Source organism: Kitasatospora sp. NPDC101155, from assembly GCF_044768305.1.
GTDB lineage: Bacteria > Actinomycetota > Actinomycetes > Streptomycetales > Streptomycetaceae > Kitasatospora.
On sequence record NZ_JBIWPN010000016.1, the window covers coordinates 1 to 55,444 of the forward strand.

General features: G+C 71.2%; 52 protein-coding genes and 9 pseudogenes (1 of these 61 cut by a window edge). 39 read left to right on the forward strand and 22 right to left on the reverse strand.

What is annotated here, in order from left to right; translation table 11 throughout:
* Positions 1-164: 164 nt before the first annotated feature.
* A complete protein-coding gene (locus ACIRYZ_RS24160; protein ID WP_402947813.1) occupies positions 165-1,736 on the forward strand; it encodes an IS1182 family transposase in 1,572 nt (523 codons plus the stop codon).
* Positions 1,737-1,819: 83 nt separating this feature from the next.
* Here the strand turns inward: ACIRYZ_RS24160 and ACIRYZ_RS24165 are convergent.
* A pseudogene (locus ACIRYZ_RS24165) lies at positions 1,820-2,736 on the reverse strand (IS982 family transposase).
* A 134-nt stretch (positions 2,737-2,870) separates the two neighbouring features.
* On the opposite strand from ACIRYZ_RS24165, the gene ACIRYZ_RS24170 reads away from it, so the two are divergent.
* The 6 genes from ACIRYZ_RS24170 to ACIRYZ_RS24195 all read left to right on the forward strand — a co-directional run bounded on the left by ACIRYZ_RS24170 (position 2,871) and on the right by ACIRYZ_RS24195 (position 8,292).
* Positions 2,871-3,872, forward strand: a complete 1,002-nt coding sequence (locus tag ACIRYZ_RS24170) for a phosphotransferase family protein (protein WP_402947447.1) — start codon at positions 2,871-2,873, stop codon at positions 3,870-3,872.
* Between the two features lie 485 nt (positions 3,873-4,357).
* Positions 4,358-4,846: a GNAT family N-acetyltransferase gene (locus ACIRYZ_RS24175; protein ID WP_402947450.1), complete on the forward strand. Its 489-nt coding sequence runs from the start codon at positions 4,358-4,360 to the stop codon at positions 4,844-4,846.
* Positions 4,843-5,589, forward strand: coding sequence for a hypothetical protein (locus tag ACIRYZ_RS24180; protein ID WP_402947452.1), 747 nt, complete (start codon positions 4,843-4,845; stop codon positions 5,587-5,589). Before ACIRYZ_RS24175 ends, ACIRYZ_RS24180 begins: the two co-directional genes overlap by 4 nt.
* A 342-nt stretch (positions 5,590-5,931) precedes the next feature.
* Positions 5,932-6,354 carry a transposase gene (locus ACIRYZ_RS24185; protein WP_402947455.1) on the forward strand — a complete coding sequence of 141 codons (423 nt, stop codon included), beginning with the start codon at positions 5,932-5,934 and terminating at the stop codon, positions 6,352-6,354.
* A complete protein-coding gene (locus ACIRYZ_RS24190) occupies positions 6,315-6,590 on the forward strand; it encodes a transposase (RefSeq protein WP_402947457.1) in 276 nt (91 codons plus the stop codon). The genes ACIRYZ_RS24185 and ACIRYZ_RS24190 overlap by 40 nt, the downstream gene beginning before the upstream one ends.
* 340 nt (positions 6,591-6,930) lie before the next feature.
* Entirely contained in the window at positions 6,931-8,292 is a 1,362-nt protein-coding gene (locus ACIRYZ_RS24195; protein ID WP_402947815.1) for a PQQ-binding-like beta-propeller repeat protein, read from the forward strand.
* Positions 8,293-8,477: 185 nt separating this feature from the next.
* Here the strand turns inward: ACIRYZ_RS24195 and ACIRYZ_RS24200 are convergent.
* Positions 8,478-8,861 (reverse strand): annotated as a pseudogene (locus ACIRYZ_RS24200) (phosphotransferase); the annotation flags it as partial.
* A gap of 1,114 nt (positions 8,862-9,975) precedes the next feature.
* Between ACIRYZ_RS24200 and ACIRYZ_RS24205 the strand changes: the two are divergent.
* From ACIRYZ_RS24205 to ACIRYZ_RS24215, 3 genes are all read left to right on the forward strand, one after another.
* A complete protein-coding gene (locus ACIRYZ_RS24205) occupies positions 9,976-10,611 on the forward strand; it encodes a hypothetical protein (RefSeq protein ID WP_402947459.1) in 636 nt (211 codons plus the stop codon).
* Positions 10,612-10,656: 45 nt separating this feature from the next.
* Complete coding sequence (locus ACIRYZ_RS24210) at positions 10,657-11,385, forward strand: hypothetical protein (RefSeq protein ID WP_402947462.1); 729 nt, start codon at positions 10,657-10,659, stop codon at positions 11,383-11,385.
* Positions 11,386-11,448: 63 nt separating this feature from the next.
* A complete protein-coding gene (locus tag ACIRYZ_RS24215) occupies positions 11,449-12,789 on the forward strand; it encodes a M64 family metallopeptidase (protein ID WP_402947465.1) in 1,341 nt (446 codons plus the stop codon).
* Positions 12,790-12,917: 128 nt separating this feature from the next.
* On the opposite strand, the gene ACIRYZ_RS24220 is transcribed toward ACIRYZ_RS24215, so the two are convergent.
* Positions 12,918-13,277, reverse strand: coding sequence for a hypothetical protein (locus ACIRYZ_RS24220; RefSeq protein WP_402947468.1), 360 nt, complete (start codon positions 13,275-13,277; stop codon positions 12,918-12,920).
* Positions 13,278-13,837: 560 nt separating this feature from the next.
* Between ACIRYZ_RS24220 and ACIRYZ_RS24225 the strand changes: the two genes are divergently transcribed.
* Positions 13,838-13,987 (forward strand): hypothetical protein, encoded by a 150-nt coding sequence (locus ACIRYZ_RS24225; RefSeq protein ID WP_402947471.1) that lies wholly within the window; start codon positions 13,838-13,840, stop codon positions 13,985-13,987.
* A gap of 114 nt (positions 13,988-14,101) precedes the next feature.
* Entirely contained in the window at positions 14,102-15,595 is a 1,494-nt protein-coding gene (locus ACIRYZ_RS24230; RefSeq protein ID WP_402947473.1) for an MFS transporter, read from the forward strand.
* Positions 15,596-15,645: 50 nt separating this feature from the next.
* Here the strand turns inward: ACIRYZ_RS24230 and ACIRYZ_RS24235 are convergent, their stop codons facing one another.
* Positions 15,646-17,280, reverse strand: coding sequence for an alpha/beta hydrolase (locus ACIRYZ_RS24235; RefSeq protein ID WP_402947476.1), 1,635 nt, complete (start codon positions 17,278-17,280; stop codon positions 15,646-15,648).
* A gap of 222 nt (positions 17,281-17,502) precedes the next feature.
* Between ACIRYZ_RS24235 and ACIRYZ_RS24240 the strand changes: the two genes are divergently transcribed.
* Entirely contained in the window at positions 17,503-17,931 is a 429-nt protein-coding gene (locus ACIRYZ_RS24240) for an SRPBCC family protein (RefSeq protein ID WP_402947478.1), read from the forward strand.
* A gap of 214 nt (positions 17,932-18,145) precedes the next feature.
* Here the strand turns inward: ACIRYZ_RS24240 and ACIRYZ_RS24245 are convergent, their stop codons facing one another.
* Positions 18,146-19,087 (reverse strand): TIGR01777 family oxidoreductase, encoded by a 942-nt coding sequence (locus ACIRYZ_RS24245; RefSeq protein ID WP_402947481.1) that lies wholly within the window; start codon positions 19,085-19,087, stop codon positions 18,146-18,148.
* Positions 19,088-19,379: 292 nt separating this feature from the next.
* On the opposite strand from ACIRYZ_RS24245, the gene ACIRYZ_RS24250 reads away from it, so the two are divergent.
* The 3 genes from ACIRYZ_RS24250 to ACIRYZ_RS24260 all read left to right on the forward strand — a co-directional run bounded on the left by ACIRYZ_RS24250 (position 19,380) and on the right by ACIRYZ_RS24260 (position 22,927).
* Positions 19,380-19,820 carry a hypothetical protein gene (locus tag ACIRYZ_RS24250; RefSeq protein ID WP_402947484.1) on the forward strand — a complete coding sequence of 147 codons (441 nt, stop codon included), beginning with the start codon at positions 19,380-19,382 and terminating at the stop codon, positions 19,818-19,820.
* 308 nt (positions 19,821-20,128) lie between these two features.
* A complete protein-coding gene (locus ACIRYZ_RS24255; protein WP_402947487.1) occupies positions 20,129-21,637 on the forward strand; it encodes a class I SAM-dependent methyltransferase in 1,509 nt (502 codons plus the stop codon).
* A gap of 18 nt (positions 21,638-21,655) precedes the next feature.
* The gene (locus ACIRYZ_RS24260; RefSeq protein WP_402947490.1) at positions 21,656-22,927 is read left to right on the forward strand and encodes a hypothetical protein; all 1,272 of its coding nucleotides are present in this window, start codon (positions 21,656-21,658) and stop codon (positions 22,925-22,927) included.
* Between the two features lie 198 nt (positions 22,928-23,125).
* On the opposite strand, the gene ACIRYZ_RS24265 is transcribed toward ACIRYZ_RS24260, so the two are convergent.
* On the reverse strand, positions 23,126-23,353 hold the full coding sequence (locus ACIRYZ_RS24265; protein WP_402947493.1) for a hypothetical protein: 228 nt from the start codon (positions 23,351-23,353) through the stop codon (positions 23,126-23,128).
* A gap of 513 nt (positions 23,354-23,866) precedes the next feature.
* Here ACIRYZ_RS24265 and ACIRYZ_RS24270 point away from each other — a divergent pair.
* Positions 23,867-24,070, forward strand: coding sequence for a cold-shock protein (locus ACIRYZ_RS24270; RefSeq protein ID WP_045694210.1), 204 nt, complete (start codon positions 23,867-23,869; stop codon positions 24,068-24,070).
* Between the two features lie 374 nt (positions 24,071-24,444).
* A complete protein-coding gene (locus tag ACIRYZ_RS24275; RefSeq protein WP_402947494.1) occupies positions 24,445-25,980 on the forward strand; it encodes a DEAD/DEAH box helicase in 1,536 nt (511 codons plus the stop codon).
* Positions 25,981-26,365: 385 nt separating this feature from the next.
* Here the strand turns inward: ACIRYZ_RS24275 and ACIRYZ_RS24280 are convergent.
* Positions 26,366-26,521, reverse strand: a pseudogene (locus tag ACIRYZ_RS24280) (acyl carrier protein); the annotation flags it as partial.
* Between the two features lie 131 nt (positions 26,522-26,652).
* On the opposite strand from ACIRYZ_RS24280, the gene ACIRYZ_RS24285 reads away from it, so the two are divergent.
* Together ACIRYZ_RS24285 and ACIRYZ_RS24290 are read left to right on the forward strand one after the other, a co-directional pair.
* Positions 26,653-26,880, forward strand: a complete 228-nt coding sequence (locus tag ACIRYZ_RS24285) for a ferredoxin (protein WP_402947497.1) — start codon at positions 26,653-26,655, stop codon at positions 26,878-26,880.
* Positions 26,877-27,080, forward strand: a pseudogene (locus ACIRYZ_RS24290) (FAD-dependent oxidoreductase); the annotation flags it as partial. The gene ACIRYZ_RS24285 and the pseudogene ACIRYZ_RS24290, both read left to right, overlap by 4 nt.
* Positions 27,081-27,114: 34 nt before the next feature.
* Here the strand turns inward: ACIRYZ_RS24290 and ACIRYZ_RS24295 are convergent.
* The gene (locus tag ACIRYZ_RS24295) at positions 27,115-28,095 is read right to left on the reverse strand and encodes a GlxA family transcriptional regulator (protein WP_402947499.1); all 981 of its coding nucleotides are present in this window, start codon (positions 28,093-28,095) and stop codon (positions 27,115-27,117) included.
* A gap of 71 nt (positions 28,096-28,166) precedes the next feature.
* On the opposite strand from ACIRYZ_RS24295, the gene ACIRYZ_RS24300 reads away from it, so the two are divergent.
* The 4 genes and pseudogenes from ACIRYZ_RS24300 to ACIRYZ_RS24315 form a co-directional block, all read left to right on the forward strand.
* A complete protein-coding gene (locus ACIRYZ_RS24300; RefSeq protein ID WP_402947501.1) occupies positions 28,167-28,841 on the forward strand; it encodes an HD domain-containing protein in 675 nt (224 codons plus the stop codon).
* Positions 28,842-28,888: 47 nt separating this feature from the next.
* Positions 28,889-29,302, forward strand: coding sequence for a RidA family protein (locus tag ACIRYZ_RS24305; RefSeq protein WP_402947504.1), 414 nt, complete (start codon positions 28,889-28,891; stop codon positions 29,300-29,302).
* A gap of 529 nt (positions 29,303-29,831) precedes the next feature.
* Positions 29,832-30,068 carry a ferredoxin gene (locus ACIRYZ_RS24310; RefSeq protein WP_402947506.1) on the forward strand — a complete coding sequence of 79 codons (237 nt, stop codon included), beginning with the start codon at positions 29,832-29,834 and terminating at the stop codon, positions 30,066-30,068.
* Positions 30,058-30,558: pseudogene (locus ACIRYZ_RS24315) on the forward strand (FAD-dependent oxidoreductase); the annotation flags it as partial. The gene ACIRYZ_RS24310 and the pseudogene ACIRYZ_RS24315, both read left to right, overlap by 11 nt.
* A gap of 705 nt (positions 30,559-31,263) precedes the next feature.
* On the opposite strand, the gene gnd reads toward ACIRYZ_RS24315, so the two are convergent.
* From gnd to ppgK, 4 genes and pseudogenes are all read right to left on the reverse strand, one after another.
* Positions 31,264-32,295 (reverse strand): phosphogluconate dehydrogenase (NAD(+)-dependent, decarboxylating), encoded by a 1,032-nt coding sequence (gene gnd / locus ACIRYZ_RS24320; protein WP_402947509.1) that lies wholly within the window; start codon positions 32,293-32,295, stop codon positions 31,264-31,266.
* A complete protein-coding gene (locus ACIRYZ_RS24325; protein WP_402947511.1) occupies positions 32,292-32,675 on the reverse strand; it encodes a hypothetical protein in 384 nt (127 codons plus the stop codon). Before ACIRYZ_RS24325 ends, gnd begins: the two co-directional genes overlap by 4 nt.
* A 64-nt stretch (positions 32,676-32,739) precedes the next feature.
* A pseudogene (locus ACIRYZ_RS24330) lies at positions 32,740-32,853 on the reverse strand (hypothetical protein); the annotation flags it as partial.
* A gap of 15 nt (positions 32,854-32,868) precedes the next feature.
* Positions 32,869-33,639 (reverse strand): polyphosphate--glucose phosphotransferase, encoded by a 771-nt coding sequence (ppgK, locus tag ACIRYZ_RS24335; RefSeq protein WP_402947513.1) that lies wholly within the window; start codon positions 33,637-33,639, stop codon positions 32,869-32,871.
* Between the two features lie 472 nt (positions 33,640-34,111).
* Between ppgK and ACIRYZ_RS24340 the strand changes: the two genes are divergently transcribed.
* Positions 34,112-34,825, forward strand: a complete 714-nt coding sequence (locus ACIRYZ_RS24340) for a hypothetical protein (protein WP_402947515.1) — start codon at positions 34,112-34,114, stop codon at positions 34,823-34,825.
* Between the two features lie 189 nt (positions 34,826-35,014).
* Complete coding sequence (locus tag ACIRYZ_RS24345) at positions 35,015-36,487, forward strand: LamG domain-containing protein (protein ID WP_402947518.1); 1,473 nt, start codon at positions 35,015-35,017, stop codon at positions 36,485-36,487.
* A 45-nt stretch (positions 36,488-36,532) separates the two neighbouring features.
* Here ACIRYZ_RS24345 and ACIRYZ_RS24350 read toward each other — a convergent pair whose 3' ends face one another.
* Entirely contained in the window at positions 36,533-37,918 is a 1,386-nt protein-coding gene (locus tag ACIRYZ_RS24350) for a rhodanese-like domain-containing protein (RefSeq protein WP_402947521.1), read from the reverse strand.
* A gap of 441 nt (positions 37,919-38,359) precedes the next feature.
* Here ACIRYZ_RS24350 and ACIRYZ_RS24355 point away from each other — a divergent pair, with 441 nt between their 5' ends.
* The 4 genes and pseudogenes from ACIRYZ_RS24355 to ACIRYZ_RS24370 all read left to right on the forward strand — a co-directional run.
* Positions 38,360-38,719 carry a rhodanese-like domain-containing protein gene (locus tag ACIRYZ_RS24355; RefSeq protein WP_402947523.1) on the forward strand — a complete coding sequence of 120 codons (360 nt, stop codon included), beginning with the start codon at positions 38,360-38,362 and terminating at the stop codon, positions 38,717-38,719.
* Entirely contained in the window at positions 38,716-39,465 is a 750-nt protein-coding gene (locus tag ACIRYZ_RS24360; RefSeq protein ID WP_402947526.1) for a sulfite exporter TauE/SafE family protein, read from the forward strand. Before ACIRYZ_RS24355 ends, ACIRYZ_RS24360 begins: the two co-directional genes overlap by 4 nt.
* Before the next feature lie 100 nt (positions 39,466-39,565).
* Positions 39,566-40,137, forward strand: a pseudogene (locus tag ACIRYZ_RS24365) (rhodanese-like domain-containing protein).
* Between the two features lie 144 nt (positions 40,138-40,281).
* Positions 40,282-40,581 (forward strand): annotated as a pseudogene (locus ACIRYZ_RS24370) (ISAzo13 family transposase); the annotation flags it as partial.
* Positions 40,582-40,614: 33 nt separating this feature from the next.
* Here ACIRYZ_RS24370 and ACIRYZ_RS24375 read toward each other — a convergent pair.
* The gene (locus ACIRYZ_RS24375; RefSeq protein WP_402947817.1) at positions 40,615-41,796 is read right to left on the reverse strand and encodes an MFS transporter; all 1,182 of its coding nucleotides are present in this window, start codon (positions 41,794-41,796) and stop codon (positions 40,615-40,617) included.
* 99 nt (positions 41,797-41,895) lie between these two features.
* On the opposite strand from ACIRYZ_RS24375, the gene ACIRYZ_RS24380 reads away from it, so the two are divergent.
* On the forward strand, positions 41,896-42,639 hold the full coding sequence (locus ACIRYZ_RS24380) for an AraC family transcriptional regulator (protein WP_402947528.1): 744 nt from the start codon (positions 41,896-41,898) through the stop codon (positions 42,637-42,639).
* 39 nt (positions 42,640-42,678) lie between these two features.
* On the forward strand, positions 42,679-43,425 hold the full coding sequence (locus ACIRYZ_RS24385; RefSeq protein WP_402947531.1) for an SOS response-associated peptidase: 747 nt from the start codon (positions 42,679-42,681) through the stop codon (positions 43,423-43,425).
* A 216-nt stretch (positions 43,426-43,641) separates the two neighbouring features.
* Here ACIRYZ_RS24385 and ACIRYZ_RS24390 read toward each other — a convergent pair whose 3' ends face one another.
* The gene (locus ACIRYZ_RS24390) at positions 43,642-44,745 is read right to left on the reverse strand and encodes an Lrp/AsnC family transcriptional regulator (protein WP_402947819.1); all 1,104 of its coding nucleotides are present in this window, start codon (positions 44,743-44,745) and stop codon (positions 43,642-43,644) included.
* 104 nt (positions 44,746-44,849) lie between these two features.
* Here ACIRYZ_RS24390 and ACIRYZ_RS24395 point away from each other — a divergent pair, with 104 nt between their 5' ends.
* The 4 genes from ACIRYZ_RS24395 (at position 44,850) to ACIRYZ_RS24410 (ending at position 48,202) form a co-directional block, all read left to right on the forward strand.
* Positions 44,850-45,674 (forward strand): amidohydrolase family protein, encoded by an 825-nt coding sequence (locus ACIRYZ_RS24395; RefSeq protein WP_402947534.1) that lies wholly within the window; start codon positions 44,850-44,852, stop codon positions 45,672-45,674.
* Positions 45,590-45,829: an amidohydrolase family protein gene (locus ACIRYZ_RS24400; protein ID WP_402947536.1), complete on the forward strand. Its 240-nt coding sequence runs from the start codon at positions 45,590-45,592 to the stop codon at positions 45,827-45,829. Before ACIRYZ_RS24395 ends, ACIRYZ_RS24400 begins: the two co-directional genes overlap by 85 nt.
* Positions 45,830-46,114: 285 nt before the next feature.
* The gene (locus ACIRYZ_RS24405) at positions 46,115-47,095 is read left to right on the forward strand and encodes an alpha/beta fold hydrolase (RefSeq protein ID WP_402947539.1); all 981 of its coding nucleotides are present in this window, start codon (positions 46,115-46,117) and stop codon (positions 47,093-47,095) included.
* Between the two features lie 408 nt (positions 47,096-47,503).
* Positions 47,504-48,202: an SDR family oxidoreductase gene (locus tag ACIRYZ_RS24410; RefSeq protein ID WP_402947542.1), complete on the forward strand. Its 699-nt coding sequence runs from the start codon at positions 47,504-47,506 to the stop codon at positions 48,200-48,202.
* A gap of 234 nt (positions 48,203-48,436) precedes the next feature.
* Here the strand turns inward: ACIRYZ_RS24410 and ACIRYZ_RS24415 are convergent.
* A pseudogene (locus tag ACIRYZ_RS24415) lies at positions 48,437-48,550 on the reverse strand (Lrp/AsnC family transcriptional regulator); the annotation flags it as partial.
* Between the two features lie 94 nt (positions 48,551-48,644).
* On the opposite strand from ACIRYZ_RS24415, the gene ACIRYZ_RS24420 reads away from it, so the two are divergent.
* Positions 48,645-49,106 carry an amidohydrolase family protein gene (locus ACIRYZ_RS24420; RefSeq protein ID WP_402947545.1) on the forward strand — a complete coding sequence of 154 codons (462 nt, stop codon included), beginning with the start codon at positions 48,645-48,647 and terminating at the stop codon, positions 49,104-49,106.
* A gap of 95 nt (positions 49,107-49,201) precedes the next feature.
* On the opposite strand, the gene ACIRYZ_RS24425 is transcribed toward ACIRYZ_RS24420, so the two are convergent.
* Positions 49,202-49,699, reverse strand: a complete 498-nt coding sequence (locus ACIRYZ_RS24425; protein ID WP_402947547.1) for a hypothetical protein — start codon at positions 49,697-49,699, stop codon at positions 49,202-49,204.
* 191 nt (positions 49,700-49,890) lie between these two features.
* On the reverse strand, positions 49,891-51,132 hold the full coding sequence (locus ACIRYZ_RS24430; protein WP_402947550.1) for a styrene monooxygenase/indole monooxygenase family protein: 1,242 nt from the start codon (positions 51,130-51,132) through the stop codon (positions 49,891-49,893).
* 238 nt (positions 51,133-51,370) lie between these two features.
* On the opposite strand from ACIRYZ_RS24430, the gene ACIRYZ_RS24435 reads away from it, so the two are divergent.
* Positions 51,371-51,730, forward strand: coding sequence for a zinc ribbon domain-containing protein YjdM (locus ACIRYZ_RS24435; RefSeq protein WP_402947551.1), 360 nt, complete (start codon positions 51,371-51,373; stop codon positions 51,728-51,730).
* Positions 51,731-51,839: 109 nt separating this feature from the next.
* Here the strand turns inward: ACIRYZ_RS24435 and ACIRYZ_RS24440 are convergent, their stop codons facing one another.
* Entirely contained in the window at positions 51,840-51,968 is a 129-nt protein-coding gene (locus tag ACIRYZ_RS24440) for a hypothetical protein (protein WP_402947553.1), read from the reverse strand.
* Between the two features lie 535 nt (positions 51,969-52,503).
* Entirely contained in the window at positions 52,504-53,418 is a 915-nt protein-coding gene (locus ACIRYZ_RS24445; RefSeq protein ID WP_402947556.1) for a hypothetical protein, read from the reverse strand.
* 243 nt (positions 53,419-53,661) lie between these two features.
* Between ACIRYZ_RS24445 and ACIRYZ_RS24450 the strand changes: the two genes are divergently transcribed.
* Complete coding sequence (locus ACIRYZ_RS24450; protein WP_402947558.1) at positions 53,662-53,961, forward strand: YciI family protein; 300 nt, start codon at positions 53,662-53,664, stop codon at positions 53,959-53,961.
* An 83-nt stretch (positions 53,962-54,044) separates the two neighbouring features.
* Here the strand turns inward: ACIRYZ_RS24450 and ACIRYZ_RS24455 are convergent, their stop codons facing one another.
* Entirely contained in the window at positions 54,045-54,989 is a 945-nt protein-coding gene (locus tag ACIRYZ_RS24455; protein WP_402947561.1) for a PP2C family protein-serine/threonine phosphatase, read from the reverse strand.
* A 310-nt stretch (positions 54,990-55,299) separates the two neighbouring features.
* Positions 55,300-55,444, reverse strand: partial view of a SpoIIE family protein phosphatase gene (locus tag ACIRYZ_RS24460; RefSeq protein ID WP_402947563.1) — the 3' portion only. 2,438 nt of this gene lie beyond the right edge of the window; only the last 145 of its 2,583 coding nucleotides appear in the window; its start codon lies off the right edge, out of view — the gene reads right to left on this strand; its stop codon occupies positions 55,300-55,302.

The window sequence follows — 55,444 nt, forward strand, 5'->3', positions numbered from 1 at the left end:
GGCCCTCCTGGCCACCTGGACCGGCGCCTGCTCGATATGCGGCCAACCCGCACCGACACCAGAACCACACCACCGCACCTAACAAAGCCCTACTAGAAGGCTCCTGAAAATATTGGGTTTTGGCCCTACCGCGCGAGCGGTGGGGCCAGACTCGTTTCGTGGCGATGGGGGAATGGGCTGGGGAACTGGTCGGGCCTGATGTGTGGGAGACCTGCCGGGAGCTGATCCCGGCGGGAAGTGTGTTCGCGTTCCTGGCCGAGCACCGGGAAGCGCTGTTCCCGGGCTCGATGTTCGCGGACATGTACCCGTCGAGGAACGGGCGGCCGAGTATGCCGCCGCAGATTCTGGCCGCCACGATCGTGCTGCAGAGCCTGCACGGGCTGTCGGACTTCGACACGGTCCAGGAGCTGCGCTGCGATCTGCGGTGGAAGGCCGCCTGCGGGCTCGGCCTCAACGACACCGCGTTCGACCCGTCGCTGCTGGCCTACTTCCGCCGACGACTGCAGCGCTCCGGCGATCCGAACCGGCTGTTCACCAAGGTCAAGGAGGTCGTCGCGGCCACCGGCGTCCTCAAGGGCAAGCACCGCCGGGCGCTGGACTCCACCGTGCTGGACGACGCGGTGGCCACCCAGGACACCGTCACCCAGCTCATCGCCGCGATCCGCCGGGTGATCCGGGACGTGCCCGGCGGTGAGAGGACCGCCGCCACCTGGTGCGCGCACGACTACACCGACCCGGGCAAGCCCCGCATCGCCTGGAACGACGAGCAGGCCCGCGCCACGCTCGCGGACGCGCTGGTCACCGACGCGCTCAACCTGCTCGGCCGTCTGCCCGAACGGCAGCTGGACGAGAAGGCCGCGGACGCGGTCGGGCTGCTGGCCCTGGTGGCCGGGCAGGACGTGGAGGTCGCCGACGGCTCCGACGGGCGCGACGGCCGGTGGCGCATCGCCCGCGGCACCGTCTACGGCCGCATCGTGTCCACCGTCGATCCCGAGGCGAGGCACATCCACAAGAACCGAACCCGCCACCAGGACGGCTTCCGCGCTCATGGCGCCTTCGAACCCGAGACCGGCCTGCTCACCGAGGTCGAGCTCACCCAGGGGAGCGGGGCCGAGAACCACGAGGCAGCCGTCGCCGAGGTCCTCCTCGCCGACGAGACCGAGGACCTGACCGTTCTCGGCGACACCGCCTACGGCGCCGGCGACCTGCGCGAAGCCCTCGAAGCCGACGGCCACACCCTCGTGATCAAGCCTCCGCCACTGAAACCCGCCGTCCTCGGCGGCTTCACCGCCGACGACTTCCACGTCGACACCGCCAAAGGCGAGGTGACCTGCCCCGCCGGACACACCAAGGCCCTCGGCCGGCCCGACACCAACGGAGCCCGCACCGCCCAGTTCAAGAAGCTCTGCCACACCTGCCCCCTGCGCGAGCGGTGCACACGCTCCAAGACCGGCCGGGCCTTCCAGGTCCACGCCCACTACGACCGCCTGAAAGCCGCCCGCCAGCATGCCGCCGACCCGAACTGGCAGGCCGAATACCGCCGCTGGCGCCCACCCGTCGAACGCGCCATGGCCTGGCTCACCGCCCGGGGCAACCGCCGGGTCCCCTACCGAGGCGTCATGAAGAACAACACCTGGCTCCACAACCGCGCCGCCGCCCTCAACCTCCGCCGACTGATCAACCTCGGACTCACCCACACCGGCCACACCTGGACCATCACCCCCGCGACCACATAGCCCAGGAGAGGCTGTCCCCAAGCGGGACAGCCTCTCCACCAGCAAGATCTTCAGGAGCCTTCTAGATGATCGATTCCAAGCCGTCAGTGGTCATACGCGGTCAGTGATCGCATGACGGGCTGGTTGGTGTGTTCGTTGTGCCAGACGGCGGCAGTCAGTGCGAGGACTCTCTGGAGCACTCGGAGGATCACGCCGCCGGGGTTCGGCCGCGATGCCGTTCGAGGTCGAGCTGGCCCTTGAAGGTCTCGTTGATCGACTCGATGACCTGCCGCAACGGCTTGAACAGCTGTGATCCGGCCCGCTCGGCCTCGCCCTTGCGGGCCGGACGCAGAAGTTCGATGTTCAAGTCGGCCAGCTGCGACTCGAACTCGCGGCCAAAGTAGTTCTTGTCGCCGATCAGTGTCTGCCCGGGCGGCCGGTCGGTGACGAGCGTCGGTTCGGTGGCGAAGATGTCGAGCAGTGCCTCGCGTTCGTCCGCCTTCGCGCCGGTCAGCGCAAACGCGATCGGCAGCCCGCCCAGTGTGCACACCAGGTGCAGGCGAAGTCCCCAGAAGTAGCGCGTGTGACTGGCGCAGTAGCCGTACTGCGCCCGTCCAGCCAGGTCGGAGCGCTTGACGGTCTCCCTGGAACGGCCGCACTCGACCGGTGTGGAGTCCACCACCCACGCGTCGTCGGTCCACAGCGCGGTGTCCATGGCCAACGCACGTGTGACCTGTCGGATGAGTTCCGCGGCCTTGCGCAGTCTCTTGTTGTAGCCGGGCTGCTTCGGCAGGTACGGGAACAGGTGCCGCAGGTGGGCCCGGGCATGCCGGAGCCACCGGGCCTCGGAGGTGTAACCGAGCATGGCCTGCATCATCGACAACGTCACCAGTTCGGCGTCGCTGAGCTGCGGCGCTATGCCGACCGCCGGCCGCCACGGGGCAAGCTGCGGCGAACCCTGCAGCAGGTCGTCCGTCTTCACGTAGAGTGCGGTCGCGAGGGAGTCCAAGTCCGTCTTCACACACCGACATTGGACTCCCTCATTCTCTGTGCGCAGGCATCGCCTAAAATCGGTCGCTCGTGCGGGGGCACGCCCGAGCGGCGAGGTCCTGCTCCAAGCGGGGCGACGCAGCCGATTCATGGGGAGGCCGGGCCGTGGACGCGGAACGCAGAGTTGTCACACGGGATCATCTGGCAGGCGTCGCGCGTGCGGCTCTGGGCGCCGAGCATCGCCTGGTGGGTGTCTCGCGACTCCGAGGCGGGAGCAAGAAGGGCGTGTACCGCGTCACCCTCGACAATGACTCCACCGCCATCGTGTACATCTGGGACGACGCCGAAAACTACTGGCCCACCACGCAGGCCGACAACCACGCGGACCCGTTCTCACCCGCCTCCGGCATCGAGCTCTTCGAAGCCGCCCATCGGCACCTGGACGCCCTGGGCATCCGCACGCCCCGACTGCTCCTGGCGGACCGAAGCCGGGGCCACTACCCGGCAGACGTCGCAGTGGTCGAGGACGTACCCGGCGAGAACCTGGAAACACTGCTCCGCCAGGACCCGCGCAGCGTGGAAGCAACGATGGTGCGACTTGCCGAGGTACTCGGCGCGATGCAGCGGCACCAGGGCCCACGCTTTGGGAAGGTCGCCCTGATCGACAAGGGCGGCACCTCCGAGGGCAGCTCATGCGAGCAGGTCGTCCTCGACCGTGCACTCCAAGACCTCTCCGAAGCCGCTTCGCGCGACACCCGAATCACACGCTCCCGCGACCATCTGGAGAACGTGCTTCGCGCACTGGCCGCCGCTGTGCGCCCACGCTCGCAGCACGGGCTCATCCACGGGGAGCTCGGGCCGGACCACGTGCTGGTGGACCGGGACGGTCAGCCGGTCCTCATCGACATCGAGGGGCTGATGTTCTTCGACGTCGAGTGGGAGCACGCGTTTCTGCGGCTGCGCTTCGACGAGCACTACCAGTGGCTGGACCGCAGCGACCTCGACGAACACCGCCTGACGTTCTACACATTGGCGATGCGCCTTTCTCTCGTTGCCGGGCCACTGCGGCTCCTGGACGGCGACTTCCCTGGCCGTGACTTCATGCTGGGCATCGCGGAGCACAACCTCCAAGAGGCGCTCGCCTTCCTACCCTCAGACGACCACTGAACCCCTTGGAATAGATCATCTAGGGAACCGCACAACTGGCTGCACCTGGCGACCATCCCACCGAGCACAAGCACGTTCATTGACTCCGTCGCTGATCTCGTGATGGCTCCACCTACCCAGAGCGTCCCGGGCTCAGTACCTCTGCGCCATGGTCAGTAGATGTAGTCGGGCCAATGCGGATCCTCCCAGCGGGCGGGCCCGGTGAGACCCAGGAAGTGAGCACGGCCAGCCGGTACTTCCAGCAAGGCTGCCTTCTCCAGCTGGTCCGGCCGGATGCCGACAGGCGGCGTCACAAGATCGGCGATCCCACGGGTGTCACCCTGCTGCCCCGGGACGTCCCGAACCGCGCCGCCGACGCCCGGCCCCAGTCGCGAGCGCAAGCCCTTCCGGCTGACGTCGGGGCCGGTCCGAAACCCCTTGGACGGCACGGGGACCGGCTTGCTGAAATAGGAGACGGCCGCTGTCGGAGTCGAAGGGATGCGGCGATGACCGAGATCAGGCTGCACCTGTCAGTGCGCGGCCTCAGCGACGCGGACCTGCCGTCCTGCGGCTGGGCCGGCTCTCCCAAGCACGTGCGCGAGTTCGTCCACCAGATCCGCCGCGCCGAGGCGGGCGAGATCGACTACCTGGCGGTCTGCACGCCGGTCGGGCTCCCCGTGGCGGTCGGCGGTATCGACTACACGGTCAAGGCCGGTACCGGCACGCTCTGGCAACTCAGCGTCCACCCGGCCCTGCAGTCCTGCGGGATCGGCACGCTGCTGATCCGCTCCGCCGAACAGCGGATCGGAGCCCGGGGCCTGACCCGCGCCGAACTCGGCGTCGAGGAGAGCAACCCGCGCGCCCGCGCCCTCTACGAACGCCTGGGCTACCGGGCCTTCGGCCGCACGCTCGACTCCTGGGACGTGGAGGCCGAGGACGGCTCGCTCCAGCGGTACGAGACGATGTGCACGCTGATGCGCAAGGACCTGACGTGACACTGGACTTCGCGGCGTTCGTCGCCGATGCGACGGCCGACGCGGCCGTCGTCGGGCTCGTCCTCAAGGGCTCCCGGGCCCACGACGGCATGACCACCCGTCACTCCGACCACGACCTCTACGTCATCCTCGCCGACGACGCGGCGAGCGAACTTGCTGCGCTCGACGGCTACCGCTCCGCGCGACTCGACCTGGTCGTCACCACCCTCGAACGGTTCCGCCGGCCCGCCGACTGGGAGCGGTACGCCATCGCCCGCTCCCGGGTGCTGGTCGACCGCTGCGGCGGGGAGGTCACCCGGATCGTCGCCGCGACGGGACGGCTCGGCGCCGAGGAGGCCTACCGGTCCGGTGCTGCCCTGCTGGACGCCTACGCCAACTCGCTCTACCGCTCGGTCAAGAACCACCGCGATGGCAACCCGCTCGCCGGCCACCTCGACGCGGCCGCCAGTGTCGGATTCCTGCTCGACCTGCTCTTCGCCCTGGACCGCCGACCGCGCCCCTACAACAAGTACCTGGCCTGGGAGCTGGACCGGTTCCCGCTGCCAGGCTGGGAGAGTGCCGCACTGCTGGACACCGTCGCTCGGATCACCGCGACCGGCGAAGTGGCCCCGCAGCAGCGGCTCTTCACCCGGGTCGAGGCGGCTGCCCGGGCCGCCGGCCACGCGGCGGTGCTGGACGCCTGGGGCGAGGATCTGCTATCGATGCGGCCCCACCCGGGCTCCCCGGCCCACCAGCCCTCCTGACCGGGGCCAACAGTCAAATCAGGTAAAGCGGCTCAGAGGCCGTTGTCGCGCCGATCTTGGTGAGCATGGGTTCGAACGGCGGCTCGGTCGGGTGATCTTCGGTCTGTCCGTGCATGAAGACAGGGCCTCTGGTGCAGCTCGGGGTTGTCGAGACCTTGAGCACACCAGGCGGCCCTGTTGTCGCTGTTCTATGCCCTCGCACCGGCTGGCGCCAACTCGGCTTCACCTGATTCTGCCGAGGAAGCATCGCCCTGTAGGACTCCGTGGGGAAATGCGCGAAACGGATGTCCGGCAGTGGTCGGGCTGCCATGATCGTCGTGTCTGCCGGGCGGGAGGGGCTGGATGTCGCTGGAGTCGCGGGATGACTATGGGGTGCCGGAGCTGACCGCGCGGGTGGTACGGGCGTCGTTCCCCAAGGGCACGCTGGCGGTGCGGATCCGGGAGGCGCTCGGTCCGCTGTTCGGGGACGAGTCGTTCGCGGAGGCGTTCCCTCAGCGGGGTCGGCCGGCGATCTCGCCGGGGGCGCTGGTGTCGGTGCTGCAGTATGCCGAGGGGCTCAGCGACCGGCAGGCCGCCGACCAGGTGCGGGCTCGGATGGACTGGAAGTTCCTCCTCGGCCTGGAGCTGGACGATCCCGGGTTCGACTTCTCGGTGCTGAGCGACTTCCGCTCCCGCCTGATCGAGAACGGCTTGGAGGAAAGCATCCTGGAGCTGGTCCTGGCCAGGTGCTCCGAGCTCGGCCTGTTGCGCTCGGGCGGCAGCTGACCGACCAGTGGCAGCAGCGCTACAACACCCGGGCGGGGGTCGAAGGCACCATCTCCCAGGCCGTGCGCCGAACCGGCATCCGACGCACGCGCTACACCGGACTGGCCAAGACCCACCTCGGCAACCTGCTCGCCGCCACCGCGATCAACCTCATCCGCCTCGACGCCTGGCTCACCAACACACCACTCGGCAAGACAAGAACCTCACACCTCGCCGCACTCGATCTGGCAGCCTGATCCCCCAGCCCGGTTTGCGCATTTCCCAACGGAGTCCTTCAGCCGGGGGAGGAAGTCAACTGAGTGTGATGCCCGACCGGGACGCGGGACAGGCGCTGCTGGCCCGGCTGCGTGAACGGCACTGGCGCATCACGCTGGTCTGGGCAGGCTTCGGCTCACCCGGCGGTGCCGTGATCGACAACGTCCTGCACCGGCTTGTCGCTAACTTCTCGGCCTTGGTCCAAGGACGAGCAGTCCGAGGAGGTCGAGCGGTCCGGGACGTCGAGTCCACCCGAGCGGACTCGAGCAGACTCGAGCGGGTGACAATGCGTCACTTCATCCGCCGTGATCATCTGGCACACTGGAGAGTTCAGCGGGGGGAAGTCCTGTGGTCGCCGATACCGTACCCATGTCCGTTCGCTATGACGCCACGTCAGGACTGTGGACCCTGACGGCACCTCACGAGACGCTGGGGGCGCCGGTCGTCTTCGCCGACCGGGTCTATCTCCCGGTCGACGGCCGGGTCACCGCGCTCGACCGCGCCACGGGCCGGGTGCTCTGGCAGACCCCGCACCGGGTCGAGTTCCACAGCGACTGTGTGAGCGCCGTCCTCGCGGCCGGCGAGCACCTCGTGGTGCCCAACTCCCATGCCTACATGACCGATGGCGACATGATCTCGTTCGCCGTGCTGAGCACCGCAACCGGTGACCTGAGCTGGTCCCAGGAGCCCGAGCTGGTCTCGGGCTTCTCGGCGCATGGCCGGACCCTGGTGTTCTGGCGGCTCGACGAGGAGGAGCGGGGGACGATCACAGCGGTGGACCTCGCCACCGGCAGCCTGCGGTGGCGGCACGATCTCGACGCGCTCCGCGCGGTGCTGCCCACCGACGACCGGGTCATCGCCAGCGTGGCTGCCGAGGGGAAGCGGGAGGTGCGCGCCTACGACCTGCGCAGCGGCGAGCAGCTGTGGCGGACCGAGGAGCACGGCCAGCCGAAATCGCTGCGACTGTCGAGCCAGGACCCCTCGGCCGAGCCGGTGGTCCTGGCCTGGGACTGGCTCGGCAACCACCTGCGGTGGTTCTCCCCCGCCACCGGCAGGAAACTCGGCTCACTCATGGTGCGCCCCAGGATCAGCTTCTACGGCAGCGACGACCCGCTGATGCGCGCCGACGGCGAGAGCCTCTGGCTCACGACCAACGACAGACGCCGCATCGACCGCCTGCGCCCGTTCGCCGCCTGGCCACGCACCCGAACCTTCACCCCGCTGCCTCGTCGGCTGGCTTACAGCACTCCCGACCTCGCCGAGGTAGCCGGCTGGCTCTACGCGCTGGCCTGCCCGGCCTTCGAGCGCCAGGAGACCCCCTGGCAAGAGCGGCGGGGCACCCTGGTGGTAGCGGCCAGAGTGAACCGCCCCGGCCGGTACCGCCGACTCACCCCCGTGCACTGGCCCAGGGCGATCCCGCGCAGCGAACAGCACATCATGTGGGGGGACCTGGCAGCGGGGCGCAACCACCTCTACGTCCAGGGCTGGCACCGCGACGAGACGGGCCGAACCATCGCGGTCCGCGGCAACCGGGTGCTCTGGCAGCGCGAGGGCAGGTCATCTATGGCGGTACCGGTCGACGATCAGGTACTGCTCGTCGAAAAAGGCACCGAGCACGACCACCTGTACTTGATCGACGGCGATACAGGCGCCTTCACCGATCCTGTCGTCGAACGGAAGTGACGCTCCGCCCACCACGCAGCGGGCCGGAGCCCGGAGCCGCAGGCTCCAGCTCTCCGCCGTCGCGAGAACTCCCCCCGGACGGACCGTTGGCTCGCAGGAGATGCGCGTGCCTGGACGTGCATCGACCTACCACCCTGCGAAGCCGAAGTCAGTAACGGCTGCCGGATTGATCCAAGCGCCCCCGGTCAAGGGCCCTTCAGGACACGATCAAGTGCCGACCGGCCTGCAGGCCCCCAGTTCGGCTTGCCGCCGGGCAGGCCACGGTCCCCGTTCTGGCCCATCAGTATCAAGAACAGGCTCTTCATCGCGGCCACCCCGCGCGCCCGTCGGATCGTCCCCTCATCCGCCTGTGCGTAGCCGTTGAAGAACCGTGAGGCGCCCCCTACGGGGAGCAGCTCCCGGTCGGCCGCAAGGTCCCACGCCGGGTCGCCGGCGAAGACGTCACCGAAGTCGACGACGCCCGCCAGTGTGCCGTCCGCGGCGACGACGTTCGCGGGATGCAGGTCACCGTGCACCCACACCTGCGGGCCCTCCCACTCGGGAGCCGCAATCGCGTCGTCCCACACGGCGGCGTCGACCATCTGCCGGTGGCAGTACCCCGTGCAGGTTCACCACGATGTCGTCGGCCATGGCGCCGTTCATCGTCCGAACCTTGGCCTGCGCCGCGGTGAGGGAGCAGGGCGACGTCAGACTGCAGTCGCCGGTACCGGTCGGTGACGCGTAGAGCTGTGTCGGTGTCGCTGGCGCCGCCGGCGGCGCCAGCGACAGGGCGGCGCCGGTGATCGCCAGTGCCGTCGCGGTCACGGAAGCCAGGGCTCTGGCGACCGGACGTCTGTAGTGGGCCGCCGAGCCGTTCAGGCCTGGGCCAACTCACCAGGACGGCCGACTGTCGGACTCAACTCCTGGCGGGCGTTTGGACGGCCCGGGCGACGTTCGCTTCGCCGACACGCACCGGGCATTCGCACAACGCTCCGGGCAGGCGTGCTTGTTGCGGATCCTGGCAGCGCCCTGGACCGCCCGCGCCATCGAGCGCGCCCAATTCATCCGGAGCCGCACGGAGCACCCAACTGCCGAGCTCAGAACATCCTTCTCAAGCACACACTTTCGACCACGCCGGCTATCGAACCACCACCCACGCCAACCGCACCCCCTAACCAGCACCAGCAGCAGCCCCAGACACCCAGTCACCGGCACCTGCACCTGCCATCGCCGCCGACCTCGACCTGGCCCGCCCGTCGCATGTCTACCCGGTCGCGGTCACCGCGGCATCGCCCTCCGAGACAGACCGCCACGCGCCGCAGTCCTCCCGCGCGCTCAGCAGGTCCACTCCCGCTGCGCTCTCGACCGGCTGCGCGGTGGTCGAGGGGGCCGCGGCCGATCCGGTCCCGGCCGGGACGATGTCCCGGGCCCGGGAAGGTCGGCCGTACGAAAGCCCGCGGGCCGCAAGGCACGGCAGCGCGCGGACGATAGCCTCCAGTGAGGCCAGTTGCGCGTTCGACGAGTCGCCGCGCGCGGAGAAGCCGGGGAAGGCTACAGGGGTGGGGATAGCCATGGACGAGCGGACCGTGCGGACACTGGGCGGTGACGACGCCTGAAAACTCGATTCCCATCGAGAACACGCCCCCGAAGCCGGGGCCCAGGCCGCGGCCCACGGCGCCGCCGCGGACGCGCAGCCTCGGCGAGATGCTCCGGCCCGCCGCCTATGTCGTGCTCGTCGTCGTCGGGCTCGCCCTCACCGTGCTCGGCTTCATCCGGTTCACCGACACCTTCGAGGAGGCCCGCGCGTACCGCGCCACCCCGGTCTGCGTCCCGGCGGCGAAGCCTGGACACGACTGCGTGACGCTGGAGAGCGGCCGGGTGACGAAGAAGGAGGAGGAGCCGAGCTCCGACTCGACCGACTACGTGCTGACCGTGGCCCGCGAGACGGCGCCCACCGACCGCTACTACGTCGGCAAGGCGTTCTACCGGGACGTCGACACCGGCACCGTCGTGGAGCTGAAGATCCTGAAGGGCAAGGTGTTCGAGCTCGGCTACCACGGGCACCGCTCCCAACCCCCGAACACCCCGTACCTGGCGATCGCCGAGTTCAGCGGGCTGATCGCGGTCGGCCTGGTGATGGTCGCCGCCGGCCTGGTCGGGGACATCGAGTACATGGCGGGCCTGGCCCTGGCGTACGTCGCCGGGATCACGATTGCGACCGGCACCGGCTCCATCTTCCTGATCACCTTCCAGTGGCTGCTGATGGTCACCCTGAGCGTCGCCGTGGTGTGCTGGCTGATGGTGGCCGTCATCACGTACACCACCTTCGAGGAGTTCTGACCCCGCCCCGCCGTCCTGTCCGAGCCGCGCACTACGCTCCCCCGCATGACTGCTGCGGTGCACATCCCCGAGTACGAGGACGAGGAGCTGCGCGCGGGCGAGGAACTCGCGCGCGAGCCCGCCTTCTGGCTCGCCCATCTCCTCCTGACCCTGGGCCACGGCGACGAGGAGCCGGAGGTGTACGGCGTCGCGGAGGAGGCCTACGACGCCATGCTGGAGCGGCTCGGCGATGCCGAGGCCCCGGGGCTGGTGCTGCGGGTGGCGTTCGGCCGGGGCCACACCGTCTGCGTCGCGTACCAGAACTTCGAGGACGAGAGCGTCATCGACTTCTTCGTCCACCACCCCGACTGGGACCGGCTGGGCTTCCTCGGGCAGCACGGTCCGCACGGTTCCGGCCCCGGGCTCGCCTGGCGCGAGCTGACCGCCCTCGCGCGGAGCACCGGCGACAACGCCCCCGAGGGGCTCGGCGACGAGGCGCGGCGGCTTCTGCTGCTCCTTCCGGTGCTCGGCGACGCCGACACGCCGCCGGAGGCGCAGCAGACGGTGGCCGAGGCCCTGGTCGCAGTCGGCCTCCGGGCGGAGACCGCCCGGGAGTTGGCCGCGCGGCTGGTGGACGAGCCCGGGCTGGCGCACCAGCCACGGTGGAGCGTCGCGGCCGACAGTCCGATCCCGGTCTGCTCCTCGGACTACAGCCCCCGGCGGATCCCGCTCGCGCTCGGCATCACCGAGGAGCAGGCCCGCGTCCTCGCGGAGGCGCTCGCGGGTAGCCACTGAATGGTTGTCAGGTCTAGAACAAGGGAAGGGGCCTCCCACACACCGCCCACCGGGAGGCCACCCGTGCACCTCAGGACCAGGACAGCGACCAGGGCTGCCACCAGGACAGCCGCCAAGGCCGCAACCGCCCTGCTCACCACCGCCCTCGCCGCAGCGCTCCTCGGCGCCGCCCCCGCCTGGAGCGTGCCGGGCACCGACCAGCCCCGGCAGCCGGTGGAGGTCTTCGCCGAGGACGGCGGCATCTCCCGCACCACGGCGCCGACCACCTCCCCCTACGTCGCCGCCCCGACCCCCGGCCTGACCACACCGAGCGACGGCGACGGCGAGGTCACCCCGCTGGTCCACAACGGCGACACCGCCACCAAGCTGGACGTGGTGGTGATCGGCGACGGCTACACGGCCCAGGAGCAGGAGAAGTTCCGCGCCGATGCCGCCGAGAAGTGGCGCGAGATCACCGCCGTCGAGCCGTACGCCACCTACCGCGGCCTGTTCAACGTCTGGGCGGTGTCCGCCGTCTCGCCCGAGTCCGGCGTCACCGGCGATCCGGACCGGGCGACGGTCCGGCACACCGCGCTCGGCTCGTACTTCTGGTGCGACGGCGTGGAACGGCTGCTCTGCGTGGACGACAAGGCGGTCGACCGCTACGCCGCGAAGGCCCCGCAGGCGGACCTGGTGATCGTGGTGGCCAACAGCGCCAAGTACGGCGGCGCGGGCTACAACGACATCAAGTCCCCGCTGGGCTACGAGGGCATCGCCACCGTGGCGGGCGGCAACGCCAAGTCCGGGCAGATCGCGGTGCACGAGACCGGGCATTCGCTGGGCAAGCTGGCCGACGAGTACGCGTACGACGGCCAGGGGACGTACCAGGGCGAGGAGCCCCCGGAGGCCAACCTCAGCACGCTGACCGCCGACCGGATGCGTGACCAGGGCGTCAAGTGGTCCCGCTGGCTCGGCCAGGCCTCGCCGGACGGCGGGACGGTCGGGACGTACGAGGGCGGCGGCTACTACCTGACGGGGCTCTACCGGCCGACCGAGAACTCGATCATGCGCTCGCTCGGGCGCGAGTTCAACCTGCCCGGACGGGAGGCGATGATCGCCGGCTTCTACCGCCACGCCACCCCGCTGACCAGCCCGACCTCCACCGACACCTGGCTCACCGCCGCCGACCGCCTGACCGTCGACCTGCCGGTGCCCGGCACCCAGCTGCGCTGGTTCCTGGACGGGCGCGAGCAGCCGCAGCTGCGCGGCCGTACGACGCTCGACCTCGGGCTCCTGCATCTGACCGGCCCGCGCTCGCGGCCCCACCTGCTCACCGCCGTCGCCACCGACCCGACCCCGGCGGTGGCGGACCCGGCGCTGCGGGCGGGGCTGACCGGCAGCCTGTCCTGGCTCGTCAGCCGATAGACACAGGAGCCCAAGGGGCGCAGGAGGCCGAGTTCGACGCCAACGCCCCTCCACCGCACGGCAGCTGACGCATCAACACGGTGAAAGGAACCGGGCCCGGCGGCGGAGTGCTGCCGGGTCCGGGCCGCCTACGTCGTCGGCCGGCGCTGCTCCGGCCCCTTCGGCGGCCGACGGCGCAGCGGCGCCAGTTCCCGCTCCAGCGTCCGGACGTCCCATGCTATCCGGGCCGCGATCTCCCTCGGCTCGGTCTCGCTCGGCAGTCGGCGGGACCAGGAGCGGGGCTTGGCCGGACCGTCCTGGACCATGTGGAAGTTGAGCCGCACCACCCCTGCGACGTCGACGAGGCTCACCAGGATCCGGGTGTCGGCGAGGTCGAGGGTGACCTCGTTCCCGATGCACGAACAGGCCACCAGGCCCTCGATGCCCTCCTCCGCCAGGTACCTGGCCAGCGGAACCGCTTTACCCCGGATGAGAAACGGACGTGCCACCGGACGACCCACCGGACCCGCCTCCTCCCACCGCACGCGTGCGGCCCCGGCCGCGGCGCAAGCGCACCGCAACTGACCGGGCCCGCCCATGCTCCACCACGCCGGCGTCGAGCGCCAAGTCCGTTTCCCATCCGGTGACTTGGGCTTGAGCACCCACCCGGCGCACCGGCGCACGCCCGGGCGCATCCGGCATCCTGGGGGCGTCCGGAACTGAGTACTGCACCCAAGCCTCCGACATACCAGCCTGCCCAGGGCAACCACGGGGAGTTGTTTTGAACTCGTTCAAAACAATCACGGGGGGGGCTCAGAATGGCCGAACAACCGTTGACTGGTCGAGCCGGCCGACCCTGGCCGGTCGTCGTGCTCGCCGGGGCCACCTGGCTTCCGTGCTGGGCGGTGCTCCGTGACGACACCACCGGAGTGGGCCTCACCGTCTGGGGCCTCCTCATCGCGCTGACCCTGGCACCCTGTGCATCCGCGACGGTCGAGCGTTCCGCCGGGCCTGCCAGATCATCGCCGCCCTGCTGCTCTCCATCGAGTTCCTGGTCTCGATCCCCACCATGCTCTTGGCCCTGCCGTACCTCCTGGTCCTCTGCCCGGCCGGATGGGTGCTGCTGCTCGCGGTATGGAACACGGGTCCCGTCACTCGGACGATCATCGGCATTGCCCTGGCCGTCATCCCGTTCAGCGTGGGCTTCGCCACCCTCTGACCCCGCCCGAGCGGCGCCGCCGCCGACCCCGGGGCATCATGACGGAGGAACGCCGCCGTTCACCGAGCGTGACCAGGCCACGCGACGGCGGCCGGCCAGCGAAGGAGGTCCGCCATGGCCGATCCCGCGAAGTCGTCCCACCGCGCACGACAGCCGGCACCCGGCGTCATCGCCACCGATGTGCCCGCCCGGCTGGACCGGTTGCCCTGGTCGCGCTGGCACTGGCGGATCGTGATCGGCCTCGGCACGGTGTGGATCCTGGACGGCCTGGAGGTGACGATCGTCGGCAACATGGCCGGCCGGCTCGCCCAAAGCGGCAGCGGCATCGCCATCACCACCGCCCAGGTCACCACCGTCGCCGCCGCCGTCTACGTGGCGGGAGCCTGCACCGGAGCGCTGTTCTTCGGCTGGCTGACCGACCGGCTGGGCCGCAAGAAGCTGTTCATGGTCACCCTCGCCGTCTACCTGGCGGCCACCGCCGTCACCGCCCTGTCCTGGACGGCCTGGTTCTTCTTCCTCTGCCGCTTCGTCACCGGCTTCGGCATCGGCGGCGAGTACGCGGCGATCAACTCGGCGATCGACGAGCTGATCCCGGCCCGGGTGCGCGGCCGGGTCGACCTGATCATCAACGGCAGCTTCTGGGTGGGCGCCGCGATCGGCGCCTTCGCCACGATCGCCCTGCTCGACACCGCACTGTTCGCGACGGACGTGGGCTGGCGACTCGCCTTCGGCACCGGCGTGGTACTGGGCCTGGTGATCCTGCTGGTGCGCCGGCACGTCCCGGAGAGCCCGCGCTGGCTGTTTACCCACGGGCGGGCGCCGGAGGCGGAGCAGGTGGTGATCGAGGCGGAACAGGCCGTCGAGCGCGAGAGCGGACGGCCGCTGCCGGCGGCCACCGGCGAGCCGATCCTGATCCGCGAGCGCGTACCGCTGGGCTTCGACACGATCGTCCACACGGTGATCGCCCGCTACCCGCGCCACACCGCGCTCGGCCTGGCGCTCTTCGCCGGCCAGGCCTTCCTCTACAATTCCGTGACCTTCGGCTACGCCACCATCCTGACCACGTACTTCTCCGTGCCGGAGGGCCACACCGGCTACTACTTCGCGGTGATCGCGGTCGGCAACTTCCTCGGCCCGCTGCTGCTCGGCCGCCTCTTCGACACGGTCGGCCGAAAGCCGATGATCGCCGGAACGTACGTCGGCTCCGGCGTCCTGCTGTTCGCCACCGCCGCCCTCTTCCAGCACGGCGTGCTCTCCGCCGCCACCATGACGGCCTGCTGGACGGCCGTGCTGTTCCTGGCCTCCGCCGGGGCCAGCGCGGCCTATCTGACGGTCAGCGAGATCTTCCCGCTGGAGGCCAGGGCGATGTCCATCGCCTTCTTCTACACCGTGGGCACGGCGGTCGGCGGCATCAGCGGCCCGCTGCTGTTCAACGGGCTGGTCAGCAGCGGCAAGGTCTCCGACACCGTGCTCGCCTTCTGCATCGGCGCCGCGCTGATGACGGCCGCGGGCCTGGTCGAGGCGGCCATCGGCGTACGGGCGGAGCGGCGCAGCCTGGAGTCGCTGGCTGCGCCGCTGAGCGCCGTCACCCCACCCGAACGGACGTAGGGCGTGTCGCACGGATCTTCGCCGGGTCCGCCGGGACCCGCAGGGCGCGTCTAGCGCAGCACGCCGCGCACGGCCTCCGGGTCACTGGGCGCGAGCGGACCGGTCGGTGCGGTCGTCAGCGACTTGGCCGTGGCCGGCGGCGGGGTGACGTACACCGGGGTCGGATCGGACTCGGGCGCGCAGGTCTTGGCGATCCGTCCCTTGCCCTGGGGCAGGCTGCCGTCGCGCAGGTAGGCGGTGAAGGTGTCGTCCAGGCAGGCGTTGCCGTGGAAGAGGATCTCGTGGAAGCTGCCGCCGTTCTGGACGACCAGCTTGGAGCCGGGCAGCGCGTCGTGCATGGCGAGGCCGCCCTCGTACGGGGTGGCGGCGTCCTCGGTGGCCTGGAAGAGCAGGACGGGGGGCAGGCCCTTGCCGGTGATCTTCAGTCGGCCCGCCGGGTTGCCCTGGTAGGGCCAGAACATGCAGGCGGCGTTGTACCACATGTTGTTATAGGTGTAGAAGGGCGCGACCGCGTTGACCTTGGCCTGGTCCTTCTTCCAGAACTCCCAGTCGCGCGGCCAGGCGTTCTCGGTGCACTGGGCCGCGTTGTAGGCGGGGAAGGTGCCGTCGTCGGCGCCGGGGGCGGCGTACTTGTTGTAGGCGATGGTCAGCGGCCGGGTGTCGTGCTGGGTGAGGTAGGCGGAGAGCACGGTGGCCATCCGGGGCCAGCGCAGGAAGTTGTAGCCGCCGCCGTAGAAGGTGTCCTCGAATTCGGCCGGGCCGATCTTCCCGGGCGCCGGGGCGGCGTCGGCCGGGGTCTTCCGCAGCGCGTCCTCGACCTGGTCGTAGGCCTTCTTCACGGCCTCGGCGTCGGTGCCCAGGTGGTAGACGGAGTCGGCCTTGGCGGTCCAGGCCGCGAACGCGTCGAAGCGGCGCTGGTGTTCCTTGTCCTGCAGGATGTTGTGGTCGTACCAGCTGATGGTCGGGCCGACGATGCTGTCCAGCACCATCCGCCGCACGTGGGAGGGGAAGAGCTGGCCGTAGGTGGAGCCCAGCGAGGTGCCCCAGGAGCCGCCGTAGAAGTTGATCTTCGGCACGCCGAGCGCCCGACGGATGCTGTCCATGTCACGGGCGTTGTCGACGGTGGTCATGTGCGGCAGCAGCCAGGACCAGTCGGCCGCGCAGTCGGCGGCATAGCCCGCCGCCTTCTTCAGCCAGGCCTTCGAAGTCCCCTGGCTCAGCTGGTAGTCGGGGCGCTCGGCGTCGAAGTAGTGGGCGTCGCAGACGACATGAGGGTCGCTACCGTTGGTGCCGCGCGGGTCGAAGCCGATCCAGTCATAGGTGGAGGCGACATCGGCGGGGATCTGCCCGGAGATGTAGGCCGGCATCCAGAGGCCGGAGTCGCCGGGGCCACCGGGGTTGAGCAGGATCGGGCCCTGCTGCTTCTCCTTGGGGGCGGTGGCGGGGAGGCGGTTCAGCTTGATCTTGATCTTGCGCCCGCGCGGGTCCGCGTAGTCCACCGGCACATCGAGCATCGCGCACTGGAGTGCGGGCGTGGCGGCGTCGTTGCAGGAACTCCAGACGAGCTTCCCCTGTCCGGTGTCCACGAGCTCGGCGGCGTCCGGCCCGGAGGCGGCGGAGGCGGAGGTCCCGCCGAGGGTGGCGACGGCCGCGGCGGCCGCGAGAAGGGCGATGGCTTTTCTCATGATGAGCATGATGTGACATGTGCAATGGCACATCCAGGGGTCGAACCGGACTTTACTAAGCTTTGACCCTCCGTCGGGATCCAACCATCCGTCACCCCCGCCGTCCGGCGCCGGAGCAGGCATGCGGCGAAAGCGTTCCGCCGCCACACCTGACGTACATCCTGCGACTGCGCCGCCGGATCATCCGGGCTCGGCTCCGCGCCCGCTCGGTTAGGCTGCCGCATGGCCCGTTTCACCCTGACCCGCCGCTCCCCGCTCCCACCCGCCGACGCCTGGGCACGGCTCACCGCCTGGCCCCGGCACGGCGACCGAGTTCCGCTCACCCGGGTCGGCGTGGTGCGCGGCACCGGCCGGGCGGTGGGAGACGTGATCCTGGCGCGAACGGGCGTCGGGCCGGTGCGGTTCGACGACCCGATGGAGATCACGGCGCTGTGCGAACCCGAACTGTGCCGCCTGGAGAAGCGGGGCCGGGTCGTCCGGGGCCACGCCGAACTGCGAGTCCGCGCGGTGGGTGCGGGCAGCGAGGCGGCCTGGGTCGAGGAGCTGCGGATCGCCGGCCTCCCCCGGCTGTTCGACCCGGTGGTGGCGTTCGCCGGGCGGGTGGTCTTCGGCCGGGTGCTGGACCACCTCCTGACCGCGCCCACGGATTGAGGGCCCGCCCGATCGGGTAAGGCCGGCGCACGTGGCGGCGCCGGCCCCCTCGGCCGTGATCCGGTCCTGATCGACCAGCCGGCCCGCTGCCCGCGGGGCGATCTCCGGCGCCGAGCCCTCCCCCGTCGCCGCCCCCACGCTTCCGGCCCGGCCGCGCCCCGGGCGGCCGCCACCGGCGAAGCCGTACCGGCCCCGCGACGGGCCCCGGCCCGCGCTACCGCCCGCGCAGCCGGCGCACCAGGTCGCGGGCGGCCCGCGGCCAGTCCGGGTGCTCGAAGGCGAACCCCGCGTCGAGCAGCCTGGTCGGCACGACGCGACGGCTCTTCAGCAGCAGCTCGGTCTCCGAGCGCAGCGCGAAGGCACCGAGCTCGGCCATCCAGCGCGTGGCGGGCAGGGCCAGCGGCATGCCCCAGGCCGTCCGCAGGTCACGCATGAACTCGCGCTGGGGCAGCGGGTCCGGGGCGGCGAGGTTGACCGGGCCGGTGAGGTCGTCCCGGGCGACCAGGAACTCGACGGCGCGGACGAAGTCCCGCTCGTGGATCCAGGACACGTACTGCGCGCCGCCCGCGATCGGGCCACCGGCACCGAGTCGGGCCAGCCAGGAGAGCGAGTCGAAGGCCCCGCCGCGCTCGGGCCCGAGGACGACGGCGGTGCGCAGCGCGAGGCGGCGGGTGTGCGGGGTGTCGGCCTCAGCCTGGGCACGCTCCCAGGCGCGAGCGATGTCGATGCTGTACCCCCAGGAGGCCGGGGCGCCGGGCTCGCCGCCGCCGATCCGCCCGCCGAGCTCGTCGTTGGGCGCGTCGTAGCGGTGGGCGTACACGGTGGCGGTGCTCATCTGCAGCCAGACGGCGGGCGGGCGGCGGGCGGCGGCGATCGCCTGGCCGACGGCCCGGGTGGAGAGCACCCGGGAGTCCATCATGGCCCGCCGGTTCTGCTCCGTGTAGCGGCAGTTGACGCTGCGCCCGGCCAGGTTGACCACCACGTCGCTGCCGTCCACCTCCGCCGCCCAGGCCCCGAGGCTCCGCCCGTCCCACCCGACCCGGCGGGGCCCGGCGGGCCTGCGGCTGAGGACGACGACCTGGTGTCCGGCCGCCGTCAGGCTGCGGTCGAGCAGGCTCCCGAGCGCGCCGGAGCCGCCGGGAATAACAATCTTCATGGGTTCCCCCTCATTTCCGGCTTCGAGCGTAGCGCGCTAATTGAACGCGTTCAAATCCATCTCGCGGGGCAGCCGCCAGCCGTCGACGGCGGACACCGTCGCGCCGAGGATCTCGCCCCGGGCATTCTGGCCAACAAGGCCTGACAGACCGTTTTCGGTCAGATGTGGCGATCGTTCGATCCGGATCTATCGGGTACCTGATCACCGCCGCTAGGGTGCGGCGCGTCCCCGCTGTTACGCCCTCCCGCGCCGCTCCGACGGCGGGGAGACGACCGATCGGAACGGTGTCGCCGTGACCAGGACCCTCCGCCAGCTGATGACCCGCGCCGGAAGGGCGGCCGCGACGGTCGCCGTGCTCGCGGCCGCCCTCACCGGCACGACGGCCGGCACCGCCTCGGCGGCCGGCGGCTGGAGCTGCTCCGGGGCACCCGTCCCGAACGGCTACGTCATCACCATGTACAACCCCGGCGGCTGCAACAACCACGGCGCATGGTTCCAGCAGTCCGCCCAGAACCGCCTGTGGACCTGCTCCGGCTCGCCGATCGTCTCCGGCTACGTGCTGACGAACTACGACTCCCGGGGCTGCAGCGGCGTCGGCGCCTGGTTCCACGAGCTGGTCCGCAACGGCATCTGGACCTGCCCGTACTCGCCCATCCCGGCCGGCTACCGCAGCACCACCTACGACGCCCGCGGCTGTGCGGGCCTCGGCGCCTGGCTCACCGTCAAGGCCTGAGAAGCGGGCCCGCCGACGGAGGCGGCCCCGTGGTCGTCCCCCGTGCGGCCACCGACGGCGAGCTCGTGGCGCTCGGCCCTCGCACCGGCGGGGCGCATCCCGGGCGCCCCGTGGAGACGCCCAGTAGCCGGTCGCGGAAGGCGAAGTAGTGGGCGTGGCCGGCCTCGGTGGTGCTGGTCATGGTGGCTGACTCCCGGGAAAGGGCATGGGTCAACACAAGTTGACGACAGTGAGTGAGTGATCGATTCCGCAGTGCAGTGTCCCGTCCGACCTGGTGATGATCACGTCCGAAGCGGGAGCACTGCACGATGACCGTGGAACCAGCCGCCCTGGCCCCGCCGAACACCATCGCCTCCTCGGGGGTCGCGGCCCGCCCGTTCGACGCGCTCGGCAAGACCTACGAGGACACATACGCCCACCTCCCCGAACAACTGGCCGCCATCGACTGGCTGTTGGCCCGCCTGCCGGAAGGCGCGCGGGTGCTGGACATCGGCTCCGGCACGGGCCGGCCCACGGCGGAGCGGATCGCGACGGCCGGCCACCGGGTCACCGGCTGGGACGTGTCGCAGACCATGGTCGACCTGGCCCGCACCCAAGTGCCCGGTGCCCGCTTCGAGCTGGCCGACGTGCGGGCCATGCCCGAGGCGCCCGGCAGCTGGGAGGCGATCACCGCCTTCTTCCCGCTGCTGCAGATGCCCCGCACCGATCTGGATGCCACCCTGGCGAAGGTCGCCCGCTGGCTGGCCCCCGGCGGCCTGTTCGCCTTCGCGACCGTGCCCTTCGACGCCGAGGACGAGGAACTCCAGTGGATGGGTCACACCATCCGCTGCACCAGCTACCCGGCGCAGACCTACCGGAAGCTGCTGGAGGGAGCCGGACTGGTCGTCGTGCACGAGCAACTCAGCGTCTTCCAGCCGGACTTCCCCGGCATGGGCGAGGAGGAACACCTGTTCATCCGAGCGGTCAAGCCCGGCGGCCCGCCGGCCCCGGCACACGCGCTCGCCGGCCCGTACCCGCTGCCTGCCTCCTACCGGGGCCCGCACGAACTGAGCGAGACGGGCTGGCTGGGCATGGAGGCGCGGTTCGAGCGCCACGACGTGGCCCTGGTCGCCGACACGCTCGCCGGCAACCGCGAGGTGCTGGACGTCGGCGGCGGGACCGGCGCCGTGGTCCGGGAGATCGCCGACCGGCTCGGCCGGGTCACCACCGTCGAACCGCACCCCGCCCGCGAGGCCGCCATGCATCCCCTGGCCGAGCAGGGCGTCCGGGTCCTGCCCGGACGGGCCGAGCAACTCCCCTTCCCCGACGCCGAGTTCGACGCGGCCCTGGCGACCTGGGTGCTGCACTACTGCGACGACCCGGACGCGGCGGTCGCGGAACTGGCCCGCATGGTGGACCGTACGGGCCCCGAGGCCAAGGTCGTGCTCGTCCAGGGTGCCCCGGACAACGAGCTCATCTCGCTCTGGAACACCACCTGCGCCGAGCTGCTCGGCGAACCCCGGGACCACCAGGGCTACCTGCTCAGCCGCGCCGCCCGCATCCTCGCCGAACAGGGCTTCGCCGACATCTCCTTCACCCGGGCCCGGGTCGACGTCGTCTTCCCCGAGCCGGGTGCCGAGGCCAAGGCGGAAGCCGCCGCCCAGGTGCTGGCCGAATTCTGGAACACCGGCCACCCCCGGCTCGCCGACCTGCGCCACGCCCTTCTCCCGGCGCTGCGCGCCCACTTCGCCACCGGCACCGACCGGTTCAACGACGATGCCGTCATGCTGGTCGCCCGACCCCGGACGGCGGCCGCCCCCATCCCGTCGGCCGGCTGACCGGACGACCCCGAGACCATGGCCCTCACCCAACCCACCGCCCGCGCCGACCACGGCGCGGGCCGGTGCCCCCAAGGCGGCGCGCACTGCCCGGCCACCCACCCCGGCGCGATCCTCACCCACTCCGCCGGCACCCCGGACGCCCGCTACACCCACCTGCGCGAGCACCACCCGGTCTTCCATGACCCGGAGTTCGACCTGTGGGTGCTCTCCCGGCACCAGGACATCGACACCGTCCTGCGCGACGCCACCGGCACCTACTCCACCGCCCTCAGCTACACCCCCATCCGACCGCTCGGCACCACAGCGGACGCCGCCCTGGCCGCCGGCGGCGCCGTCCCCGTGCTGTCCTCCACCGACCCGCCCGAGCACACCCGCTTCCGGCAGGCCATGACCGCCACCTTCCCGACCACCGACCGCGCCGTCCGAGCCCCGGACACCGACCGCGCCATGGCCGAGGAAACCGCTGCAGTCGCAGCCACGTTCGCCGCCGACCCCGGCCGCACCGGCGACCTGCTCACCGGCTACGCCCAACCCGCGGTCATGGCCGCCTTCGGTCGGCTCGCCGGCGTCCCGCGAGCGGGGCACCGGGCGGTCGTCGCGCAGGCCGCCGCCCTCACCGACCTGGTCTGGGGCCGCCCAGACCCGGACCGCCAACTCCAGGCCGCCCACGCGCTGGCCGGACTGTGGACGTACTGCGCCGACCTCGTCGCCCGGCGGCAGCACCTCCCGTGCGGCGGCGACCTCCTCGACGCCTGGACCGCCCACACCGGAGCCGACGGCGAACGGATGTCCCCCGCAGAGGTCGCCTCCACCCTCATGGAGCAGCTCATCGTGGTCGGCGAACTCCTCCCGCGCGCCGTGGTGACGACGGTGGCCGGGCTCCGCGCCGCCGGACCCTGGCCACCGCCGCAGGACGGCGTCGTCTCCGAGGCGGTCGAGACGACGTTCCGGTACCACTCACCGCTGGTGGGATGGCTGCGCAGCACCACCCGCGAGGTCGAACTCGCCGGCACCACCGTGCCGGCTGGCGCCCGACTGCTGCTCCTGCTCGCCTCCGCACACCGCGACCCCGACAGGGCCCCGAACGCGCCCTCGCTCTCCTTCGGCGCGGGCATCCACTACTGCCCCGGCGCCGCCTACACCCGCAGGCTCGTCCACCATGCCGTCACCGCACTCGCCACCGCCTGCCCCGCCCTCACCCTGACCGACCCCGCCGACACCGACCCCACTCGGTGGAACTCCAACACCGGCGTCGGAGGCCCCACCCACCTGACGGTCTCCTGGTGACCGGTCCGCGCGGCGCACGGACGACCGCCGCGCTCGGACCGCCGCCGGGCCTGCGTGAACGGATCGGCCGCCGCGACCCTGGGCCGGTCCTCGACCAGCCACCCCGTGCCGTCCAAGGGGTTCCGGACACCGTCCCGCTCGGCGGCTCCGCCCGCGAGCTGCGCGGCGCAATCGGCCGAGCGCCGGGGGCGTCCGGGGTCAGAGTTTGAACATCGCGGTGTACGGGTGGGTGATGCGTTCCTGCCGTGACCCGAAGTCGACGAGTACCGCGACATCGCCGTCACCTTCGACGCCGATGACCCGACCGAGGCCGTACCCGTCATGGGTGACCCGGTCGCCGACGGCGAAGTGCTTGGGCGGTGCCTCCGCCCGGGGCTTGAAGGGACTGGTGGGCAGGGGGCGGCGACCTGCTGAAGATTTCGTCATCCCAACCAGTATGCGCTTGGAAGCGCGGGCGCGGGCCATTCCAGTGCATGCGAGTTCGAATCGAGCCGGAATGCCGCGCCCGCCGTCCAGTGCGCCCCCTGAATGGCGCCGGTGGGCGGCGTGGTTCGCCGCCTCCGCGGGGCTGTCACCGCGAGGGCAGGCGTTCCGCACCGCGGGAATCGCCCTCCCTTGGGAGCCGTCGGCCCCGACGGGGTGCGGCCACATGCTCAAGGGGCTTGCTCTCCATACGTGTTCACGGTCCTCTCGGCTCGGGACCGGCCGCCCCAGGGAGGGCTCCCACAGAACCGGGGGTGAAACATCCCACCGCGGCGGGCCGTGGCCTGCTACAGTCGTCTCAGTTGCAGTAGTGGTTCCCATGAACTTTGTGTGCGCCTGCTGATGTATTGCGGGCGCATTTTTGTTTTCCCGGCTCTTCCCCGGGTGGGCGCTCCATGCGGTGACTCGAAGCCCGCGCTGTGCGTGCTTTGGACAGTCCCTTGAAGGAGATTTTTAATGGCTAATGGCACTGTGAAGTGGTTCAACTCGGAAAAGGGCTTCGGCTTCATCGAGCAGGAGGGTGGCGGCCCCGACGTCTTCGCCCACTACTCGAACATCAACGCCAACGGCTTCCGTGAGCTGCTCGAGGGCCAGAAGGTCGAGTTCGACGTCACGCAGGGCCAGAAGGGCCCGCAGGCCGAGAACATTCGCCCGCTGTAGTTCTTCTGCCATGGCATCCGCCTAGCAGCGAGGGGCCCGCACCGCGCACAAGTGCCCGGTGCGGGCCCCTCGGTCATCGCGCCACGGCGCGTCCTCCCGGCCGTTCAGGCCCCTGGCTCCGCCACTGGCGGCCATCCCCACGCGAGACGCACAGCGCCGCGTCCGGATCGGCGCCCTGCCGTGACAGCTCACGGTTCGAGGTTCTTCGCTCCCGCCCTCCGCGGTGAGCGCCGACCGTAGGTGACGTGCCGCACGGTTTCACCGTCCACGCTCCGCCCGTCACACTTTTCGGCCCGTTCCCTTGCGGTCTCCGTCCGGCGCCCCGTGCCACGGAGCCTTCCTCGTGACGTGCCGCCCCGAGGAAGGTTTTCCGCATGGCCCGCTCCAGCCGCTCCTCCTACCACGACGCCGACTTCCGCTCCGCGGCCGGCTCCCGCTCCGGTGGCGGCTCCTTCTACGGCGACCGGCCTGCCGGAGGCCGACGCCCCTCCGGCCGGAGTGCCCCTCGGGGCGCCTCCGCGCAGGGCGAGTTCGCGATGCCGGTGAGCACCACCCCGGCACTGCCGGGCGTCGAGTCCTTCGACGAGCTGGACATGCCGAAGGCGCTGCTGTCGGTGCTGACCCGGCAGGGCGTCACCGCGCCGTTCCCGATCCAGGCCGCAACGCTGCCGAACTCGCTGGCCGGCCGCGATCTCCTCGGACGGGGCCGGACCGGCTCCGGCAAGACCATCGCGTTCGGCCTCGCCGTGCTGGCCCGCACCGCCGGGCAGAGGGCCGAGCCGCGTCACCCGCTGGCCGTGGTGCTGGTCCCCACCCGCGAGCTCGCGCAGCAGGTCACCGAGGCCCTCACCCCCTACGCCCGCGCCGTACACCTGCGGATGGCGACCGTGGTGGGCGGGACGTCGATGAGTCGCCAGGCATGGCTGCTGAACCGCGGGGCGGAGGTCGTGGTGGCCACGCCGGGCCGGCTCAAGGACCTGATCCAGCGCGGTGACTGCCGGCTGGACCGGGTCGGCATCACGGTGCTCGACGAGGCCGACCAGATGGCCGACATGGGCTTCCTGCCGCAGGTCACCGAGCTCCTCGACCAGGTCGCCGAAGGCGGCCAGACCATGCTGTTCTCCGCCACCCTGGACCGCAACGTCGACCGCCTGGTGCGGCGCTTCCTCAAGGACCCGGTCACCCACTCGGTGGACCCGTCCGCGGGAGCGGTCAGCACCATGGAACACCACGTGCTGCACGTGCAGAACTTCGACAAGAACGCCACGATCGCCCACATCGCGTCCCGCGACGGCAGGGTGATCATGTTCATCGACACCAAGCACGGCGCGGACCGCCTGGTGGAGGACCTCCTCGCGAACGGGGTGAAGGCCGCGGCCTTGCACGGCGGCAAGTCCCAGCCGCAGCGCACCCGCACCCTGGAGCAGTTCCGCACCGGTCAGGTGACCGCGTTGATCGCGACCAACGTCGCCGCCCGGGGCATCCACGTCGACGGCCTCGACCTGGTCGTCAACCTCGACCCGCCGAGCGACCACAAGGACTACCTCCACCGCGGCGGGCGCACCGCCCGCGCCGGCGAGTCCGGAACCGTCGTCACCCTGGTGCTGCCCAACCAGCGCCGCGCGATGGCCCGCATGATGACCACGGCCGCCATCACCCCCGTCACCACCCGCGTCAGCGCCGGCGACGACGACCTGGCCCGTATCACCGGCGCCCGCGTGCCCACCGGCATTCCCACCGTGATCCCCGACCCCGTCGTCGAGCGGCCGCGCCGCGGCCCGTCCACGAGTCGCGACCGCCGCGGCCGCCCCGCCCACGCCGCCGGCGACACCCGGGCCGCCCCCGGCCGCGACGACCAGGGCTCCTCCGGCCGCCGCCGAACGCCCAGGCGCGCCGCCCGCGTCGCGTAGCACCGTCGGGCCCGTCACGCTGGCCGGGCCCGGCCCAAGCCCGGAGGCCGGCCGCGCACCGTACGCTCCATCCGCGCCCTGGTCCGGCACGGGGCCGCCCTCGTATCCCGGGTGCGGGAGCACCCACAGGCCCGGCAGGTGCCGGGCCAGCAGGCCGTACTCTCCGGGGGGGTGAGCCGAAGGCGGGGAAACAGACGATCACCGGGGCTTCGCCGTCGCTGAGTCTCCGTGGGGCGGCGGACGGAAGCGTCGCCGCCGACGGCAGCACCCACGACGCTGAGACGAGCAGGTGCATGGCCTCCCGAGGCCGGCCCAGCTCACACAGCTTGCGATAGAGGAAGGCGAGCGACCCCGGGGGCGGCGGCGGGCGCAGCTGCTCGGCCAGGGCCCTGGGCGTGGCGGATTCGAACACCACCGTGGCGGGGAGGCGCAGCCCGGTCCGTCCCTCCAGCCGGTTGCGCAGCTCGATCGAGGTCAGCGAGTCGAAACCGGGGTCGAGCATCGGGGTGTCCGGATGCACGTCCGGGTAGCTCAGCACAGCGGCGACCTCCGCGCATCGATACGTCTCAGCCTCACTCCCACGCCTCGTCTCGAAGTGAACACCGTAAAAAACAGATGGTCGCTCAGCCGTCCCGGCCTCAGCCGGGACGGGCGGACGGAAGGGGTCCGCCCATGCGGATGGTCATTGATCTGAGCCGGTGTCAGGGATACGCGCAGTGCGTGTTCCTGGCCCCTGAGGACTTCACCTTGACCGACGAGGAGGCGCTTTCCTACGAGCCGAACCCCGATGACGAGCGGCGTGTGAAGGTGCAGCGAGCCGTCGCGGCCTGCCCGGTGCAGGCGATCGTGATCGACTACCTGGACGATCTGACCGACACGGACCGGCGTGCGGCGTCATGAGCGTGGAGACCGCGGTCGGCCAGTTGGTGCGCGAGTTCAGAGCCAACGGCCGGATCGTCATCGTCGGTGCCTCCCTGACGGGACTGCGGGCCGCCGAAGCCCTGCGCCGAAACGGCTTCACCGGGTCGCTGACCATCATCGGGGACGAGGACTGCGGGTCGTACGACCGTCCCCCGCTGTCCAAGCAGGTGTTCAAAGGCCCTCCGAAACCCTTCAGCGTCGTGGTGGCCATTCTCAGTCCGAGCGCGGGACCGCAGGTGAACAGGCCGGACTGTGCGACGTCGAGCGTGTGAAGGTGCGGCGGTAGGCGGTGGGGGTGGTGTCCAGTGCGCGCCGGAAGTGCAGCCGCAGGTTGGCTGCCGTGCCCAGCCCGCAGTCCCGCGCCACCTGATCCACCGAGCACTCCGTGGTTTCCAGCATTTCCCGCGCCCTGCCGAGCCGGGCGTTGAGCACCCACTGCAACGGGGTCGTGCCCGTCTCCTCGGTGAACCGGCGCATGAAGGTGCGCTGCGAGAGGCCCGCGTGCCGGGCAAGCACGCGCAGCGTGAGCGGCTCGCCGAGCCGTTGCAGGGCCCATCCCCGGGTACCGGAGAGCGACGCCTCACCGGCCACCGCGACGGGAGCCGGCACGTACTGGGCCTGCCCACCGTCTCGGTGCGGGGCGGCGACCAGAGCGCGGGCGATCTGGTTGGCCACCTCCGCGCCCAGGTCACGGCGCACGATGTGCAGGCACAGGTCGATGCCGCAGCACACCCCGGCCGAGGTGAGCACGTCGCCCTCGTCGACGTAGAGCACGTCGCGGTCGACCGTGACGGCCGGGAAGCCCCGCTCGAACTCGTCGATGTGTTTCCAGTGGGTCGTGGCATGCAGCCCGTCCAGTACGCCCGCCGCGGCCAGCGCGAAGGCGCCCGTGCAGATCGACACCACACGCTTGCCCCGGTCGCGGGCTTCGGCCAGTGCGTCGAGCACGGCGTCCGGCAACGGGAGGGTCGGTTCGAATCCCGGCACGATCACGGTGTCGGCGGCACGCACCTGCTCCAGGCCCCCGTCAGCGACCAGGGCGAAACCCGCGCTGGTGGCCACCTTCGCGTCCAGCGCGCACAGGGTCATCTCGTAGGGGGTTTCCGGCCGGGTGGTGAAGATCTGCGCCGGGATCGCCAGGTCGAGCGGGGTGACCCCGTCCAGCGCCAGAACCGCGACTCGATGCACTGCCATGGCAAGATTCTATCGAAGTATGGAAATTTTGCCTCTCACCAGGTCAGGGGGGTCACGGCCAGGCTGAAGACATGACCGGACCTACCCACGAGGCGACCGCCGACCTGATCACGCTGCCCGGCACACCGCTTGCCGACGCCGTCGTGAACCTCATCCGGCCAGTGGAAACGCCGTCCGTCTTCAACCACAGCATCCGCAGTTACCTGTTCGCCCGACTGGTGGCCGGCCGCCTCGGCCTGGCCGCCGGCCGCGACTACCACGACGACCTGTTGTTCGCCGCGTGCGCGATGCACGACCTCGGCGTGGCGTCGGACGGCCCGCACAGCCAGCGGTTCGAGGTCGAAGGCGCCGACCGGGCCGCCTCGTTCCTGACCGACCGCGGAGTACCCGCAGCCGACGCCGACCAGGTCTGGCAGGCCATCGCCCTGCACACCTCCCCGGGCATCGCGGAACGCCGCGGCACGCTGTGCGTGCTCGTCCGCGAGGGCGTCGCCCTCGACTTCGGCGGCCCAGTGGGCGCCAACCACGTCGACGCCGTCACCGACGAGCAGGCCGACGCCCTGCACGCCGCCTATCCACGGCTGGACATGATCCGCTCACTCACCGACGCGATCGTCGCGCAGGCCGCGAAAGACCCGAAGAACGCACCCCGGTACACGGTCCCCGGCGAACTCCTCCGCGAACGCGAGACCTTCGGCCGGACCCGGCTGGAGCACACCTGTCGTTCGTCCCGCTGGGGCAACTGACTCCACGGAGCCTACGGCCCCGTCAACAAGGAAAGGGAAGCACCGCAATGACCGTCCACACCGTCGAGGTCCCCGAGGACAACGCAGTCTTCGGGCAAACCACCAGCGCCTTCGAAAGCTTCGGCTATTCCGCTGCGGTCCGCGCGCACGGCCTCTTGTTCATCGCCGGAACGATCGGTCGCCGCGCCGACGGAACCATCCCGGACACCATCGAAGAGCAGACCGAGATCGCCCTTCGGAAGATCGAAGAGATCCTTCGTCTGGAGAACCTCGACACGTCCGCCCTCGTCGACGTCACCAGCTACCACGTCGACATCCGCCAGCACCTGCCCGGCTTCATCGAGGTCAAACAGCGCCTCGTCGAAGCCCCCTACCCGACCTGGACGATCATCGGGGTCAGCGGCCTCGCCAGCCCGGGACTCCTCGTCGAGATCCGCGCGACCGCCGACGCGTCCCGGTAGACCGCCGCTCCTGGGCCCGCTCCCGGGCCCAGGAGCCCGCCACGACGGACGTGAGGTTCGTTACTCCGCAGGGCGACCGACACGAACGCCGCCGCCTGCTCCTCGTAGGACGCGGAGTCGGCCAGCTCACGCAGGCTCTGAGCGGTCACATGTGCATAGGTGGGGTTGTGACGGACATCCGCGTAGTCCAGGAACACCCGCCGGACCCTGCCACAAGAACACCGTTGATCGCATCGCGAACCGCCGCTTCCGTCACGCGGATTGGGCTCGACTCCTCGTGTCGATTCGCACCACAACAGGACGGCTGCGCCCGCACGGCGCGGCCCGGCTCGCGCCCGTGGTCCGTGGTCCGTTCGGAGGAGTTTTCTCCGGCCCAAGGTGCAGCGGCGGCCTGCGGAGGTACAGCACTCCGGCGGGTTCTCCGGGCTGGATCGGAACCACCGGCTGTCCGAGCCGGTCGCGGATCGGCCGCAGCGCCTGCGACGACGTCGCCCGTCCGTAGCGCTGTCACCGAAGAAGCGGAGACCTGATGAGGCTCGTCGTTGATCTCAACCGATGCGAGGGGTACGCGCAGTGCGCGTTCCTCGCTCCGGACGTGTTCACCATGCACGGTGACGAGGCTTTGATGTACGACCCCATGCCCGACGACGCGCTGTGCGAGCACGTGCTGCGGGCGGCGGAGGCGTGTCCGGTCAGGCCGATCACCGTGGAGGGCCTGAACGGCGCGCCGATCATGGCGGAGGCAGGTGTCTCCCGTGTCGGTTGACGGTTTCCTGGAGCGGCTGCGGCGGGAGGGGCACATCGTCGTCGTCGGTGCCTCTCTGGCGGGCCTGCGGGCCGCCGAGACGCTCCGCGCGAAGGGTTTCACCGGCACCCTGACCATGATCGGTGACGAGCCCCACGAGCCGTACGACCGGCCGCCGCTGTCCAAGCAAGTGCTGCTGGGCCGGGTGCCCGCCGACCACACCTTGCTGCCCCGGCGCCGGGAGCTGGACGCGCAGTGGCGACTCGGGACCGCGGCCATCGCGCTGGACGTGGCTGCCAAGCGGGTGCATCTGGCGGACGGCGACTCGGTGGACTACGACCGGCTACTGATCACCACCGGCGTCCGTGCCCGTCCCTGGGTGCACGAGCTGGAAGCCGAGCTGAACGGGGTCTTCGTTCTGCGCACCAGCGACGACGCCGCCCAACTGCACCGGCGCCTGAGCGCCGGGCCGCGCCGGGTGCTGGTGATCGGTGCGGCCGCACGAGCATCCGGGACAGGACCATCGGGGCCAGCAGAAGGTACTGGATCAGCCCGATCGCCCAGCACACCGAGGCGAACTCGGGCAGGAAGCCATGGGCCGCAGGCGTCAACCGGTCGAGCCCGACGGCTGCGACGGCACCGACTGGGTGGCGACCACCCAGAGGAACCAGGTGCCGTTCACCTGGTCCAGTGAGGGACGGCGTCGGGCGGCTGCGACCAGCGCGAGCGGGATTCCGTAGCCCAGCAGCAGCCAGCCCGGTACTCCGACTGTCAGCAGCACGGCAGCCGCCACCCGATGCCCAACCCGACCTGGCGCACGCCGGTGGCTGCAGCTGACCGGACCAGTACCGCGTGCGCGGTGGTCCGGGCTCATGAACCCCACCCTGGGGTGCGGTGGCGACCTCGCACACGGAGCGCACCCGTACGGTAGTGGCGAAGCGCCAGTGCCCGAGGCGCGCCCACCACGATGAAAACCGTGACGCTCGGCAGCAGCTGAAACAGCGAGCTGACCCGGAACACCGCCACGTGCTCCCAGGGGGCGTCCTCATGTGCGAGCCGCGCGAACATCGCCCGGGGCGTGCCCCCTCGCTGACGGCGAACGCGAATCGGCTACGGGCTTGCACGTAGGCCCGGGCCGGCCGCGCCACGAACGCCGCCGCGGTGCCGGCGACCGCGTCGAGGTCGGCGACGACCTCGAATTCGTGATGCACGGCAGTCAGCCCTTCTTTTCGGCGTGTCCGCCGAACTCGGAGCGCATCGCCGAGAGGATCTTGTCGGTGAACTCCCCGGCCTGCCTGGACTCGAAGCGCTCGTAGAGCGAGGTGGTGATGACCGGTGCCGGGACGCCTTCGTCCACCGCGGCGAGGACGGTCCAGCGGCCTTCCCCGGAGTCGGAGACCCGCCCGGCGAACGCCTCAAGAGAGGGCGACTTGGCAAAGGCGTCGGCTATCAGGTCGACCAGCCACGAGCCGACGACCGAGCCGCGCCGCCAGACCTCGGCCACCTCGGCGACGTCGATGTCGTACTGGTAGGCCCACGGATCGCGCAGCGGCGTCGTCTCCGCGTCGACCTCCTGCCGGCTTTTGCCGGCGTTCGCGCGTTTGATGATGCCGAGGCCCTCGGCGATCGCGGCCATCATCCCGTACTCGACCCCGTTGTGGACCATCTTCACGAAGTGCCCGGCGCCGTTCGGTCCGCAGTGCAGGTACCCGAGCGGGGCGGTGCCGTCGGTCCGGGTCCGGCTCGGCGTCGGCTCGGCGCTGCCCTTGCCAGGAGCGATCGTCTTGAAGATCGGGTCGAGATGGGCCACGATCTCGTCCTCGCCGCCGATCATCAGGCAGTAGCCGCGCTCCAGCCCCCAGACCCCACCACTGGTCCCGCAGTCGACATGGTGCAGCGACTTGTCGGCAAGACGCTTGGCGCGCATGATGTCGTCGCGGTAGTAGGAATTGCCGCCGTCGATGACGATGTCGCCGGGCTCCAGCAACGGCTCGAGCTGGTCGAGGATGGAGTCGACGATCGCAGCCGGAACCATGAGCCACAGCGCCCGTGGCTTGTTCAGTTTCGCAACGAGATCCTGAAGTGACTCTGCGCCCGTCGCACCCTCGCCGGCCAGTTCGGCGACGGCGGCCGCGTTGACGTCGGACACCACGCAACGGTGGCCGTCTCGCATCAGTCGACGTACCAGGTTCGCCCCCATCCGGCCGAGCCCGATCATCCCGAGCTGCATGGGCTTGTCTGTCGTCATGTGGTGCCTCCTACGTTCTTGAGCGTGCGGTAGTGCCGGATCAGCGCGTTCGTGGACGAGACGGGGCCGAACTCAGGCTCGGTCGCGAGCACCCGGCCGCTGGACTCACGGCTGGCGATGCCTTCGGGGTCGGCCGGGAAGGTCGGCAGCGCCGACTCACAGCCCTCCGGCAGGTCACGCCGCTGGATACGCTCCAGCTCGTCGGCGAGCTCGGGATGGATGGTTCGGTAGGCCTCGATTCGAGCCTCCCGGCTCGTCCGGGCTTCGCGACCGCGCGCGCCGACCCCTGCGGCGAAGTGCTCGTAGACGCCGTCGGGAACGAACAAGTCCTTGTCTTCCGGCATCCCGAGGAATCGCTTGGTCGACTTGACGCCCTCCACGCCGAACGGCGCACCGTGCGTACACGACCGGGGCGATTCCCATCGGTGTCCCCGGATGGCCGGAGTCGGCCGCCTGGATGGCATCCATGCACAGAGCGCGGATCGTGTTCACGGAAGGCGTTTCCAGGTCATGGTTGCTCAAGGCGAGCCTCCGTGAAGGTACTGCCCCTGCGCTCATATCGAGCGCGGCAGACTAGGGTTGAGCTTCCCGGGGGGCGAAGAGCGCCGCGCCGACAATGCCCGCATCGTTCAACAGTTGCGCCGGCACGATCTCGGTCCTGAGCTCGATGTACGGCAGGAACCTGTCGGCCTTCTTGCTGACGCCGCCGCCAATGACAATAAGGTCGGGCCACAGCAGCCGCTGGAGGAGCTCGAGATACTTCTGCAGACGGTGCGCCCATTCCTTCCAGGACAGGTCGTCGTGCTCGCGCACCGACTCCGCGGCCCAGTTCTCGGCATCCCCGTGGTGCAGCGGCAGGTGCCCCAGCTCACTGTTGGGCACCAGGAACCCGTCGGAGAAGACGGCGCTGCCGATACCGGTGCCGAGCGTGACCATCACGACGACGCCCTTGCGTCCCTTGCCGGCGCCGAAGCGCATCTCGGCGATCCCGGCCGCGTCGGCGTCGTTCACCACCCTCACGTCGCGGCCGGTCGCTCGTGCGAAGAGCCGGGCCGCGTCCGTCTCCATCCAGGCCGGATCGATATTGGCCGTCGTCTGGACTTTGCCGCCCCGGATGACGGCCGGGAGCGTCAGGCCGACCGGTCCTGGGACGCCGATCTGGGAGAGCACCTGCACGACCACGGCTGCGACTGCTTCCGGGGTCGCCGGATGCGGGGTCGAGATCCGGACCCGCTCACCGATGAGGCTGCCGAGCTCAAGGTCGACCGGCGCTCCCTTGATACCGGTCCCGCCGATGTCGACCCCCAGTACGTGGGCCGTCTTGTCCAGATTTTCCTGCACCACTGCCTGCTCCCCTCAGGGGCTGGCCCAAAATGTGTTGCGTGAATTTTGGACGTCGGACCCCGTAGGGCTTCGCCAATTATGATCCAGCCTATGTGCGTTCGAGGGTGCTGTCACGTTGACGGGGGTGCGATCGTTTGATGGGTCGCGGGAGTGTGGCGGGCTCTCCGGGTCGGCTCTGGGTCAGGCTACGGTGGGCAGGCCGGTGCTGCGGGTGATGTGATCCCGGATGGTGAAGCGGAGGGTTGTCTCAAAGCGGTGCTGAGCTGCGGTCAGAAGGTGGAAGGAGAGGTTCCAGCCACCTGACGCTCCGCTCAAGTCGCCTACACGACAGGTAATTTCATGACACCGCCTCCACTGAAACCCCACATGCCAGACTGGCCGACGCCCTGCGAGGGGTGCGAGGAAATCACCACGTCGCCCCGGGCCGGAAGAGGACCCGGCGGCCGGCGTCCACGCGCGTGAGAGGGGAACAGTGGCACCTCAGGAATCCCTGCTCAAGACCTATGGGGACCGCTCCTACCGGCACGTGACCATGGCCCGTCACCAGGGCACCACCATCGCGTTCGCGATGGACTCCACCCGTCGGATCGTCTACTCCGTGCTGGACATGTCCGGCCAGCACGCCAAGGGCGACATCGACACGGCGTACTGGAGCGGGAACCCGGCCGAGCCGGCCTTCCCCCGGGAGATCGCGGAGGTCGGGTTCGCCGTCGTCGGGGCGACGGCGATGCCGACCGTGAAGCGCGGCGGCGCCGAGGCGGGCGCCGACGAGCGCCCGCTGCCCGGCGAGATCGACCCGTACCTGTCCACGACGGCCCGGCTGACGGCCGACGCGCCCTTCCACGTGATCTCCGACGGCACGTACGTGGTGGTCCTGCGCCAGTCCGTCGGCGAGACGGACCCCGGCGCGGTGTACAAGCTGACCGGCGGCGGCTGTTCGAGGGACGCCTCCCGCGGCGACTACGTCCTCAGCGGCGCCAAGAAGGTGCCGCTGGTGCGCGACACCCGCTGTGCGACCGGTTCATGCTCGTCGACGGGAAGCTCAAGCCCGTCCTGGAGGTGCGGTTCAAGCGCAGCAGACACACCACCCGCCCCGAGTCGACCAAGGACAACCTGGGCACCGAGGACATGGAGGGCCGCCCGTTCTACGAGCCGACCCAGGAGCTGTCCTTCGTCCGGAACCTGACCCGCGGCCGGTTCGCCGCCGTGCTCGTGCCCACCGCGGTCAGCAACGTGCAGCGCTGGCAGCTGTTCGCCCACAACGACGCCACCGGGCGGGTCGACTCCTTCAACGTCGAGCAGGGCGCCCAGGGCCTGTTCAACGCCCCTCGGCTCCCGCTTCTACACCAGCCCCGACGCGAGCTACCGCGACTCGGTGTTCGAGCGCAGCCCGGGCACCTGCCCGTTCACCGGGCGCGAACTGGTGCCGGTGACGAGCACCGAGGGGTACGCGGAGACGGCGCTGCGCCTGACCGGCACCGACCCGTACGTCGACCTGGGCGATCCGGCGGCGCTGCGGTTCGCCGGCAAGCCTTACTCGATCGAGGCGTGGGTCAAGCCGGCCTCCGCCGCCGGCCCGGTGCTCGGCCGCAGCGGGGAGTACCGGTTCGGCGTCAGCGCGAACGGCGCGGTGACCTTCAGCCACAGCGGGTCGCCGACGGTGGTCGTCTCCACCGAGACCGTCCCGACCGACACCTACACCCACATCGCCGCCACCTTCGACGGCACGACCGCGAAGCTGTGCGTCAACGGCCAGGAGGCCGGCAGCGGTGCGCTGCCGTTCACCCCGGCCGCCGGCGTGCACACCCTGGCCGGCTCGAACGGCGCGGGCGACCACTTCGACGGCGACCTCGACGAGCTCCGGATCTGGAACCGGGCGCGGTCCCGGACCGAGCTCACCGAGGACATGAACCACCGGCTGATCGGCAACGAGCCGGGCCTGGTCGCCGACTACCGGTTCGACGAGGGCGCGGGCACCACCGCCTACGACCAGACGGACAACGCCCTGCACGGCAAGCTCCCCGGCGACGGGCAGTGGACCGGCTCGGACGCCCCGGTCGGCGACCACCCCGGGGTGCGGCGCGACAACTTCACCCTCAAGGGACGCACGGTCGAGTCCGGCATGTCGGCCGTGCTCTACCACCAGCAGGAGAACGTCGTCGCCGGGTGCCGCGCCGACCCCAAGCCCGCCAAGCGGCAGGCCCGGGTGATGCTGGCGTTCGCCGCCAAGGACGGCCAGGACCCGTACCTGGCGACCCTGGACTTCGCCGTGGCCGCTCCGGCCGGCTGGCCCAGGCGCCGGACGTGCTGGACCCGGCGGTGCTCAAGCGGCCGGCGAAGGGGCAGGACTCGGAGCGGATCAGCGCCCTGCAGCAGACGATCAAGCCGACGGTACGACAGCGACATGATCGACGCCGAGTGGGCGGTGGTGCGGGATGACGGCGAGAGCCTCGCCGTTGCGGAGCCTGCAGCCGCTCATGAGCTTGGCGACGAGGTTGAGGGTCTCGTCACCGGCCTCGCGTATGCCCCGGACCTGGACAGGGGACGGGATGACCGCGCGCTTCGGGGCGTACTGGAGCGGGGTGCCTCCGTCGAGCGGGTTCTCCGGGTAGAGGCCGAGGCGGTGGGCGTCGAGCAGGATCGACTTCTGCTTGTCGAAAGCGTTGGACTGGGTGGCCAGGCCGACGCCGTTGCGCTCCATGGTCCGGATGAAGCCGTCGACGACCTTGTGGCCGAAGGTGGCCATCCGCCGACTGCGGAACGCCGGGCAGAGGTGCTGTTCCAGCAGGGAGTCGAGGTGCCTCCCCGGACCGGACGCCCTGGGGGCACGTGGCGGGAGCAACCTTGAGGAACGCCCGCTGCCCGGACAGGGGGTGGGCCGGGAGGGCTGGGTTCAGCCTCGAGCGGGGTGGGTGAGGGTGTGCCAGGCGTTGTAGCCACCGAGGAGGTCGGAGATGTCGGTGTGCCCGTGGTTGCGCAGCAGGCTGGCGGCGATGGAGGAACGGTGGCCGCTGGCGCAGTGGACGACCAGGGGGCGGCCGGTGGAGATCTCGTTCAGGCGGCGGGGGAGCTCGGCCAGGGCGATGTGCAGGGATCCCTCGATGAATCCTGCTTCGCGTTCGCCGCAGCTGCGCACGTCCAGGACGGTGGGGGGCTGCTCACCGGCGAGTGCGGTCCGGAGCTGGTCGGCGGTGAGGCGGCTGGCGGGGGTGACCTCGTCGGCCAGGGCGGGCAGGACGCTGCTGGGGCTGCGCAGGTAGCCGACGATGCGATCGAAGCCGATGCGGGCGAGGCGGGTGATGACCTCGTCCTCACGGTCCTGGGGCGCGATGATCGCGATGGTGCTGTCAGGGGTGAGGACCGTGCCGGCCTGTTCGGCGAAGCGGCCGTCGATGGGGACGTTGATGGCGCCGCGGATGTGTCCCGCGCCGAAGTCCTGGGGGCTGCGGGTGTCGAGGACGACGGCGCCTGCGGCACGGACTTCCTTGAAGCCTTCGGGGCACAGGGGGCGGTCGGCATTCGTGCGGTCGAGCAGCGGGTGGTCCTGCCGGTTGAGGGCGGCGTCGTGGCCGAAGTAGGCGGGGGCGGCGGGCTGACCGGCGGCGACGATGCGGACGAAGGCGTCCTCATCCATGGGCTGGCAGGCGTAGTTGGTCAGGCGCTCTGCGCCGATGGTGGACTGCTTCTCGGTGGAGAGATTCTTGCCGCAGGCGGAACCGGCGCCGTGAGCAGGGAAGACGCGGACCTCGTCGGGCAGGACCATGAGCTTGCGGTGGACGCTGTCGTAGAGCATGGCGCCGAGATCCTCGGCGGTGACGCCGGCGGAGGCGAGCAGGTCAGGGCGGCCGACGTCGCCGATGAACAGGGCGTCGCCGGTGAGTACGCCGTAAGGGGTTTCGTCGGTCGCGTGCTCGTGGACGAGGATGCTGATCGACTCGGGGGTGTGTCCGGGGGTCTCCATGATCTGGAGGGTGACGTCGCCGAGGGAGATGCGTTCGCCGTCGGTGAGGTGGCGGATGGGGTACTCGGTCTCGGCGCGGTGGCTGTAGCCGATCCAGGCGCCGGTGCGGGCGGCGAGTTCGAGGTGGCCGGCGAGGAAATCGGCATGGAAGTGGGTGTTGATGACGCCGACGACGGTCAGGCCGCGCGCCGTGGCGTCGGCGAGGTACTCGTCGACGTCCCGGCGGGGGTCGACGATCACGGCCTGGCCGGTGGTCTCGTCGGCGATCAGGTAGGACGCCTGGGAGAGGCATTCCAGGTAGTACTGACTGAAGATCACGGGATGTCTCCTCGTTGGCGTCTGACCAGCTGGCCACACGCCCAAGCATACCCATGGGGGTATCTATTCCGACGGACGCAACCGCCCGACCCGCCTCTGTAGAGATACGGCTCCACACGGGGAACCCTCCTGGGCGGCATCTGGCACCGCGGCGCGGTCGCGAATGCGGCGATACCCCCACTCGTATATCTGCCAGCATACGACCTCCAGGGCCGATACGGGCGGGGGTATCTCCGAACGATTTCGATAATACCCCCGGGGGTACTATGGTGGGCATCGAGGGGGAACCGGCCGCCGCCGGACCGGGCACCGGCCGGGTACCGGCGGAGCCGAGGAAAGACCCGCCACCGCCACCGCCCGCACGGGCCCGGCGACGTGAAGACCGCGGCACCCCCGACGCGCCGGACCGCTGCGGTCCGGCCCGCACCACTGGAGAAACGCATGCCCCAGCTGCCGCCCGCCCCCGGGCAGACCACCCCCGTCCAGGCCCATGAACTGGCCCGCACCGGCGCCGCCGTGCTGCTCGACGTCCGCGAGGCCGCCGAGTTCAGCGCCGGGCATGCCCCCGGCGCCCTGCACCTGCCGCTGGTCGGACTGGCCGCAGGAGTCGAGCTGCCGCCCGAGGCCACCGGACGGACCGTCCTCGCGATCTGCCGCTCCGGCAACCGCTCCCGGCGCGCGGCCGAACTGCTCGCCGTGCGGGGCGTCGAGGTGCTGAACGTCGCCGGGGGCATGGGCGCCTGGGCACAGGCGGGCCTGCCGGTCACCACGCCGCGCGGCGGCGCCGGGCACGTCATATGACCACGCTGATCCTGGCGCTCGCCGCCGGCGCGGTGGTCGGGCTGGCGCTCGGCGGGCTCGGCGGCGGCGGCAGCATGCTGGCCGTCCCCGCCCTGGTCTACCTGCTCGGCTTCTCCCCGGCGCTGGCCACCACGGCGAGCCTGGTGATCGTCGCGGCCACCTCACTGACCGGCCTGCTCGCCCACGCCCGGGCCGGGCGGGTGCGCTGGCGCACCGGCGCCCTCTTCGCCGCCGCCGGACTACCCGCCGCCGCGGCCGCCGGAGCGCTGTCCGCCCACCTGCCGGGTGCGCTGCTGACCGGCGCCTTCGCGGTGCTGGCGGCGCTCGCGGCCTGGCGGATGCTGGTGCCACCCAAGGCGGAGCAGCAGAATCGATCCGCCGCCGGACCTGGCCGCTCCACGGCGGCCGGCGCCGGACTCGGCGCGGTCACCGGACTGCTCGGCGTCGGCGGCGGCTTCCTCGCCGTGCCCGCCCTGGTCTCGGCACTGGCCTTCACCATGGCCGAGGCGGTCGGCACCAGTCTGCTGGTCATCACCGCCAACTCCCTCGCCGCCCTGCTCCCCCGCCTCGGTGCGACCGGCTCAATCGACTGGGCCGTCGCCGCGCCCTTCACCGGCGCCGCGATCCTCGGCGCGTGGGACGGCAAACGGCTGGCCGACAAGCTCAGCGGACGCACGCTCCAGCGGGCCTTCGCGATCGCCCTGCTCGCCGTCGCCATCCTGATGCTGGTCACCACCCTCAGCTGACCGGCTCCCCCTCCGCTTCCCCTTCCCCTCCCCCTTCCACTTCCCCGGACACGGCCGCCCCGTCGCGCCGGTACCCCATCCCGAGAGGACCCCCGCTCCCATGACCACGCCACTGACCGTCGAGCAGCTCAAGTCCCGCCTCGGACAGCTGACCCTCATCGACGTCCGCTCCCCCGGCGAGTGCGCCGGCGGCCACATCCCCGGCGCCCTGAACATCCCGCTCGACCAGCTCCAGCACGCCCTGCCTGCGCTGCGCTGCGCTCCGCCGCCGGGAAGACCGAGCTCGCCGTGGTCTGCGCCGCCGGACAGCGCGCCCAGACCGCCTGCCGGCAGCTCGCCGAGGCAGGGATCACCGCCCTGGCGGTCACCGGCGGCACCAACGCCTGGACGGGCGCGGGCCACACCGTGGACCAGGTCGCCGACGTCCGCGCCGTCTGGGCGATGGACCGTCAGGTCCGCCTCGCGGCCGGTTCGATCGTCCTGCTCGGCATGCTCGTCGACCTCGCCCGGCCGGGCGCCCGCTGGGTGTCGGCCGCGGTCGGCGGCGGGCCGGTGTTCTCCGCGCTGACCAACAGCTGCGCGATGGGCACGATGCTGGGCAAGCTCCCGTACAACCGCCTCCGCCCGGGCACCCCGACCCTCGACGACACGCTCGCCGCGCTCGGTCGCTAAGGACGCGCCGAGAAACAACCCATCGCTTCGCGTTCTTGAGGTCATCATTGTGGTGTGAGCGCGGTGGAGGGGCTTGAGGCGTCGTTGGCAGCGAAGTTCGATGCGTTGTTTCCGCACCTGAATGAGCGTCAGCGGAGGCTGGTGATGGGGGCGGAGGCCAGGGCGCTCGGCCATGGCGGGATCAAGCTGGTCGCCCGGGCTGCCGGAGTGGGGGTGGTCACGGTCTCGCGGGGAGCGCGCGAGTTGGAAGGCGGGGAGGAGCCGCTCGACAGGGTGCGCAAGCCTGGCGGGGGCCGTAAACGGCTGGCCGATCTGAACTCGAGGCTGCGGCCTGCACTGCTGGCCCTGGTCGAGCCGGAGGAGCGCGGCGACCCGATGTCGCCGTCGCGCTCCCGCCTGACCACCCATCCATTGTATCGTTTTGCGCACGACCGTAGCGCAGATGAACCATATGCGATGGCGTCCAAGCCCCGGTGGTCACCGCCCGGCCGCGGCGGGCACCGCCTCCTCCTCCGGTACGGCGGGCTCCGGCAGGGTGCGGAACAGCGCCCAGCTCAGCAGCGGCATCGCCACCAGCGGCAGCAGCGCCGTCCGCAGCGAGGTCGCGTCCGCGAGGGCGCCGATCAGCGGGCTGACCAGGCCGCCGATACTGACCGTCAGCCCGAGCGTGATCCCGCTCGCGGTGCCGATCCGGCTGGGCAGGTAGTCCTGCCCGAGCGTGACCTGCAGCGAGAACGGCACGTACAGGCCCGCCGAGGTGAGCGCCACGAACAGGTACAGCGCCGGGCCCGGCACCAGCAGCACCCCGGCCACTGCCACCGCCCCGACCAGGTACGACCAGCGCGCGACCGCGACCCGACCCCACCGGTCCGCCAACGCGCCGCCCAGCACCGAGCCCACCGCGCCGCCCGCGTACAGCACCACCAGCGCGGCGGTGCCGGCCGCCGTGCCGCCGCCGAGGCGCTGGGTGGCGAACAGGGAAAGGAAGGTGCTGAGGCCGACGAAGGCGATCGAGCGGCACACCACGGCCAGCGACAGCTTCACGAAGGAGGCCCGGTCGTCCCGGCCCGCCTTCCGCGCCGCGCCCGCACCGCCGGCCCGCCGCCGCGCCAGCTCGCGCAGCACCGGCAGGCACAGCGCGGCGCCCGCCAGGGCCGGCAGCGCGAGCAGCGGGGTCAGCCGCAGCCCGCCGACCCCGACCGCCACGGCGACCAGCAGTGGCGCCGCCGCGAAGCCCAGGTTGCCGCCCAGCGAGAACCAGGCCATCCCCCGGTGGCCGGCCCCGGCGCCCTGCGCGACCGAGCGGGCCACCCGCGCCGACTCCGGGTGGTACGCGGCCACCCCGACGCCGGACAGCGCCACACAGGCGAGCGTCAGCCCGTACGAGCCGCCCACCCCGCTGAGCCCGATGCCCGCGCCGGCCAGCAGCGTGCTGACCGGCAGCAGCCAGGGCAGCGGCCACCGGTCGGTGAGCGCCCCGAACAGCGGCTGCGCCACCGAGGACAGCACCGAGGCGGCCAGCACCACACCGGACACGGCGGCGTAGCCGTAGCCGCGCTCGGCCACCAGGAAGGGCACCAGGGCGGCCACCGCGCCCTGGTAGACGTCCACACAGGCGTGTCCGACGGACAGCAGCGTGATCGCCGAGTTGTACGGCAGTACGGTCGACTTCTCCGACCGGTTTTCTGACGATAGTTTCAGCACCCCGCCATGCTGGAGTCCACACCCTTTGTCGGACTTCCGATAATCTGCCAGCCAATGTCGAAGATCCGCCACGATCCCGTCGCACCGACCCGCGCCCAATTGCTGCCCTCCGGCACCGGGATCGACGCCCACCGCCACGACGACCACCAGATCGCCTACGCCGCCCGGGGCGTGGTCGCGATCACCACCGACGCCGGCTCCTGGGTCGCCCCCGGCAACCGCGCGCTCTGGATCCCGGCCGGCGCCATCCATTCCCACCAGGCGCACGGCGAACTCGAACTCCACCTCGTCGGCCTGCCCGCCACCGAGAACCCGCTCGCCCTCGACCGGCCCACCGTCCTCGCCGTCGGCCCACTGCTGCGCGAGCTGATCGTCGCCTACACCCGCGCCCCCGAGGACGACGGCCCCGAACGCGCCCGGCTGCGCGCCGTCCTGCTCGACCAGCTGCGCGCCTCACCCCAGCAGCCGCTGCACCTGCCCACCCCGACCACGCCCCTGCTCCAGTCACTGTGCGAGCTGCTGCACGCCGATCCCGCCGACCGCCGCACCCTCGCCGAACTCGGCCGGGCCGTCGGCGCCAGCGACCGCACGCTCTCCCGACTGTTCCGCGCCGACCTCGGGATGACCTTCCCCCAGTGGCGCACCCAGCTGCGGCTGCACCACGCGCTGGTGCTGCTCGCCGAGGGGCAGCCGGTCACCGCCGTCGCGCACCGCTGCGGCTGGGCCTCCGCCAGCGCCTTCATCGACGTCTTCCGCCGCACCTTCGGCCACACCCCGGGCGGCCACCCGGCGCGCTGAAGGCTCCGGTTGTCCGTGCCGGGTGGCAGGCTTGGGGGCATGTGCGGCCGCTTCGTCTCCACCACCACGCCCCAGGACCTCGTCTCGCTGCTCGGAGAGCTCCGCTGGGACCCGGCCGAGACCTTCGCGCCGAGCTGGAACGTCGCCCCCAGCGACCCGATCCCGGCCGTGCTGGAACGCCTGGACCGGGACACCGGCGAGCTGCTGCGCCAACTGCGCCCGCTGCGCTGGGGCCTCGTCCCCTCCTGGTCCAAGGACCCGTCCGGCGGCGCCCGGATGATCAACGCCCGCTCCGAGACCGTCGACACCAAGCCCGCCTTCCGCAAGGCCTTCACCTCCCGCCGCTGCGTCATCCCCGCAGACGGCTACTTCGAGTGGCGCGAAGTCCCCGCCACCGCCGACCGCAAGAAGTACAAGCAGCCGTACTTCCTCAGCACTGGCGGCGTGATGCTGATGGCCGGCCTCTACGAGTTCTGGCGCGACCGCACCCGCGCCGACGACGACCCGCACGCCTGGCTCGCCACCGCCACCATCATCACCACCGACGCCACCGACTCGGCCGGCCGCATCCACGACCGGATGCCGCTCACCATCGCCCCGGACGACGTGCCCGTCTGGCTCTCCCCCACCCACACCGACCCCGCCGAGCTCCATCACCTGCTGCGCCGCCCCACCGACGGCGCCCTGCGGGTGCGCGCCGTCCCACCCACCGTCAACAGCGTGCGCGCGCCCAATGGCCCGCAGCTGCTCGACACCGCCCCCGATCCGCTGGGCCTGGCCGACTGACCCGCCTTCAGGGATTCCGCTGACAGCCCGTTCGGTCGGCACGACGGTGGGCGGGCGGAGCCGAACGCGGGGGTGGGGGCGCCGAAGTGTTGATGTCCACGCGGTCGCCGGGGTAGCCGTGGACCGCGCCGAAGCGGGTGCTGGCGGGCTATCCGTTGGCTGCGGCGGTCCGGCCTCCTCGCGGACCCGCCGCCCCGCACGCCCGCCGCGAGGGTGTCAGCGGCGGCCGCAGTCGATCGACGGGTCGGTCAGGCGGTCACCGTCCACTCGGGTTCCGGCCTGTTTGACCTGGCGGAGGACCGGGCTGACCTCCATGCCTTCGACGCCGGACAGGCTTCCGACACGATCGGTGGTGAACTCGAACAGTTCGTCGAGGTCGCGGCACTGTACGACGGCATGGAGGTTGTGCGGTCCGGACACCGCGGCGGCGAATCCCACCTCGGGCATCTGCGCCATCGCCCGCCCCACGGCCTTGATCCTGCCCGGGTGGACCCGCATCCACAGGTTCGCCCGGGCCCGGTGTCCCAGGGCCATCGGTGCGACCTCCACATCGATGTCGACCACTCCACTCGCGAGCAGCGCGTGCAGACGTCGTGACGCTCGGCCCGGGGTGAGGTCGGCCGCGGCCGCGAGGTCGACGAGACCGGCCCGTCCGTCGGCGGCGAGGGCCGCGAGCAGCTTCTCGTCATGGGCGCCGATCTGCGACGGCTGGTTCCGTACGACCGGCCGTTCGGTGAACGGGCTGTCGCCGGACCCGAGTGCGGACTCCTCCTCGGGGGTCAGGGTTCCGGTGAGAGCGGCCCAGTAGTGCCCGCGTCCGCCGACGAACTGGCGGAGCATCACCGACGCCTGCAGGTCGAGCACGGCGGCGGTGCGGGGGAGCCGACGGCCGAGCAGGTCGTCACGTTGCTCCTGTGATCGCGAGCGCACGGCGAAGGTGACCTCCGAGCCGGCAGCGCTCAGGGCGACCCAGCCGACGTCGTCGCGTTGCGCGAGCGCCTCGGCGATGGCCGTGGCGCTGCCGGGCCGGCAGCGCGGGCGCACCATCCACCGACTCTGCCCGAGCGCTCCGGGATTGACCACCCCGATCACACGGATCGCCCCGGCACGCCGCATCCGGCGGTAGCGGCGGGCGACGGTCGACTCGGAGAGCCCGAGGACCGTCGCCACCGTCGCGAATCCGACCCGCGGATCAATCTGAAGCGCTCGAAGGATTCGCACATCATCCGGTTCGAGGGTGACGGAATCAGCGATTTCCCGGCGCATCATGGCGGCGACCCTACAGAAGGGGCCGCTTTCGGGCCTCTGCGCGCCGCGCATCGCCGAGGCTTGCGGGGACACGGCGGAAGCGGTGCGCGGCGTCGCTCTACCCGGCCCGCCCTCATCGACTCCCGCGCACTCACCCTGACGAACGGGACGACGACATGACGCTCATCGCCATCGAAGAACACTGGATCATGCCGGGCCTGACGTCCGCCCTCCAGGCCGCCCCGCCCGAACTCCGCGACGACAGCCTCGCCTTCAACGAGATGGGCGACAACCGGCAGCGCCTGGAGGACCTCGGCGCCGGCCGGATCGCCGCGATGGACGCCCAGGGGATCGACGTGTCGATCATCGCCCTGACGCCACCGGGAACCCATCCGCTCACCCCTGCGGAAGCCGTCCGACTCAGTCGCGCCGCCAACGACCTCGCCGCCGAGGCCGTCACCGACAACCCGTCAAGGCTCCGGGTGCTGTCGACCCTGCCCGTGTCGGCGCCGAACGAAGTTGCCCGCGAGCTCCAGCGGGCCGCCGACCTGGGCCACGTCGGCACCATGGTCTACGGCCGGTCAGGCGACCTCTTCCTGGACGACCCCGTCTACGACGACTTCTTCGCCGCAGCGGCACGGCTCGGCCAGCCGGTGTTCCTCCACCCCCAACTGCCCTCCCCCGCGCTTCGCGACGCGTCCTACCGCGGCTTCGCCCCCATGACGGACCTCGCCCTGGCCACCTTCGGATGGGGATGGCATCTCGACGCCGCGACAGCCGCACTACGACTGATCCTGCGAGGCACCTTCGACCGGCACCCCGACCTCCAGGTCGTGCTCGGCCACTGGGGCGAATGCTGCTGTTCTGGCTGGACCGGGCCGACCGTCCTTCCCACATCGCCGACCTGCCACGACCGGTGTCGGACTACCTGCGGTCGAACTTCTTCATCACCGCCTCCGGCATGCTCAACCCGGCGCTCCTGCACCACGCCCTGTCGGTGACGACCGTGGACCGCCTGCTGTTCTCCACCGACTACCCCTTCCATCGTCCGACCCGCGAGGACATCGCGACCTTCCTCGGCCACTTCGCCTCCGACACGGACCGCGAGAAGTTCTCTTCGGCCAACGCGGCCGCCTTGTACGGCCTCGGCATCTGACACCAGAGGCCGACCCCACCAATCCGGTCACGACGCGGACGGCCAGGCCTCGTGCAGCGCGTCGACCAAGCCTTCACGTTCATCGGCGCCGTCGTATCCCTTCCCTACAGTGCGGGCGGCAGCGCGCAGGCCTCCGGTGCCACCGCCCACGGCCGGGCTTGCTGAATCGGCAAACGGCCTCGCCTTTTCAACGAGGGCTTCCGCATGATCGACAGATGGGTCGACGAAGACGGCGGAAGGGCGCCGTCCGGGGGCACCGCCGACTCACGATCCTGGAGGAGACGCATGTCGCAGCACGTCACGGAGATCACCCACCGGTTGATCCCCTCGCCGGGAGGCCGGATCCACCTCGCGGAGCAGGGCGCCGGGCCGCTGGTGCTCCTCCTCCACGGCTTCCCCGAGTCCTGGTACTCCTGGCGCCACCAGCTGCCGGTCCTCGCGGCTGCGGGATACCGTGCGGTCGCCATCGACGTCCGCGGCTACGGCCGCTCCTCCAAGCCCCTCGCGACGGACGCCTACCGAATGCTCGACCTGGTGGAGGACAACGTCGCGGCGGTCCACGCCCTTGGCGAGGAGTCGGCGGTGGTCATCGGCCACGACTGGGGCGCGACCATCGCCGCGACCTCCGCCCTGCTCCGACCCGATGTCTTCCGCGCTGTGGGGCTGCTGAGCGTTCCCTACACCCCGCCCGGCGGGCCCCGCCCGAGCGACGTCTTCGCCCGGTTGGGCGGGGACGAGGAGTTCTACGTCTCGTACTTCCAGGAGCCGGGCCGTGCCGAGGCCGAGATCGAGCCCGACGTACGCGGCTGGCTCGCGGGCTTCTACGCGGCCCTGTCCGCGGACACCATGCCCGCACCCGGCGCCCCCGATCCACACTTCGTCAGCAGCGGCGGAACGCTGCGCGACAGGTTTCCGCTCGGCCGGCTGCCCGCCTGGCTCGACGACAGTGACCTCGACGTCTACGCCGGGGAGTTCGAACGCACCGGTGTGACCGGAGCGCTCAACCGCTACCGGAACATGGACCGCGACTGGGAGGACCTCGCCGCCTTCCACGGCGCCCCCATCACCCAGCCGTCCCTGTTCGTCGGGGGCAGCATGGACGCTTCCACGACCTGGCTGGCCGACGCGATCAAGGCGTACCCGACCACCCTGCCCGGGCTGGTCTCCTCCCACGTCGTCGACGGATGCGGCCACTGGATCCAGCAGGAACGCCCCGCCGAGATCAGCCGGCTCCTGACCGACTGGCTCGCCGCCCTGCCCGCCTGAGGTGCCCGCCCTCGTATCCCGGTGAAGGGCTACCGATGCGCTGTGAGGCAGCGCCCTCCCGGGTGCGCGCCGCTCCCACGTCCGACCGGCCACGGCCGATCGGACGTGGCCTCGAGCCCTCCTCCTCTCCGTCGTGCTTGCCGGACCAGGAACGTGAGCGCAGCCCGGGCCCTGCACCCCCGGCAGGGCCCAACACCGGAGTCGGCAGCGCGAGTTCGGCCACTTCGTACGGCATCGTGGCCGGTCAGCGATGGTGTGTCAGCTCGGCGGGAAGATCGCTGGGTATAGTGCAGGCGTTTCGGGGAAGCCGCGACCCGGAGTCGGTCGACCGCGCGCGCCACCTCGCGTTCATCGACATCCGGGCCCCTGGCAGAGCCCCGACGACCACATCACTGAGGAGGCCGTCCCATGGAACCCGTCACGCTGATCACCGGTGGCTCGACCGGAATCGGCGCCGCCACCGCCCGCGCCCTGCTCAAGCAGGGCCACAGCGTGGCCGTCACCGGACGTGACGCGGACAAGCTGGCCGCCTTCGCCGCTTCGGCCGGAGCGGGCGAGCGGCTGCTGACGATCACCGGCGACACCAGCCACGAGCACGACGTCGCCTCCGCCGTGCGCCACGTGGTGGACGCGTGGGGTCGACTGGACAACGTCATCGCCAACGCCGGTTTCTCACTGCCCGGCACCCTGGAGAGCCACGCCCCCGAGGACATGCGCGCCATGGTCCTCACCAACGTCCTGGGCCCGGCCCTGCTGGTGCGGGAGACCTTGCCGCATCTCAGGGAGTCCAAGGGCCGGATCGTGATCATCGGTTCGGTCGCCGGGGTGCGCAACACGCCCGGCAACCTGTACTCGGTCACCAAGTGGGCCGCGCACGCGCTGGCCGAGAACACCCGCCTGCTGGTCGGCAAGGACGGAATCGGCGTGACCGTCGTCGCCCCCGGGGTGGTGGACACCCCGTTCTGGCACGAGCGCGGCGGCACCCCCGAGGCGGCGCCGGTGATGACCCCCGAGCAGATCGCGGACACGATCGTCTTCGCCGTCAACCAGCCTCCGGGCGTGGACATCAACCACATCACCATCCGGCCGACCGGGCAGCTCGGCTGACGCCGCGCTCCCAATGACCGTACGACAAGGCGTCTTCGGCCCCCGCCGCACACCACGCGGTACTGGCCGAAGGCGCCTTCGGGTGTCCGGGTGGACGCGCGGCGTCATTCTCCCGTGGGTGGTTGTCCGTCTCCGGGTGCTTGCCGCGGTCCCTGGCGTGGGTCGTGGCCGGCTCGCCCTTGTGGACGACCTGGTCCGTGGTCGCGGTGGTACGGAGAGTCGGGGTTGTGTGCGTCAGGTGCGGCGGGTGAGGCCGGTGCGTTTGACGGTGGCCAGGAGCGGGGTGGTGTCGAGGGTGGTGATCCCGTTCAGGGGGCCGACGGTGGTGATGAGGAAGGTGTAGAGGGCGTCGAGGTCTGCTGCGGCGAGGACGACGAGGAGATTGGCGGGGCCGGTGGTGGCGGCAGCGGATGCGCAGGGCCATGGGGATCAGGTAGGGGAAGTGCACGGGGTTGCGGACGGCGGTGGCGCGCAGGGTGCCGTCGGCGTACAGGGCCTGGCCGGCTTCGAGCAGCGCGCACGCGCCGCCGCTCTGGGCATCCCCGTCACCATCCAGCAGCCGCTGCTGCACGACACCGCTGAGGTGGAACGGGGCTTCTGGGGCCCGGAACGCGTCGCCGCGCTCTTCCCCGCCCGGGGCTGGCTCGACCAAGGCGCCCTGGTGGCCGCCGGATCCGACTTTCCCGTCGGCCGGTTCGGCGCCATGCGCTCGGTATGGGGCATGACGACCCGCCAGACCGTCATCGGTGTCCAAGGGAGCGAGCACGCCATCACCTACGACGAGGCCGTCGCCCTGCACACCGCCAACGCCGCCCACTGCCCCGCCGACGCCCTGCGCGACCTCAACCCCACCCACACCCTTCTCGGCGGCCTGCCCGTCCATCACCCCGAACCGATCAACTGATGCCCGCCGGCTGAAGCAGGGCACAGGAGTCGCAACCGGGCCGGGCGCCCATCAGCACCCGGCCCGGTCCTGCTCCCGCTCCCGCTCGCTCGCCGTCAGCGCTGGCGCACCGCGGTGAAGCCGCAGACGGGCGTGCAGAGAGTGACGATCCCGCTGTAGCGGTAGGTGGTCCGCCCCCGGGAGATGCTGTGCACGGTCAACTTCTCCCGCAGGGTCGGCTGGTGGCAGCGCGGGCAGGCCGCGGCGACCGGCTTGCCCCAGGGGCGGTTCGGGTTGAGCTTGGTGGCCGCCACCACCATCAGGACCACGGCGAGGCCGGCGCCGCCGAAGCCGACCACCCGCCACACGCCGTTCGAGGACTCCCGGCGGTCGATCATCTCGTCGTAGCTGTAGGTGCCCCCGCCACCGTGGTTGGACCAGATCCGGCACTCGCTGTCCCGGGTCATGGTCTTGCCGTCACAGGTCGGGGCACTGGTCGGGTCGGACTTGCCGACCACCAGCGCCAGGAACAGCCCGACGGCGGCGAGGAGCCCCAGCACCACCAACGCCGTCGTCCGGCTACGGCCGTTGTGGAGGCGCGTGCGCTCTTTCACCGCCGTATCGATCACAGCGTGCGCCATGTTGCTGCCGTCGACCGCCACCACACGTCTCCTGTTGTTCGCGTTCTGTGCCCACATGTTCCCCCGGTCGGCCGGGGTTGCCCCGAACCCACCATGATCTGGGCGCTTTCGCAGGGGACTTGGCGATTTCTTGACCTCGGATCGCGCCTCCGCCGGACCAGCGGTCAGCCCTGCGGCGCCACCGAGGCCAGATAGGCCTCCGCCTTCCCGGGGTCGAGGAACCACTCCTCCAGGTCCGCCGGGCCGTCGAAGGAGTTGGCGAACCGGTCTGCCACGGCCGGGACTTGACCGCCCGCGACGAGCAGGTCGAGGACGTGCGGGGGCGGCGGCATGAGCATCGCGTTGGTCCAGGCGGTGGTGACGCGCCCGCAGGCCGTCCAGAACCGGTCGAAGGCGGCCTGCTGGAAGTCCCGGTCGAAGGGCTTGTCGCCGTGAGCCAGGATCGCCTCCAGGTAGACGGCGGCGCACTTGGCGGCGTTGTTGGAACCCTGGCCGGTGATCGGGTCGTTGGTGACGACCACGTCCGCGACGCCCAACACCGACTCGCCGCCCGGAAGTTCGCCGATCGGTCGGCGGACCGTCGGGGTGAACCTGCCCGCCAGGGTGGCGCCGGAGTCGGTGAGCTCGACGCCGGAGCGGGCCCGATCGTACTCCCAAGGTGTGAAGCTCTTCATCAACTCCAGTGTCACCCGCAGGTGTTCGGCCGGGTCACGAAGCCCGTCGAAGGCGTCCGCCGGGCCGCCCGGGACAGCCTCCCAGAGCACGGCGTCACAGGGCCCGGCCGCGGTCAGCACCGGCATGACGAAGAGCTCGCCGATACCGGGCACCACGTTGCAGCGCACCGCCGGGAAGTCGTGCTCGGGGCGCGGCGCGAGTCCGTACACATAGCTGGCGGCCAGCGCCCGTTGCGGCCGCGTGTACGGGGACCGCTCCTCGTCGCGCTCGAACAGCGAGGCCAGCGAGCCCTTGCCGGCGGCGACCAGCACCAACTCGTACGAGCGGGCGAGGTGTTCGAGGTCGGCGGCGCTCACCTGCCGCAGTTCCACCCGGCCGCCGCGCTCGGCGAACAGCTCCAGCCAGGCGGACATCTTCAGCCGCTGGTCGACGGACTGCGCGCAGGCCTCCAGCTGCCCGATCCAGTCGATCACCCGCGCCGACTCCGGCCCGGAGACCGACACGCCGACCCCCTCGATCCGGGGCGCCTGCTCGGCCCACCGGTCCAGGCCGAGGGCGCGCTCGGTGCGCAGCGCGGAGTCGAACATGCACTGGGTGGACAGCACCCGCCCGTCCCGCACCTCCGGCGCGGTGCGGTCGGTCAGCAGCGTCACGTCGTAGCCGTGGGACTGCAGCCCGAGAGCCAGTTGGAGGCCGGACTGCCCGGCGCCGACGATCAGAATCCTGCGCATCGCCCCTGCTTTCTTGGTGGTCCGTCCGGGCCCGGCCGCCCACCCCGCCCGGTTGCCAGTGGCCTGGATATCAGTCCTGGGCGCCCGCGTCCACGGCGCCGACACGCCTGGGTGGCACCGATCCCCCGGGGCGCCATCGGGATGTCGATTTGAAAAATTCTTCAAGTTCATAGAGGGTGACCTGTCGCCGACAACCCGCGCCGACGGCCCGGGCAGCACAGACAGGACACCAGAGCGAATGAGCGACAACCTCCCCCCGTGCCCCTCGTGCTCCAGCGAGTACACCTATGAGATGAACGCCCTGATGGTCTGCCCCGAGTGCGGCCACGAGTGGGTGCCAGCCGAGGGCGACGCCGAGCAGGCGGCCGGCGCCGGCGAGCGGGAGATCCGGGACGCGGTCGGCAACGTGCTCAGCGACGGCGACACCGTGACCGTGGTCAAGGCACTCAAGGTCAAGGGCAGCGCCTCGGGCATCAAGGCGGGCACCAAGGTCCGCAACATCCGCCTGGTGGACGGCGTGGACGGCCACGACATCGACTGCCGGATCGAGGGCTTCGGCGCGATGCAGCTCAAGTCCAGCGTGGTGAAGAAGGTCTGAGACCGAAGCCCGAACAGCTGAACCGCCATACGGCTGAACGGCTGAACGGCGACGGCCCGTGCGAGCGATCGGCTCGTACGGGCCGTCGCCGTTTCCGCCAACTCCTCCGCTACGCCTCCTCGCAGGACACCCCCTGCGCCACCGGCTCGGCGTCCTCCCGGTCCAGGTAGGCGTTGAACTCCCCGAGCAGAACGGCCATCGCGGCCGCGAAGCCCCGGCGGTGGTCCTCCTTGGTCATCGCGGCGGCAGCGGCGGCGTCGACCTGCTCTCCGCCAACCGCCCCCGCCGCGGCGCGAGCGCACCCACCCCGCCCTCCAGTCGCACCAGCGCCGCTGGGCCGACACGCTGGCGGACGGGCGCTACGAGGCCGTCGACTCCGGCCACTTCATCCAGGCAGAGCAGCCGGCGCTGGTCGCCGACGGCGTCCGCGAGCTGCTCGACCGGGGCTGAGGCAGAACCACCGCTCCACGGGTGAGCGTTCCGGCGCAAAGCGGGCCGTCGCCGTCGGCTCGCCGTCCGTGTCGTCCGACCATCGCCGTGTGTCCGAGCCCGCAGGTGGCCTCGTCGGTCCGACGCGGTCCCTGCAGGCTCGACAAGGAGCGCTCCCCACACGCCACCCCCCGTACCTCGGGGACCGGGCAGGGGCCACCGGGGTGACCCACGAGGGCCTGTGCCCGCGCGGAATGCGCGGACACAGGCCCTCGTGCCGGTCCCCGGCCGTCCGGGCAACCCGGCACGGGCCCGCGCGCACGCCCCGGGGCCATCACGTTCGGCTACGTGTCGATCGGTTCGCCGTCCGTCAACGGCGTCACCAGTTGGACCACGGCTCCGTTGGGGCGCTGAGGCTGTCCGGTGCGCCGGTCCACGGGGAACGGCAGCGGGGCCAGGGGGTGGCGGCGGATGTGCCAGGTCTGGTAGGCGATCAGGGCCAGGAGCAGGGCGCTAAGCGCCGCGGTGCCACCCGCCGTGCCCCAGCCCAGGCCGCCCTGGGCCACAGGCTTGGTCAGCGCGTCGCCGCCGGCCGCGCCCAGGGGGCGAGTGAGGATGAACGCCAGCCAGAACAGCACCATCCGATTGATCGACGTCAGGTAGTACGCGGCCACGATCAGCGCCATGACGCCCACGATGGCCAAGAAGGCGTTACGAAAGCCCAGGCCGGTGTCGTCCGAGAGCCAGTCGCCGCTCGACGTGCCCAGGGTGTTGGAGACCAGGATCGCGATCCAGTACAGGATCTCGCCGGTGCGGCTGGAGATGTTCTCCACGTCGTACGTCTGCCCGGTGCGCCACCAGACGAGAAAGACCAGCGCCAGCACGGCGGCGAGGACCGTGGCGCCGGAGGCGTAGCCGATGCCGTCGGGGGCGCTACCGTGGCCGAATCCGCGGTTGAGGAAGTCGGACACCTCGGTCCCGACCATGCTCGTGCCCAGCACCACCGACCAGTACAGCGCCGGGTGGAACCGTTCCGCCCGCACCTGGGCCACCACGACGACCAGGAAGAACGCGAGGAAGAGGAAGGCGGTGGTGACGTAGCCGAACTGGAAGCTGATGCCGAGCAGGTCTCCCGCGGCCTCTCCGAGGGTCACGGCGACCGTTTTGAGCATCCAGAACAGCACCGTCACCTGCGGGAGCTTGCGCAGCACCATGGTCATGCCGTCCAGCGGTGCGTGTGCGCGAGTGTTCGAGGCCATCTCTGCCGTCCGTCCGTTGGCCACCAGCATCGGGCGCGCCATCGTGCAGGCGTCGGCGGGTCCGCCGGGCCGCTTCCGGCCGGTGGCGGCCGATCGCCACTCGAAGGAGTTGCTCGGGAGGCCCGAATGGACTGTCGGCTCTTCGTCGACGGCGGCCTCAACCGCGACACGGGTCCGGGAGCAGGCGATCCGCGTCGCTGCCTCTGCGCGACCGGACGATTACCCATCGCTATGATGTCGATCATGTTCATTCTTGAGCTGACCTATATCGCGCCGCTTGAGCGCATCGAAGCGGCCCACCCCGAGCACGTTGCCTGGCTCGACTCGCACTACGAATCCGGCGTCTTCATCGCATCGGGCCCCAAGGACCCCCGCGACGGCGCGGTCATCGTGGCGGTCGGTGTCGACCGGGCGCAGATCGAGGACATCGCCAAGGACGACCCGTACTCAGTCGCGGGGCTGGCCGAGTACACCATCACGAACTTCCGCGCGATGAGGACGTCGCCGGCGCTGGAGGAGTACCGGCACCAACGGCCGGCATGACGGGACGCTCCGGGTCTCAGCCCCTGCTGTTGCCGGGCGCGAGCACTGGTGACCTCGGCGATCGTCTCCGGGGACTGACCCGGTCACCGCTCCCGGCGGACGGCGAGCAGGGCCGCGTCGTCCGTCAGCCCGGCGCCGACGTACGCCCGCACGTCCAGGAGCAGCTCGTCCAGCAGGGCGTCCGGCTCACCGTGCGGCAGGGCGGCCAGGCGCTGGGCGAGCGGGTAGAACCGACGCGCCGCGTCCCGGGCCTCGGACACGCCATCCGTGTAGAGCAACAGCAGGTCGCCGCGGTCGAAGGCGAGCGACCCGGCGTGGTAGTCCCCACCGACCAGGCCGAGCAGCGCCAGCGGGGGTGCATCGACGGCCGGCTCCACCGTGCTGACCTGACCGTCATGGCAGAGCAGCGGCGGCGGGTGCCCGCAGTTGACCACGACCGCCGGTCCCGGTGTGTCGGGGATGCTGACCAGAACCGCCGTGACAAACTCCTCGCTCGCCGGACGACGAGCGAGCGCCGAGTCCAGCCGCCGGGCCACCTCCGCCAGGTCCGGCTCGGCCCGCGCGGCCTCACGGAACACCCCCAGCACGTCGGCCGCGGTCTCCACTGCGGCCAGGCCCTTGCCGCACACGTCGCCGAGGAACAACCGCACCCCGTACGGGGTCGGCATCACCTCGTACAGATCCCCGCCGATCCGTGCCTCGGCCTCCGCCGCCACGTAGCGCACCGCGACCACCAGCGGCCCCATCCGCCGGGGCACCAGGCGCAGCAGGGCGCGCTGCGCGGCCTCGGCGACCGTGTGGACCCTGGCCAGCTCCCGCTCCTGGGCCGTCACCACCACGACGTTGACGCAGCTGAAGAAGGTGACCAGGACCACTGCGGCCGCCGCAGTCGCCATCACGACACCGGGAACGTCGGCGTCGTAGGCCGCCAGACCGGCGACGAGCGCGGCGGCGACCACCCCGGCCACCAGCGGGACCGCGGCCCGGCGGGCGCCCACACCGGCCAGTACGGGGAGGGCGGCGAGCATCGGGGAGAACGTGATACCGGGTCCGCTGAGGAAATCCAGCGTCACAGCGGCCGCGACCAGCACATAGCCGCCGATCGTGACCCGGTGCGACCACCTGGGCAGGAATCGCGGCGAATGCCACGCCCTCGTGTTCGAGACATCAGCCACCGGACTGCCCTTCTGTCCCGCTCGTCCCCACAGCCGCGTCGTTTCCCCCACTCCACAGTTAAGCTCCTCTCCCCTCCCGGATCGACCGGCAGCGCCACATCGACACCTCCGGCCCCGCTTCGCGGACGGGGACACCGATCGGCGGGGACGCCGGTCGCGGTCGTCAGCCCTCGGCGGGCAGCGCTTGCTCGGCCCAGATGGTCTTGCCCTCCTCCGTGTAGCGGGTGCCCCAGCTCTCGGTGAGCTGGGCGATGATGTACAGGCCGCGCCCGCCCTCGTCGTCCCGGGCGGCCTGGCGCAGGTGCGGC

Coding starts and splice junctions, on each gene's coding strand:
- ACIRYZ_RS24160 (WP_402947813.1), top strand. CDS start 165: ATGGGGGAATGGGCTGGGGAACTGGTCGGGCCTGATGTGTGGGAGACC.
- ACIRYZ_RS24175 (WP_402947450.1), top strand. CDS start 4,358: ATGACCGAGATCAGGCTGCACCTGTCAGTGCGCGGCCTCAGCGACGCG.
- ACIRYZ_RS24185 (WP_402947455.1), top strand. CDS start 5,932: ATGTCGCTGGAGTCGCGGGATGACTATGGGGTGCCGGAGCTGACCGCG.
- ACIRYZ_RS24205 (WP_402947459.1), top strand. CDS start 9,976: ATGCTCCGGCCCGCCGCCTATGTCGTGCTCGTCGTCGTCGGGCTCGCC.
- ACIRYZ_RS24210 (WP_402947462.1), top strand. CDS start 10,657: ATGACTGCTGCGGTGCACATCCCCGAGTACGAGGACGAGGAGCTGCGC.
- ACIRYZ_RS24225 (WP_402947471.1), top strand. CDS start 13,838: ATGCTCTTGGCCCTGCCGTACCTCCTGGTCCTCTGCCCGGCCGGATGG.
- ACIRYZ_RS24230 (WP_402947473.1), top strand. CDS start 14,102: ATGGCCGATCCCGCGAAGTCGTCCCACCGCGCACGACAGCCGGCACCC.
- ACIRYZ_RS24235 (WP_402947476.1), bottom strand. CDS start 17,280: ATGAGAAAAGCCATCGCCCTTCTCGCGGCCGCCGCGGCCGTCGCCACC.
- ACIRYZ_RS24240 (WP_402947478.1), top strand. CDS start 17,503: ATGGCCCGTTTCACCCTGACCCGCCGCTCCCCGCTCCCACCCGCCGAC.
- ACIRYZ_RS24245 (WP_402947481.1), bottom strand. CDS start 19,087: ATGAAGATTGTTATTCCCGGCGGCTCCGGCGCGCTCGGGAGCCTGCTC.
- ACIRYZ_RS24255 (WP_402947487.1), top strand. CDS start 20,129: ATGACCGTGGAACCAGCCGCCCTGGCCCCGCCGAACACCATCGCCTCC.
- ACIRYZ_RS24260 (WP_402947490.1), top strand. CDS start 21,656: ATGGCCCTCACCCAACCCACCGCCCGCGCCGACCACGGCGCGGGCCGG.
- ACIRYZ_RS24265 (WP_402947493.1), bottom strand. CDS start 23,353: ATGACGAAATCTTCAGCAGGTCGCCGCCCCCTGCCCACCAGTCCCTTC.
- ACIRYZ_RS24270 (WP_045694210.1), top strand. CDS start 23,867: ATGGCTAATGGCACTGTGAAGTGGTTCAACTCGGAAAAGGGCTTCGGC.
- ACIRYZ_RS24275 (WP_402947494.1), top strand. CDS start 24,445: ATGGCCCGCTCCAGCCGCTCCTCCTACCACGACGCCGACTTCCGCTCC.
- ACIRYZ_RS24285 (WP_402947497.1), top strand. CDS start 26,653: ATGCGGATGGTCATTGATCTGAGCCGGTGTCAGGGATACGCGCAGTGC.
- ACIRYZ_RS24295 (WP_402947499.1), bottom strand. CDS start 28,095: ATGGCAGTGCATCGAGTCGCGGTTCTGGCGCTGGACGGGGTCACCCCG.
- ACIRYZ_RS24300 (WP_402947501.1), top strand. CDS start 28,167: ATGACCGGACCTACCCACGAGGCGACCGCCGACCTGATCACGCTGCCC.
- ACIRYZ_RS24305 (WP_402947504.1), top strand. CDS start 28,889: ATGACCGTCCACACCGTCGAGGTCCCCGAGGACAACGCAGTCTTCGGG.
- ACIRYZ_RS24310 (WP_402947506.1), top strand. CDS start 29,832: ATGAGGCTCGTCGTTGATCTCAACCGATGCGAGGGGTACGCGCAGTGC.
- gnd (WP_402947509.1), bottom strand. CDS start 32,295: ATGACGACAGACAAGCCCATGCAGCTCGGGATGATCGGGCTCGGCCGG.
- ACIRYZ_RS24355 (WP_402947523.1), top strand. CDS start 38,360: ATGCCCCAGCTGCCGCCCGCCCCCGGGCAGACCACCCCCGTCCAGGCC.
- ACIRYZ_RS24360 (WP_402947526.1), top strand. CDS start 38,716: ATGACCACGCTGATCCTGGCGCTCGCCGCCGGCGCGGTGGTCGGGCTG.
- ACIRYZ_RS24380 (WP_402947528.1), top strand. CDS start 41,896: ATGTCGAAGATCCGCCACGATCCCGTCGCACCGACCCGCGCCCAATTG.
- ACIRYZ_RS24385 (WP_402947531.1), top strand. CDS start 42,679: ATGTGCGGCCGCTTCGTCTCCACCACCACGCCCCAGGACCTCGTCTCG.
- ACIRYZ_RS24390 (WP_402947819.1), bottom strand. CDS start 44,745: ATGCGCGGCGCGCAGAGGCCCGAAAGCGGCCCCTTCTGTAGGGTCGCC.
- ACIRYZ_RS24395 (WP_402947534.1), top strand. CDS start 44,850: ATGACGCTCATCGCCATCGAAGAACACTGGATCATGCCGGGCCTGACG.
- ACIRYZ_RS24405 (WP_402947539.1), top strand. CDS start 46,115: ATGTCGCAGCACGTCACGGAGATCACCCACCGGTTGATCCCCTCGCCG.
- ACIRYZ_RS24410 (WP_402947542.1), top strand. CDS start 47,504: ATGGAACCCGTCACGCTGATCACCGGTGGCTCGACCGGAATCGGCGCC.
- ACIRYZ_RS24430 (WP_402947550.1), bottom strand. CDS start 51,132: ATGCGCAGGATTCTGATCGTCGGCGCCGGGCAGTCCGGCCTCCAACTG.
- ACIRYZ_RS24435 (WP_402947551.1), top strand. CDS start 51,371: ATGAGCGACAACCTCCCCCCGTGCCCCTCGTGCTCCAGCGAGTACACC.
- ACIRYZ_RS24440 (WP_402947553.1), bottom strand. CDS start 51,968: ATGACCAAGGAGGACCACCGCCGGGGCTTCGCGGCCGCGATGGCCGTT.
- ACIRYZ_RS24445 (WP_402947556.1), bottom strand. CDS start 53,418: ATGGCCTCGAACACTCGCGCACACGCACCGCTGGACGGCATGACCATG.
- ACIRYZ_RS24450 (WP_402947558.1), top strand. CDS start 53,662: ATGTTCATTCTTGAGCTGACCTATATCGCGCCGCTTGAGCGCATCGAA.
- ACIRYZ_RS24455 (WP_402947561.1), bottom strand. CDS start 54,989: ATGCTCGCCGCCCTCCCCGTACTGGCCGGTGTGGGCGCCCGCCGGGCC.